The organism is Nocardioides albidus (genome assembly GCF_006335005.1).
Taxonomy (GTDB): Bacteria; Actinomycetota; Actinomycetes; order Propionibacteriales; family Nocardioidaceae; genus Nocardioides; species Nocardioides albidus.
The window spans coordinates 82577-140247 of sequence record NZ_VDMP01000023.1 but is presented as its reverse complement, the minus strand read 5'-3'; the positions used below and the strand labels follow the sequence as shown (position 1 = coordinate 140247).

Sequence of the window (57671 nt, the reverse complement as noted above, 5' to 3'; positions counted from 1 at the left end):
GGAGGTGGAGCAGGTCGGGATCGGTCGCATGGTCGCGCACGACCTCGAGCAGGGGCAGGACGGCGAGCTGGGTCACGGGATTCCTCCGGGAGTGGTCGGTGCTGGATCGGGTGGCGCGGATCAACAGCAGCGACAACACAGCCCGGACGCCCGGCGGATGCCGTGCAGGACTGGGAGGAGGCTGGTCATGCCTCCATAGTGGATTAAGTCAATAGACTTTGCAAACGAAACGGCGGACGGCGTGGCGCCTAGGGCTGTTCGACGTCGGCGGGGTCGGGCGCCTGGATGTCCAGGTCGGCGCCCCAGTCGCTCATGTGCGCGACGACCTCGGCGCCCATCGCCTTCACCACCACCTTGCGCATGAGGTCGTCCTCCGCCAGCCACATCCGGTAGCGCACCCGGAGCCCCTTGGCGTCCGCACCGAGCTCCTCCTGGACCGCGGCCGGGCTCACCTCGACGTCATAGCGATGGAGCACCTCGCCGTCGACGGTCTCCGACCCGGCGTACTCGACGGACTTCGTGTCGCGACGCATGTCCTCGACCATGGCGCGCGGCGACATGTCGCCGATCTCCTCCAGGAGCGGCCCGAGGAGCTCCTGGGGCAGCTCGACGTACTTCGCGTCCCCGGGCTCGCGGCCGTAGTAGTGCCCGTCGACGGCGACCATCTCGAACGGCTCGTCGCCCTCGATCGTGCCGGCCATGGCGACCTCGTCGCCCTTGCCGAAGCGCACCCGGAAGTCCATCTGCTCGTTGCCCGCGTCGACCCGGAAGCGCACGGTCGGGTTCGCCTCGATCGCCTTGCCCATGGCGGCGATGAGCGACTCGCGGTCGTAGGGCTCGTAGGACGACGACCCCGCGCCCGACTGCTTCTCACCGCTCTCCTTCGCGCTCTCCTTCTCGTCGCTGCACGCGACGAGGCCGAGCCCGACGAGGGCAGCCAGCAGGACCAGGACGACACGGCGGATCATGGCGCGACAGTAGTCCGGCCGACTGCCGTGCGGGCGAGAACGCCCGATCAGGGCAGGCGGTCGACCAGGTCGCCGACGGTGACCCGGCGGCCGGTGTAGAAGGGGACCTCCTCGCGGACGTGGCGGCGGGTCTCCGAGCCGCGCAGATGGCGCATCAGATCGACGATCCGGGTCAGGTCGTCGGCCTCGAAGGCGAGGATCCACTCGTAGTCGCCCAGCGCGAAGCTCGGGACGGTGTTGGCGCGCACGTCCGGGTAGTCGCGAGCCATCTGGCCGTGCTCGGCGAGCAGACGGCGACGCTCGGAGTCCTCGAGGAGGTACCACTCGTAGGAGCGGACGAAGGGGTAGACCGCGACGTAGTCGTGCGCCCGCTCGTCGGCCAGGAAGGCCGGCAGGTGGCTGCGGTTGAACTCGGCAGGGCGGTGCAGCGCCATCTGCGACCACACGGCGGCCAGGCGGGCGCCGAAGGAGGTACGGCGCAGCCGGTGGTAGGCGGCCTGGAGCTGGTCGCTGGTCGCGGCGTGCCACCAGACCATCAGGTCCGCGTCGGCGCGCAGCCCCGCGACGTCGTACAGCCCGCGGACGACGACGTCCTCGGCGGCCAGCTCGGCCAGCAGGGCGTCGAGCTCGGCAGCCTCGCTCTTGCGGACGACGTCGTCGGCGCCGAGCGGCTGCTCGAGGCGGAAGACCGACCACATGGTGAAGCGGATCGTGTCGTTGAGCTCGTTGATCTTCGCCGCGTTGGACTTGATGTGCGCCTGGGGGTCCTGGTCCGACATGACGTCCATTGTGCCGACCGCCGGTCAGCGGCCGTAGCCCGCCTCCCGCGCCTTGACGATGGCGTCGGCCCGACCGGTCGCGTGCAGCTTGGCGTAGATCGCCGAGACCGTGTTGCGCACGGTCTTGTTGGACACGTAGAGCGCGGCGGCGATCTCGTCGTTGGTGCGGCCGGCGGCGATGCGCTGGAGGACGTCGCGCTCCCGGTCGGTCAGCTCGGGGAAGGGCTCGTCGTCGGCCCGGGCGGCAGGGACGGCGCCGGTGAAGAACCCGGCGACCTTGGCGGCGAGGCTGGCGCCGAACACCATCCCGCCGGCCGCCGCGGAGCGGATGGCGTGCTGCACCTCGTCCGCGCCGGCCCCCTTGAGCAGGTAGCCGCAGGCGCCCGCGCGGATCGCGCTCAACACCATGTCGTCGTCCTCGTTCATCGTCAGCATGACCACCCGCAGGCCCGGGTCGCGGCCGGTGAGGAAGCGGGTGGCCTCGATGCCGTCGAGGTGCGGCATCTGGATGTCCATGACCACCAGATCGGGGGCGGTGCTCTCGACCACGTGCAGCGCCTCACGTCCGTCGGAGGCGAAGCCGACGACCTCGATCCCGTCGAGCGCCCCGAGCAGCGAGATGAGCCCGTCGCGGACGATCTGGTGGTCGTCGACGACGACGACGCGGATGGCCTGGTTCATGCTGGATCCCTCAGGGGCAGTCGGGCCCGGACGACGGTGCCGCCTCCGGGAGGGCTGGTGATGGTGGTGGTGCCGCCGAGCTCGGCGGCGCGCTCCCGCAGGCTGGACAGGCCGACGCCGGCGGCCCGGTCGACGGGGATCCCGCACCCGTCGTCGATGACCTCGAGCACCAGCGCGTCGTCGGCGGCCTCGACCAGCAGGCTCGCCCGGGTCGCCTCGGCGTGGCGCGCCACGTTGGTGAGCGCCTCCCCCGCGATCCGGTAGGCCGCCACCTCGACCGCCGCAGGCAGGCGCAGGTCCTCGGGCGCGGTGACGTCGAGGGGTACGGCGAGGTGCTCGGCCTGCTGGCGCAGCGCGCCGACCAGGCCGCGGTCGTCGAGCGCCGGCGGGCGCAGCTCGTGCACCAGCCGCCGTACGTCGGCGACGACCTCCTGCACCTGGGCACTGACCGTCTCCAGCTGGGACCGCGCCCGGGCCGGGTCGCGCTCGACGGTCATCCGCGCGGCCTCGAGCTGGAAGACGATCCCGCTCAGCGCCGGCCCGAACCCGTCGTGCAGGTCCCGCCGGATCCGGCGCCGCTCCTCCTCGCGGGCGGTCACGAGGGTCTCGCGGCTGCGCTGGACCTCCTCGGCGAGCTGGCCGGTCCGCGCGGCGGTGGCGGCCTGGCGGACGAGGTCGCCGAGCAGCTCCTCGTCGCGCACGGTGAGCCGGCTGCGCAGGCCGCGGGCGGGGAGCACCAGGCGGCCGATGGTGGCGTCGCGGTAGGTGATCGGGAGGGTGCGCACGTCCGCCGGGCGCTCGCCGACGGTGGTCACGAGGCGCTCGCCGTGGCCGCGGTCGACCTCGACGCTGACGAACGGGACGGCGAACGCGGAGGCCACGGCCCGGGCGACCGCGGCGAGCTGCTCGGTGGTGTCGTCGGTGTTCTCCAGCGTGGAGGCCAGACCGGCCACGGCGTCGTACCGGTTGCCGCGCTCGCCGAGCATCACCCGGCGCACGGCGGCGGAGAGTCGTTGCCGCACCGGGCCGTAGAGCACCACGGAGACGATGAGCACCACCCCGACGACCTGGGCCTGGGTGAGCTCGTCGTCGAGGATCAGGGTGAACAGCCACAGCACCAGGGCGTCGGCGGCGACGAGTACGGCGAAGACGGCCGCCAGCACGGCCGTGCGGGCCAGCAGGTCCTGGATCGACACGAGCGTCGGGCGGACGATCGCGATCGTCATCGCCATCGGCGGCACGACCGACGCCACGAGGGCGCCGATGAAGTCGCCGTCGGGCACCGAGAAGGCCAGCGTCCCGATGCTCACCGCGACGACGACGATGACGCTCCACAGCAGCCAGCGCATCCGGTCGCGGTCGAGGCCCTCGGAGCGGCGGTAGCGCACGACGACGGAGAGCAGTGCGAAGAAGAAGCCGCCGATGCCGAGCGCGAGCCCGAGTGTCGCGACCTGGTCGGCGTGCCCGGAGAGGGCGCTGATCGAGGTCGGGTCCTCGTCGACGCCGGCCGGCAGATCGGGGATCGACCGATCACCCTCGGCCGGGATGACGAGGAAGCACAGGCCGCTGATCACCATCGCGACCGTGGCGACCCAGGACGCCGTGCCCCAGCGACCGGACAGGAAGCGGCCGGTCGGGAAGATCATCACCAGCACCGCGGTCACCGACGTCAGGTAGGACCCGAAGCGATTGAGGAACCACAGCGCGAAGGTCATCCCCGGCCACGAGTCGGCCTCCCGCAGGCCGGACAGGATGTAGCTCTGCGAGAAGCCGTCGAGCGCCCAGAAGAGGCCGGAGCCGGCCAGCACCCAGCCGACCCGCTGGCGCGGCTCCTTCACCAGGATGACTCCGGCGAGCACGCCCAGCAGCGCACCGATCAACGTCCACGGCCAGCCCGGGCCGAGCGATACGTCGTACCCCGGGCCGGAGGTCGGCGCGCCCATGTCGAGCCAGAGGGCGGCGGGCACGAGAGCGATGCAGAGTGCGGGCACGGCGAGGGCCGCGACGACCATCGGGCCGCGCGGGCGGGTGTCGGTGTGCTGCGGCACCGGCTCGGTCACCGGCACATTGTGCAGCCGGTCCGCACCCCCACGGTGCGGACCGGCTGAATTGGGGCCGGATGGCCTCACAGCGGGTCGGTTCACGAGCGACCGCGGAACGCCTTGTCCCCGGCGAGGAAGCCGAGCGCGATCACGATCAGGCCGATCGGGCCGGTCATGCCGGCCATGTACTGCAGGGGCGAGATGCCGAGCAGGAGGGTCAGCCCGCCGCCGACGAGACCGACCAGACCGAGCCACTTCGGGAGCCCGCCGTGGCGGGCCGCGCCGAACAGCGCGATGCCGGAGAGGCCGAGCAGGCCCCAGCACCACGGGATGGTCCCGATCCAGTGGTTGAACATCGCGGCGTCCTCGGGGACGACCATGTCGGGGTCGCTGGCGGCGAAGATGAACTCGGTGTCGAGCCCCGCCCCGACGATCAGCATGATCGCGGTGATCAGCACGCCGGAGAAGGCGACCAGCGGCAGGACGCTGTCGGCCGGGGTGGTCGCCTTCAGACGCCGGAACAGGCCGGCGGCGAAGACGATCATGAGGACGGCGCCGGTCATCGCGCTGAGGTGGAAGGCGAGCATCTGCGGCACGAGGTCGCCGAGCGCTTCGGAGATCGCGTCAGCGTCGCCCTGGAGCTTCGGGTCGTAGACGGCGTCGACCATGGAGGACGAGACCATGACGCCGACACCGGCGAGGCCGGCGCCGAGGCCGGCGAGGGCCCAGCGTGTCGGGGGGTGGACGACCGGCTCGTCGCGCGGTGCGCTGTGGTCGAGGGCAGTGGCGGGGAGGTGGGTCTGTGCTGTCATGGCAGGACCATCCCGGGCCGGGTGTCCCGCGGAACAGGGACACCGGGGCAAAGCTCGCGGGGACGAGGTGCCACCCCAGCCCCGCCGAGGTGCCAGGTCAGTCCCGTCGAGGTGCCATGTCTGGTCCGCCGCCTCGGCCGTTCCTGGCACCTGGAGGGTACTTTCGTGGCACTTCGGCGGTACTTTCGTGGCACCTCGGCGGGGGTCAGGGGGCGGCGAGCAGGTCCGCGACGGCCCGCTGGGCGGAGCCGATGGTCGCGGGGATGCCGACGCCGTCGTACGCCGCGCCGCAGAGCGCGAGTCCTGGCACCTGCGCGACGGCGCCGCGGACGCGGGCGATCCGGTCGGCGTGACCGACCCAGTACTGCGGCAGTCCTCCGCCCCACCGCTGCACGACGGTGTCGACCGGGGCGGCGGTGAGCCCGGTCGCCTCGGCGAGATCGGCCAGCGAGGCCCGGACCAGGGTGTCGTCGGGCACCTGGAGGGTCGTCTCCTCGCCGAGGCGGCCCAGGGAAGTGCGCAGGACCAGGAGCCCCTCCCCCGCCCGGCGGACCCAGTCCCACTTGGCGAAGGAGAAGGTCGACGCCTTGACCCGGCGGCCGTCCACCGGCGGGACGAGGAAGCCGGAGGCGCCCGTGTCGAGGGTCTCGGCGACGCCGGGGTCGTCGCAGCGGAAGGCGAGGGTCACCAGGGCGACGGAGGCGTAGGCGATCCCGGCGAGATCGGCAGCCGCAGCCGGGACGAGCTCGTCGAGGAGGCGGGCGGTGGGTGCGGCCGGCGTCGCCAGGACGAGGAGCTCGGCCGCCTCGTCGCCGGTGGGGGTGGTGACGGCGAAGCCCTGGGCAGTACGCCGGGCGGCGGTGACCGGGGCGTCGTACCGGATCGCGGCGGAGGGTCGCTCCCGCACGTCGGCGTCGAGCGCCGCGGGCAGGCGCCACATCCCGCCGTCGATGCCGGCGAAGACCGGCGGGGCGCCGGCCGCCGGGGGCGGGAGGACCACCTCGGGGCGGGACAGCAGGTCGAGGAGCTGGGGGGCCGCGGAGCCTGCCGAGATGCGGCGGGCCTGGCCGGCGTAGACGCCGCCGAGCAGGGGCTCGACGAGCCGGTCGACCACCTCCTCGCCGTACCGCGCGGCGACCAGCTCGCCGACGGAGACGTCCCCGTCGGGACGTACGACGACCTGGTGCCGGGCCCGCTCCAGGCCCTCGGGCGACAGGATGCCCGTCTCCGCGAGGTCGTCGAGGTCGACCGGCGCCCCCATCACGGTGCGGGGCAGCCGGCGCAGCGCGTCGCGGGTCCAGACCCGCGAGCCGGCCGCGGTCGGGTGCGTGATCGGCAGGCCGAGCTGCGTGGCGAGCGCGGTCCCCTCGGGACGCCGGTGGATCATCGCCTCCGCGCCGACGTCGACCGTCACGCCGGCGACGGTGCCGGCCCGCAGCTTGCCACCCGGGCGTCCGGTCGCCTCCAGGACCAGGACGTCGAGCCCCGCCTCGGCCAGCGCACGGGCGGCGGTCAGTCCCGCGATCCCCGCTCCCACGACGACCGCCCGGCTCATGGGAGCAGTGTCTCAGGCCTGGGTGGCGACCCGGTCCTCGAGCAGGGAGGCCGAGATGTCCCCGGTGACGCCCCGGGAGGCGGCGGCGCGGCCGACGACGAACACGTAGGCGAGGAACGCCGCCTCGGCCAGCACGCCGATGGCGATCCGGGCCCAGGTCGGGAGCGGGGAGGGCGTGACGAAGCCCTCGATGATGCCGCTCACGAACAGGCAGACGGCGAGGCCGAGAGCGATGGTGACCGACGTCCGTCCCGCCCGGGCGAGAGAGCCGGCGCGGGAGAGCTGACCAGGCTCGACCCACGACCAGAACAGCCGCAGGCCGACCCCGCCGGCGACGAAGACGCAGGTGAGCTCGAGCAGGCCGTGCGGGATGATCAGGCCCCAGAACAGCTCGCCCCGGTCGTGGCGGATCATGATCGAGCCGACGATCGCGAGGTTCGCGATGTTCTGGAACAACAGGTAGATGACGGGAACGCCGAGGATCCCGAGCGCGATGCACAGCGCGCTCACCCAGGCGTTGTTGACCCACACGTGGGCCGCGAAGGCGCCCGCGGCGTTCTCGCTGTAGTAGCTCTCGAAGTCGCTGTTGACCAGCTGGTCGACCTCCTGCGGCGAGAGCAGGCTCTGCTCGACCTGGGGATGCTGGCCCAGCCAGATCATCATCACCGCGGTGACCACCACGTTGCCGGCCAGGCAGCCCAGCCACCACCAGCGCAGCTGGTAGAGGGCGGCCGGGAAGCGCTCGGTGAAGAACCCGCTCAGCCCCCGCCAGCTCGGCACGCGCGAGGCCAGCATCGCGATCCGGGCTCGGCCCAGCAGCGAGGAGAGGTGGGCCACCAGCTCCCCGTCCGGCGCCGAGGTGCGCACGACGGACAGGTGCGTCGCGACCTGCTGGTAGCGGTCGACGAGCTCGTCGGCTTCGGCGCCGGTACGCCGCCGCTGGCGCACCAGCTGGTCGAGGCGCGCCCACGATCCTCCGTGGGCGGCGACATAGGCGTCGAGGTCGATGCGCGGCACGCTAGGAGGCTATCTCCTAGGCTGGACCGCGATGGCCACCTCCGACTTCGCCACCGTCACCTCCGACGACCTCGTCACCGGCGAGGGCGTCGCACTCGACCTGCCGGCTGCCTCGCTCGGCGTGCGGATGGCCAGCGGCCTGATCGACGTCGCCGCGACCCTGCTGACGATGGTCCTGCTGTCCATCCTGCTCATCGTGGCGGCGTCGGTCGCCCACGACGAGGCGCTCATCGGGGCCGGCGTCGTGCTCACCTCGGTGCTGACCTTCCTGGTCCTGCCGACGGCGCTGGAGACGCTGACCCGCGGCCGGTCCCTCGGCAAGCTCGCGCTCGGCCTGCGCACGGTGCGCGACGACGGAGGGCCGATCAGCTTCCAGCACGCGCTGGTCCGCGCCCTCATCGGGTTCGTGGAGATCTACGCGTTCTCCGGGGCTCCGGCGTTCTTCTCGATCATGCTCAGCACCCGCGGCAAGCGGCTCGGCGACTACGCCGCCGGCACCTACGTCGTGCGGGAGCGGGTGCCGCTGCGCCTGCCCGCTCCGCCGCCCATGCCGCGTGAGCTCGCGTCCTGGGCGCGGCGTACCGATCTCGGCACCCTGCCCACCGGCACCGCGCTCGCCGTACGCCAGTTCCTCGGCCGACTGCCCACCCTGGACCCCGTCTCCCGCGACCGGGTCGGGCGCGCCCTGCTCGCCGACGTCCTCCCGCACGTCGCCCCCGCCCCGCCGCGGGGAGCGCCGCCCGAGCTGGTCCTGATGGCCGTCGTGGCCGAGCGCCGCGAGCGCGACCTCGCCCGGCTGCGGCGCGACGACCAGCTCCGCAGCCGGCTCCTGGCCGAGGAGTCACGACACCAGGGGTGAGCCACCCGGTCGCTGGGTAGGTTGGGCCGCATGACGCAGGTCAACGAGTCGCCGACCGTCCCCAGCACCCGGCGCACCCCCGCCGGGCCCACCGCGCCGCTGACGATCGACGAGCTGGCGCGGGCGACAGAGGCGATCGGCAAGGTCTCCGACGCCTTCTCGAGCCGGGTCGTGGGTCAGCACCGCATCCGTACGGCGCTCCTGGTCACCCTGCTCTCCGAGGGACACGTGCTGCTCGAGAGCGTACCCGGCCTGGCGAAGACCCTCGCCGCCTCGACCCTGTCCCAGGCGGTGAGCGCACGCTTCGCCCGCATCCAGTGCACGCCCGACCTCCTGCCCAGCGACATCATCGGCACCCAGGTCTACGACCCGCGCCGCCACGAGTTCGAGACCCAGCTCGGCCCGGTGCACGCCAACTTCGTGCTCCTCGACGAGATCAACCGGGCCAGCGCCAAGACCCAGTCGGCGCTGCTGGAGGCGATGCAGGAGCGCCAGACCTCGATCGCCGGCACCATCCACCCGCTGCCCGACCCGTTCATGGTGCTCGCCACCCAGAACCCCATCGAGGAGGAGGGCACCTACGTCCTCCCGCACGCGCAGATGGACCGGTTCCTGCTCAAGGAGATCGTCGACTACCCCACCGAGGACGACGAGCTGATGGTCCTCGAGCGCATCGACGACGGCACCCTGGGCCAGCACATGGCCGACGTGACCGCGGTGATCTCGACGCAGGAGGTCGCCGACCTGCAGGAGATGGTCCGGCGCGTCTACGTCGACCCCGCGATCCGCCGCTACATCACGGCCCTGGTCCGGGCGACCCGCGACGTCCCCACCCTGCTGGGACCCGAGCTGGGCAACTACGTCGAGATCGGCGCCAGCCCCCGCGGCTCGATCGCGTTCTTCCAGGCCGCCCGCGCGATGGCCGTCGTCCAGGGTCGCCACTACGTCATCCCCGAGGACGTCCGCGAGCTGCGGCACAGCGTCCTGCGGCACCGCCTCCACCTCAGCTTCGAGGCGCTCGCCGACCGCGTCCGCCCCGAGACGGTGATCGACGCGGTCTTCCGCGCGGTCCCCACGCCGTGACGTCGCGCGAGCCATGACCGCCCACCTGACGCGGATCAAGTCCCGCCTCTCCATCCACGCCCACCGCAAGGTGCGCGGGATGCTGGAGGGCGAGTACGCCGCGATCCATGCCGGCCGGGGCATCGACTTCAACGACCTGCGCGAGTACGTCCGCGGCGACGACGTCAAGGACATCGACTGGAAGGCGTCGGCCCGCAGCCGGCAGCTGCTGGTGAAGAGGTACGTCGCCGAGCGCAAGCACACCGTGCAGCTGTGCGTCTCCACCGGCCGCAGCATGGCCGCCCTCGCCGCGCTCCCCGAGGGCGGCGCGGCGCGGACACCGGTCTCGAAGCGCGAGCTCGCCGTCTTCGTCGCCGGGGTGACCGGCTTCCTGGCCGTCCAGCACGGCGACGTGGTCGGCCTGGTCCACGGGAACGCCGAGCGTCAGCACGTCGCCCGCCCCGGCAGCGGCGAGCTGCACCTGGAGCGCCTGCTCGCCACCGTGCACGACGCGATCCGGCCCGACGGCCCGCCGGGCGACCTGACCGCCCTGCTGCGCCACGTCGTCCGCACGATCCGGCGGCGCACCATCCTGGTCGTGATCACCGACGAGCCCGCCGTCACCGAGGAGCAGGCGATGCTGCTGCGACGGCTGACCGCCCAGCACGAGGTGCTCCTGCTCTCCATCGGCGACCTCGACCCGACCACCCCCGCCCTGGCCGGCCGCCGCCTGCTCGACGTCGACGCCGGCGCCGAGGTGCCGGCCTGGCTGCGCCGCGACGCCGAGCTCCACCGCCAGCTCGGCAGCCTGGTCGCCGACCAGGCCCTGGAGATGCGCCGTCGCCTCGAGCAGCTCGGCATCGTCGAGGAGCAGGTGCGGGATCTCGACGGCGCCGTGACCACGATCTACCGCATGCTCGAGAGGCACCGCCATGCCCGCCGCCGCTGAAGTCCTGGCGATCGAGCTCCCCGAGGAGTTCACCGGTCCCGTCGGGTACGCCGACCGGTGGGTGTGGATCGGCGTCGGGCTCGCGCTCGCGCTCGTCCTCTACTACCTGCTCGCCTGGTGGCTCACGCGCGCGCCGCGGCCCCGTGAGCTCGCCAGGCCGGGCGTCCCGCTGCCCGACGTACGCCAGCGGCACCTGGCCCGGATAGAGGAGATCGACTCGCTCGTGCGGTCCGGCCGGATGGAGCCGCGCGAGGGGCACCAGCAGCTCAGCGAGATCGTGCGCGACTACGTCGCGGCGGTGACCACGCTGCCCGCGCGCACGATGGCGCTGGCCGACTTCCGCGACCACGCGCCGGTCGCGCTGGTCGAGGTCCTCGAGCTCGTCTATCCGCCGGAGTTCGCGCCGGAGGACGCCGTGGCGCGCGACCTGTTCGAGACCGCGGTCGCGCAGGCTCGCGGACTCGTGAGCACGTGGAGCCCGGTCGGGAGCGCGGCCTGATGTGGGACGACGAGAGCACGGCGTTCCGGTGGCCGTGGCTGGCCCTGGCGCTCGGCGCCCTCGTGCTGCTCCTCCTCGTCGTGTGGCTGCGGCCGTGGCGACGGCCCTCGACGGCCGGCGCGGCGTACGTCGCCCATGCGGCCCGGCTGCGGTCCCTCCCCCGCTATCGCACGCTGGTGCGACGCCAGGTCGTCCTCGGCTCCTGCCTGACCCTCACGTCGCTGGTGGCCTGCTCGGGCGCGGTCGTCCTCGCCGGACGGCTGCAGCAGCGCCAGACCATGACCCAGGAGGACCGCACCCGCGACATCGTGCTGTGCCTCGACGCGTCCGGCTCGATGGCCGAGGTGGACGCCGAGGTGCTGCGCCAGTTCCGCACGATCATCGCGGGGCTGCGCGGTGAGCGGGTGGGGCTGACGATCTGGAGCGGCGCCGCGATCACCGTCTTCCCCCTGACCGACGACTACGAGTACGTCGTCGAGCAGCTCAGCGAGGCGGAGCAGGCGTTCGCGTCCGGCGACGTCTACAGCGACGAGTACGCCATCTACACCGCCGGCACCGTGCTGGACTGGGACGTCCAGTCGCAGATGGGCGACGGGCTGGCGTCGTGCGTCCAGCGCTTCGACCGCGGCGACGAGGACCGCAGCCGCGCCATCGTGCTCGCCTCCGACAACGAGCCCGTCGGCAAGGGCATCTTCAGCGTGCCCGAGGCGGCCGACTTCGCCCGCGAGAAGAAGGTCATCGTGCACGGGATCGCCGCGCCCAAGACCGCGGAGCGGCCCGACGCCGTCCAGCAGTTCCAGACGGCGGTGACGAGCACCGGCGGCACGTTCTCGCTGCTCGGCGCCGACGGCAGCAGCAAGGCGGTGATCGACGCCATCGCCGACCTGGACGCCAAGCCGATCGAGCGACCACCGCTCGTGCAGGTGCTCGACCGACCCCAGGTCGGCACCGTCGTCGCCGGGATCGGCCTCGTCGGGCTGGCCCTGCTGTGGGTCGGCCAGGGCGTCCTCGTGCTGCGGGACCGCGGGAAGGTCCGCCGATGAGCCCGACCCTGTCCACCGCCCTCGTCCTCGCCCGCCGGATCGGGATCGTGCTGCTCTTCGTCGTGATCCTGCTGCGCCCCGGGTTCGGCCGGGCCGAGGTGCCCGCGCAGCTGTCCGACATCGACGTGGTGATCGTCATCGACCGCACCCGGTCCATGGCGGCGCTCGACCACGACGGGAAGCAGCCCCGGATCACCGGCGCGAAGGCCGACCTCGTCGCGCTCGCCGAGACCCTGCCCGGAGCGCGCTTCGGGATGCTCGCCTTCGGCACCGACGCCCGGGTGGTGCTCCCGCTCACCTCCGACAGCGCGGCCTTCGGCGCGGCCGTCGAGACGCTCTACCTCGAGCGCCCCAAGGACGGCATCGGCTCCCGGTCCGACCGTCCGGTGCCGGAGCTCACCGACCTGCTCGAGCGCGCGGCGGAGAAGGCGCCCCAGCGCCGCCGCATCGTCGTCTACGTCGGCGACGGCGAGGACACGACCGACGAGGGCGACGACCAGACCTACGCCGACGTCGACGAGCTCATCGCCGGCGGCGTCGTGCTCGGGTACGGCGGGACCGAGGGCGCGCCCATGCCCCAGGACGACGACCTCGACGAGTCGCTCGGCTTCGTCCAGGACCCGGAGACCGGCGACACCGCGCAGTCGCACGCCGACCTCGACAACCTCCGGCAGATCGCCGACGAGCTCGGAGTGCCCTTCGAGCATCGCACCCGGCCCGGCGGGCTCGACGGCGTGGCGGCGTCCTTCGAGTCGTCGTACGCCGACGGGACCGGGGCCGGCGCGCGCCCGGCGAAGCACGATCTGACCTGGCTGGCGGGCGTGCTGCTGCTCACCCTGCTGCTGTTCGAGCTGCACGCCGGCTGGCGCGCGGTGTGGGCGTCGCGGCACGTCCTGGCGCCCCGGAAGGGAACGGTCCGATGACGAACCCGCGCGGCCGCCTGCGGCGGATCCTGCTCCTGGCCGGCCTGCTGCCGACCCTGCTGCTGGCGGCGTACGTCCTCAAGGTGACGCTGATGCTGAACGCCAACGCCTCGGGCCGCGACGCGTTCGACCGTGGCGACCTCGACGGGGCGGCTGCGGAGTTCGCCGACACCCGCAGGCTGAACTGGCTCGAACCGTGGGTCGCGGCCTTCGACGAGGGTGCGGCCGACCACGCCCAGGGCGAGTACGACGACGCGATCGCCTCGTACGAGGCCGCTCTCGAGGACGTCCCCCAGCGCGACGAGTGCACCGTCCGGATCAACCTGGCGCTCGCCCACGAGGCCGTCGGCGACGCCGCCCTCGCCTCGGGAGCGCTGGAGGACGCGCTCGCCTCGTTCAAGGCCGGCCTGGACGCCCTCGCCGGCGGCGACTGCCCGGAGGACGCCGGGCGCGGCAAGGAGCAGACCGAGGACGCCGCCGCCGTCGAGAGGAGGCTCAGCGAGAAGCTGGAGCAGAACCAGGAGCCGCCGCCGGACCCCGGCGAGGAGCCGCCGCCCGAGCAGGAGTCCCCGCCCCAGGAGCCGGGCGAGTCCGACCCCCGCCGCGACCGGCTCCAGGAGCAGAACGACCGTGGCGCCGACCAGCGCCACGACGACCAGGGCCTCTACGAGGACGAGGACTACACCCGGCCCGACACCTGGTGACCGGCCCGGTGGGCGGTCAGGCGAAGACGTCCGAGACGTACCGGCCGGCCTCCTGCTCGATGCGGTCGGCCCAGGCCTGCGCGTCGTCGTCGCTCGCCGAGGTCGCCTCCTGGTAGATCCGCACGATCGTCTCCCGGACCGCGGGCGCCATGTGCCGGCCGTCGCCGCAGACATAGACGTTCGCGCCGCGGTTGAAGGCGTCGGCGACGTCGGCGCGGTCCTGCCACAGACGGTGCTGGACGAAGGTGACGTCGCCCTCCGGCGCCTTGAAGTACGCCGGGCGAACGCTGACGATGCCGGCCGCCTCCCACTCGGCGAGCTCGTCGCGATAGAGGAGGTCGACGTCGGGGTGGTCGCAGCCGAAGAAGAGCAGCGAGGTCGCCACGGTGCGGCCGTTGCGCGCCTGCACGGCACGCTCCTGGAGGAATCCCCGGAAGGGCGCGAGGCCGGTGCCCGCGCACACCATCACCATCGGGACGTCGAGCGCCGCCGGCGGATGGAACAGGTCGTGGGAGGTGCGCACCGCGACGGTCACCCGGGTGCCCGGCGGGCAGTTGGCCAGGTAGCTCGACGCCATGCCCTGGAACCGCCCGTTGCCCGACATCGCCGGCGCGTCCACGACGGCCACGGTGATCGAGCACCGCTCGTCGTTCCACAGCGGCGAGGACGAGATGGAGTACTGACGGGCCCGGGCCGGGGGCAGCATCTCCAAGAACCCGGCGAAGCTGAGCGGGCAGCCCGGATGGCGCTCGAGCAGGTCCAGCAGGCTGACCCGCTTGCCGAGCACGTCGAGCTGGTAGGCGTCCTCCTCGGCGAGAGCGGCGAGCTCGGTCCGCTGCGCGCCCCCGGCGAGCGCCGCGAGCGCGGCCACCTGACTGCGGGTCGCCGGCTGCCCCAGCTCGACGTAGTGGAAGAGGAGCTCGCTGGCCGCGATCGGATGACCGACCGGCAGGGAGGTCCGGCTGCCGCTCGCGGCTCGGATCACGACCCGGCTGTCGGAGGCGAGGTCGAAGCGCTTCAGCGCCCGCATCACCAGGCCGACCGGGTTGTGCGGCAGCACCGCGAGGTAGTCGCCCGCGCGGTAGGTCATCCCCTCCGGGAGGGCGATCTCGATGTGTCGCTTCGACCGGCCCAGCGGCGAGGACATGTCGACCAGCTCGCGATTGACGACGACCTCGCCGTACTCCAGGTCGCCGAGGCGCAGGATCGACGCGCGGCCCTCCTCGACGACCTCCACCTCGAACTGGTGGCCGGCCGGCGCGGCCGCCACGTCCTTGCCGAGTGCGGCACCCAGGTCGGCCCACAGGTCGGCGTACCAGTCGTCGAAGCCACCGAAGAAGTCGCCGCCGGCGTCGGTCTCGCCGCGCCCGCGCAGCCGGGTCGCGCCGGCCCGCGCGAGGGCTTCGTCGAGGCGCGACGGGACGGCCTGGTAGGTGCGCGCCCACTGCCGGTTGCCGCATCCGAAGACGGCGTACCGCACGCCCGTGAGCGCGCCCGACGCGAGCCCATCGGCCCAGGAGACGAACTGTCGCGCGTTGTCGGTGGGCTGTCCCTCGTAGGACGCGGCGAGGATGATGACCGGTCCGTCGGTCGGCAGGTGCCCGGCGTAGTCGTCGAGCGGCGCGACCTCGGCGGCGTAGCCCTGGGCGGCCGCATCGCTGCCGACCCGTTGGGCGAAGTTCTCGGCCGAGCCGGTGTTGGACCCGAACAGGACGTAGAGGGGCGTCGCGTCGGCGGGCGGCTGGACGACCGGCGTGGTCCGCTCCGTCGAGGCCTGGCGCGGGGCGAGGACGCTGCGGGGGGCGAAGGAGGTGCGGCCGCGGCTCTTGGCCCGGATCCGGAATCCCTTCGGCTTGAGGGTCAGCGTCTCCTCCACCCGCAGCTGATAGGACGGGTCGTCCTCGATCAGGTCGAAGCGCTGCAGCATCATCGCCACCAGCAGCACCGCCTCCTGCATGGCGAACGGCCGGCCGATGCAGGCGCGCTGGCCGTTGCCGAAGGGCTTCCAGGCGTTCGGCGGGAGCTCCGCCATGAGCTCGGGCGCGAACCGCTCGGGCCGGAAGGACTCGACGTCGTCCCCCCACACGGTGGTGTCCCGGTGCAGCTGGGGGCTGATCACCATGATCGTGTCGCGTCTGCTGATCGGGTAGCGACCGCCGATCACGGTGTCGTCGAGCGCGCGCAGGGTGAACGCGGCGGCGGTCGGCCAGATCCGCAGGGCCTCGAGCAGTGTCTGCTCGACGTACTTGAGCCGCCCGATGTCGTCGACGGTCGGCGGGTCGTCCCCCAGGACGGCGTCGACCTCGGCGCGCGCCTTCGCCAACACCTCGGGGTTCCTGAGCAGGAAGTAGGTGGTGAAGGTCAGCAGTCCGCTGGTCGTCTCGTGACCCGCGATCAGGAAGGTGACCAGCTGGTAGCGGATGTTCTCGTCCGAGAGCCCCTCCCCCGTGATCGGGTCCCGCCCGTTGAGCAGGGTGGCCAGGAGGTCGTCCTTCTCCGCGGCGCGCGGGTCCCGCTTGCGCTCGGCGATCACCTCGTCGGCGACCCGCTTCATCAGCTCGAGGTCGTGCTCGTACTTGCGCCGGCTGCTCAACAACAGCTGGTTGGCCTCCGGCGTACGGCGGGTGCGCGCGCCGGCCTCGGCGAGGGCGTCGACCATCGCGCCGATGAACGGGTGCAACTCCCGCTGGTAGAAGCTGTTGAACCGGAAGTCGAAGGCACACAGCCCGATCGTGTCGAGCGTCATCCGGGTCATGTCGTCGGCGACGTCGATGACGTTGCTGGGGCCGAACCGCTCCCACCGCAGCAGCATCTGGTCGGCGATGTCGAGCATCTTGTCGAACATGCCGCGGATCCCGAGCGGCCCGAAGGCCGGCATGAGGAGACGGTGGGCCACCGCCCAGTTCTGCTCGGTCGTGTGGGCGGTGAACAGCCCGTCGCCGGTGAAGTCGCGGACGTTGCGCAGCGCGCCCGCGACACTCTTGTCGAAGCGGGAGGTGTCGCAGACCTCGTCGACCAGCTCCTGGGAGCTGACCACGATCAGCGGCGACGGAACGTTCAGCTGATAGATCGGGCCGTGCATCCGGGCCAGCCGCATCAGGCTCTGCACGGGGGTGTTGCCGTCGATCAGGCCGGCGTGCCCGTGCTCGGGATGGGGCGGCGGCTGCGGAATGGCCTGGATCTCGGTCATGGTTCCTCCCGGTGGTACGCGGCGGACCAGTCTGGACGCGCCGCCGGCCCGACGGTCGCCACTGTAGGGCCGCCGAGCCGGTCCGCGCCGCTGTCTGACCAGATCTCCAGCGTGTCCGGCACCGCTTGGTCAGCGGCCCTTCCGGCTCCCCTTCCGCCGCCGGAGGAAGGCCAGCGCGACCACCAACGCCAGCACGGCGCCGACCTGCTTGCCGTAGCTCTTGAGCAGCACCGGCAGCACGGCGGAGCCGAGGTCCAGCGCGTCGTCGTCGGCGGCCGGTCGGATCGGGGTGGGCTGCGAGGTGGGCTGCGGGCTGGGTCCGGAGGGCGGGTCGGCCGGCTGGTCGGCCGACTGGTCGGCCGACTGGTCGGCCGGCTGGTCGGAAGCGCCATCCGAACCGTCTCCGGCGAGCCGCTGCTCGAGGCAGGACACGAACTGCCCGAGCAGCTTGTCGGAGACGTCCTGCATCACGCCGCGCCCGAACTGGGCCGGCTTGCCGGTGATCGCGAGGTCGGTGACGACGTCGACCTGGGTCCGGTCGCCGCCCGCGTCGCTCATCGTGACGGTCACCTTCGCGCCCGCCGTGCCGTTGCCGCGCTTGTCGCGGCCCTTCGCGTCGACGACGAACCGCCTGCCGGCCTCGTCGCGCTCGACGAACTTGCCGGAGCCGGTGTAGACGAGCGCGATCGGGCCGAGCTTGACCTTGCAGGTGCCCTCGAAGGTCGGGGCGCCGTCCTCGTCCTCGCCGACCGAGGTGACCTGGGCGCCGGGGAAGCACTCGGCGAGGCCGCCGATGTCCTGGAAGTGCGCCCAGGTCGCGTCGAGCGACGTCGGGACCGTGAAGGAGTGGCTGAGATCCATCGCCGCTCGTCAGCCCCTTCCCGCTGCGGCGAGGACCGCTCGCCGGGTGAGCACCGTGGCCAGGTGACGCCGGTAGTCGGCGTCGCCGTTGAGGTCGCTGGGCGGGTTGGTGCCCTCGGCCGCTGCCGCCGCGCCGGCCGCGACCCCCTCCTCGGTGGCGGGCTGGCCCGCCAGGGCCTGCTCCGCCGCCCGAGCACGCAGGGGCGTGGAACCCATGTTGGTGAGCCCGATCCGCGCCTCGGCGATGGTGTCGCCCTCCATCCGCACCGCCGCCGCGACGGCGACGATCGGCCACTGGTGGGCGATCCGGACGAACTTCTCGTACGCCGCGCCCCAGCCGCCGTGCTTCGGGACGCGCACCTCGGTGAGGATCTCGTCCTCGGAGATGGAGGTCTCGAAGAGGTCGACGAAGAAGTCGTCGGCCGGGATCTCCCGGGTGCCGCCGGGGCCCTGGACCACGAACGTGGAGCCGAGCGCGAGCGCCGGCGCGCCCAGGTCGCCGGCGGGGTCCGCGTGGGCGAGGGCGCCGCCGAAGGTGCCGCGGTGGCGCACCTGCGCGTCGGCCAGATGCGTGATCGCCTTGCTGATCAGCAGGGCGTGCTCGTGGATCAGCGGGTCCTCGCCGACGTCGTGATGGGTCGTCATCGCGCCGATGGCGAGGTGGTCGCCGCCGTCGCGTACCCCGCGCAGGCTGTCGATCCGGCCGAGGTCGATGACCCACTCGGGGGCGTTGAGCCGCATCCGGAGGACCGGAAGGAGGCTCTGGCCGCCGGCGATCACCTTGGCGTCGTCACCGTGCTCGGCGAGGGCCGCCAGCGCCTCCTCGACCGAGGTCGGGGCGACGTACTCGAAGGCTGCGGGGATCACTGGGCTGCTCCTTCCGACTCGTCGAAGTGGGGTGCGGCGGCTTCGGTCGTCTCTCCCCCGGAGCCGCCGGTGTTGATCGCACGCCAGACCCGTTCCGGGGTGCAGGGCATCGCGACGTCGTGGACGCCGTACGGACGCAGCGCGTCGACCACCGCGTTGACCACCGCCGGGGTCGAGGCGATCGTGCCGGCCTCGCCGACGCCCTTGGTGCCGAGCGAGTTGGTCGTCGCCGGCGACGTGGTGTGGTCGAGGTCGAAGCTGATCGTGTCGGCGGCCGTCGGCAGCAGGTAGTCGACGAACGACCCGGTCACGAGGGTGCCGTTCTCGTCGTAGACCGCCTCCTCCCACAGCGCCTGGGCGATGCCCTGGACCAGGCCGCCGTGCACCTGTCCGGACACGATCAGCGGGTTGATGACGTTGCCGATGTCGTCGCAGCAGGCGTACTTGCGCATCCTGACCTGACCGGTCTCGGTGTCGACCTCCACGGCGCACAGGTGGGTGCCGTGCGGGTAGTTGAAGTTCACCGGGTCGTAGGTCGCCTCGGAGTCGATCGACGCCTCGACACCGTCGGGGAGGTTGTGGGCGGCGAAGACGGCGGTCGCGATCTCCGTGATCGCCATCCCCTGATCGGTGCCCCGCACGGAGAACCGGCCACCGCTGAACTCGAGGTCGTCGGCGGAGGCCTCGAGCAGGTGGGCCGCGACCGGCTTCGCCTTCTCGATCACCTTGTCGACCGCCCGCACCAGGGCCTCGCCGCCGACGACCAGGCTGCGCGAGCCGTAGGTGTCCAGGCCCTTGTGGGAGATCTGGGTGTCGCCGTGCAGGACCTCGACGTCCTCGAACGGTACGCCGAGGCGGTCGGCCACGATCTGGCTGAACGCCGTCTCGTGACCCTGCCCGTGGGCGGACGCCCCGGTGACGACCTCGACCTTGCCGGTCGGCAGCATCCGGACCTCGGCATGCTCCCAGCCGCCGGCGCCGTAGTTGAGGCTCCCCAGGACGCGGGACGGCGCCAGGCCGCACATCTCGGTGAAGGTCGAGACGCCGATGCCCAGCTGGACCTTGTCGCCGCGCGAGCGTCGCTCGGCCTGCTCGGCGCGCAGCGCGTCGTACCCGAACATCTCCTTGGCCCGCGCGGTGGCGGCCTCGTAGTTGCCGGAGTCGTACTCGAGGCCGGCCACGGTGGTGAACGGGAACTCCTCGTGCTTGATCCAGTTCATCTCCCGGACCTCGAGCGGGTCCTTGCCGAGCTCGTTGGCGAGCTCGTCCATGAGCCGCTCGATGGCGAAGGTCGCCTCGGGCCGCCCGGCGCCGCGGTAGGCGTCGGTCCAGGTCTTGTTGGTGAGGACGTTGGTGGTCTGGAACTGGTAGGCCGGGAACTTGTAGATCGCGTTGAACATGAACGCGCCGAGCACCGGGACGCCGCCGCCGACGATCGCGACGTAGGCGCCGAGGTCGGCGAGCAGGTCGACCTTCAGCCCGGTGACGTGCCCGTCCTTCGTGGCGGCGAGGGTGAGCCGCTGCCACTGGTCACGGCCGTGGTGGGCGGTGAGCAGCGACTCGCTGCGGGTCTCGGTGAACTTCACCGGCTTGCCGAGCTTGCGGGCGACCGCGAACGCGATCATCTCCTCGGGCGTCTGCTGCAGCTTGCCGCCGAAGCCGCCGCCCACGTCGGGCGCGATGACCCGGATCTTGGACTCGGGTACGCCGGTCGTCGCGGCGAGCGCGAAGCGCAGGATGTGGGGCACCTGGGTCGCCGACCACATCGTGATCTGCTCGCCGGTCGGGTCGACCACGACGCTGCGCGGCTCCATGAACGCGGGGATCAGCCGCTGCTGGCGGTACTCCCGCTCGATGACGATGCCGTCCTGGCGGGCCTCGGCGATCGCCTGCTCGACGTCGCCGCCCGTGCCGGCCTCGGCCGAGTCGAACCTCCACACCGCGCTGACGTTGGTGCCGAGGTCGGGGTGCGCGAGCGCCCCGCCGTTGGTGTGCGCCTCCGCCGACTCCTTGAGGTCGAGGGCCGCGGGCAGCTCCTCGTAGTCGACCTCGACCAGCTCCGCGGCGTCGCGGGCCTCGGCGGCGCTGCGGGCGACCACCACGGCGACGGTCTCGCCGGCGAAGGCGACCCGGTCCGAGGGCATCGGCAGGTGCGCCGGCGTGACCTGGTCGGGCACGACGGGCCAGGCGTTGATGCACGCGCCCTGGGACTCGCCGAGGTCGGCACCGGTGTAGACGGCGACGACATTGGTGCCGGCCTTGGCCGCGCTGGTGTCGATGCCGGTGATCCGCGCGTGCGGGAAGGGGCTGCGCACCATCGCCAGGTGCAGCATGCCCGGCAGCGTGATGTTGTCGGTCCAGCGGGTGCGGCCGGTGATCAGCCGCTGGTCCTCCTTGCGGCGGCGGTCGCGGCCGATCTCGCCCTGGGTGGGCTCCTGGGTGGCGGTCATGCCGACGCCCCCTCCGTCGTACCAGCGGCGTGCTGCACCGCGCGGACGATGTTGTGGTAGCCGGTGCACCGGCACAGGTTGCCCTCGAGGCCGAGGCGGATCGCCTCCTCCGACGGGCTGGGGTTCTCGGCCAGCAGGTCGACGGTCTGCATGATCATCCCGGGCGTGCAGAACCCGCACTGCAGGCCGTGGCACTCACGGAAGGCCTCCTGCACCGGGTGCAGGGCGCCGTCCTCCCCGGCCAGCCCCTCGATGGTGGTGACCTCACCGCCGTCGGCCTGAACCGCCAGCACGTTGCAGGACTTCACGCTCCTGCCGTTGAGATGAACCGTGCACGCACCGCAGTTGCTGGTGTCGCAACCGATGACGGTGCCGGTCTTGCCGAGCTTCTCGCGGAGGTACTGCACGAGCAGCATCCGCGGTTCGACGTCGTCAGCGACCGACTGGCCGTCGACGGTGAGGTTGATCCGGGTCATGACTCTCCCTTGAGCTCAGAGGGACCTGTGACCCAGCTCACGCTAGGGAGGGTTGGTTGGCCGGGGGTTGGCGCCGACCCGGCGCATCCTCACCTCCGAACGACGCCGACCCGGCCCGTCCTCACCTCCGAACGACGCCGACCCGGCTGATCCTTACCTTGCGCGAGGTAAGGATGAGCCGGGTCGACGAGAATCCGGGGTCAGGATGAGCCGGGTCGACGAGAATCCGGGGTCAGGATGCGCCGGGTCGCGGTCAGCCGAGGTCGACGATCGCGGCGACGGGGCCGCCGCCCTCCGGGCCCTGGTGGGCGGCGGAGACCGAGACGAAGACGGCCGGGTCGCCGGTCACGGCGGCGGTGACGCCACCGACGCACGACTTGATCTGGCGGTGCCAGTGCACGTCGGAGTCGTCGAGCATGGCGTTGCGGCGGCCGCGGACCTCGCCGTTCTGGGAGGCCTCGCACTTGAGGAAGACGTTGACCAGGCGGCCGTCGAGGTCGGTGTGGTGCGGACGCTCGGGGAGGTCGAGGCCGGCGTCCTTGATGGCGGCCCAGATGCCGTCCTGGTCGAGGGCGTCCTTCATGACCGAGTGGCCGATCCGGTAGCGGCCGCCGACACCCTTGGCGTTGCCCACGACGACGATCTGCGCCTGGTCGAGCTCGACACCCGACGAGCAGGAGGCCACCGACGAGTAGAGCTCGCGGTTCTTCATGACGTCCTCGTCGGTGGGCATCTCGATCTCGCCGAGGGCGACGGCGATGCCGAGGCCCGTGACGCCGTTGGAGAGGTCCATCGACTCGTGGGTGTGCTCGGTCCACACCTGCTTGCCGCGGCTGTGGGCGTCGCGGATGGTGTGGATGGTGAGCAGCGGGGTCTTGGTCTGCACGTAGTGCACGTCGGCGGGGTCGGTGATGCCGGCGCGCTCCATCGCGACCTTCACGCCGGCGGCGACCTTCTCGATCATCGCGACGTAGCCGATCTCCTCCGGCAGGATCGGCTCGCTCATCGCGAAGCCGACGGTGAGGCGCTGCTCCTCGCGGCTCGGGTCGTCCTCGGCGACGTCGGTGGTGGCGAAGATGGTGGCGTGGGGGCTGATCACGCCGTCGGTGCCGCCCGACCACACGATCGGGACCTGCTTGACCTGGTCGGCCGGGGTGCCCTTGTCGACCAGCACCTCCCGGAAGGCGCGGTCGGCGATGATCCGCGTGTAGTCGTTCACCCCGCCGTTGCCCTCGGTCTTGCCGATGATCGCGATGACGCGGTCGGCCTTGAAGACACCGTCGTCGATGAGCTTGGCCAGCTCGGAGGCGTCGGCGACGGAGTGGATCGGGACCTTGCGGACCTCGATGGCAGAAGGCATCTGCGGCCTACCTTTCAGTTGGGTCGGGCTGGTTCTTCAGTGGGGGGTGACGATCGTTCCGGCGCGACCGTCGGCGGCCGCGAGGATGCTGCCGAGATCGGTGATGACGCCGCGGCGGCCGGAGTCGGCGACGAAGCGGCAGACCGCGTCGACCTTGGGGCCCATCGAGCCGCCGGCGAAGTGGCCCTCGGCGGCGTAGGCGCGCATCTCGTCGAGCGTCACCTCGCCGATGTCGCGGGCCTCCGGCGTACCGAAGCCGAGAACGGCGTGCGCGACGTCGGTGGCGATGACGAGCAGGTCGACCTCGATCGCGTGGGCCAGCAGGGCCGCGCCGAGGTCCTTGTCGATGACCGCCTCGACGCCGGACAGCCGCCCGTCGGCGTGCCGCACGGTCGGGATTCCTCCGCCGCCGTTGGCGATCACGACGAAGCCGGCGTCCACGAGGGCGATCGCGGCGGGGGCGTCGAGGACCTCCAGCGGCTCGGGCGAGGCGACCATCCGCCGCCATCCCCGCTCGCCGCGGTCCTCCCAGGTCTCGCCGTGCTCGATCATCGTGCGCGCCTCGTCGGCCGACAGGTAGCGGCCCACGGGCTTGCTCGGCTTCGCGAACGCCGGGTCGTCGGCGTCGACGAGGGTCCGGGTGACGAGAGCCGCGGTGGGCCGGGTCAGGCCGCGCGCCGCCAGCGCCCCGTCGAGCGCGTTCATCAGGATGTCGCCGAGGGTGCCCTGGGTCTGGGCTCCGCACCAGTCCAGCGGCACGGGCGGTACGACGCTCGCGGCCAGCTCGTTCTTGACGAGCAGGTTGCCGACCTGCGGGCCGTTGCCGTGGGTGATGACGACGTCGACACCGGCCGCGACGAGGTCCGCCACGGCCTCCATCGCCTCGGTCGCGGCAGCGATCTGGTCCTCGGGACGGGCCTTGCCGTCCGGGGACGTCATGGCGTTGCCGCCGAGCGCCAGCAGGATCCTCATGCAGCGAACCTAGTGAGCCGGATCACCACGGTTCATCGTGAGGAACAGCCAACGCGGGCGGAGAAGGCTGGCAACACCTGCCAGCGGTGCTCACGCCCCGAGATCGCGGGTGAGCACCGCTGCGACCGCGGTCGGCGGGCGGCCGAGCAGCGCGCGCAGCGGGACGCCGCCGGTGGGCAGGCCGTGGGCGTCGTAGTAGTCGAACATGGCGCGCAGCCAGGGGTGCGCGTCGTCCGGCGCGAGGACCCGCCGAGCGGGGATGCCCGCGGCGGCGGCCACGTCGGCGACCGAGACCAGGGCCGGGCCGCCGAGCTCGTACGTCGCGCCTACGTGACCGTCCCCGGTCAGCACCACGGCCGTCGCCTCGGCGACGTCGCGGAGGTCGACCAGGCCGAAGGGCGCGTCGACGGAGTAGGGCACCGCGAGCTCGCCGGAGCGGACGGCCGGCAGCAGGTTCTGCGCGTAGGCGCAGGGCTGCAGGATCGTCCAGTCGAGGCCGGAGCGGCGGACCAGGTCCTCCGACTCCGCCTTGCCGAGGTGGTGCGGCATCGCCGGGACGTAGGGCGAGGCCACCGAGTGGTAGCTCACCCGCCCGACGCCGACCTCGGCCGCGGCCGCGAGGACCGCGGCGACGTACGACGGCTCGTCGGGGTGCAGGTTCGGCGCGATGACCTGGACGGCGTCGGCGCCGGCCAGGGCGGCCGGCAGGTCGTCGAACGCCGCCCGGCCCAGGGGGCGTGTCGCCACGCCCGCTCGGGCCAGGGCTGCGCCGACGGCGCGGCCGGTCTTGCCGGATCCCCCGAGGATCGCGATCTTCACCGCGGAGTCCCGATCCCTCAGAGGACGTCCACCGTGGCGAACGGCGCGCCCCCGGCGAGCACCCCGTAGCCCGGGCCGCGGTCGAAGAAGGCGTCGTCCTCGGCGGGCACCGGACGGCCGGCGCGCTCCGCGGCGGTCGCGTCGGCGTCGTACCCGAGGGTGTCGTCGTCGAGCGATCCGGTGAGGACGACGCCGTAGTCGGCGAGCGCCGCCTCCGGGGAGACCTTGCGCCACACGACGTCGCGCACGACGAGCGCCGGGTCGCGCTCGAGCGGACTCCCCCAGCCGCCGCCGCCGGTGGTGCGGATCCGGATCGTCTCGCCGGCGAGGACGGGCTCGGAGTCGGCGAGGGCGTCGACCTCGCGCTCGGTCGGGCCGCCGGGGTCGACGGTGACCTCGAACGGCCTGCCGGCCTTGCCGCCCTTCACGCCCCAGCAGGCGAGGATCGAGCGGTCCGCGATGGACATGAAGTGGGCGTCCTTCAGCATCCGGATGTGCTTCTCGTAGCCCAGACCGCCGCGGAACCGGCCGGCGCCGCCGGAGTCCATGGCGAGGCCGAGCGACTCGACCACGAACGGGAAGCGCGACTCGGTGAACTCCGTGGGGAGGTTCCGCGAGTCCGGGACGACGTGGATGGTGTCCTCGCCGTCGGCGTAGTAGCGGCCGCCGGAGCCGCCGCCGAGCACCTCGCGCATGAGGTACGAGCGGCCCTCGAGGTCCTCGCCGTACACACCGGTGTAGCGGATCGTCTCCTGGTCGGCGGGCATCTTGCCGTCGACCGCCTTGGCGATCACGCCGGCCAGCACGCCGAGCAGGCGCAGGATGACGAAGGTGCGGGCGTTCGTCGGCGCCGGGAAGACCGGCGTCAGCAGCGTGCCCGGCGGCGGGAACCGCATCTCGATCAGCGGCACGACGCCCTCGTTGACGTCGAGCTCGGCCATCCGCTCCGGGGTGTCGGCCAGGTTGCGCAGGATGGGCGCCAGCCACTTCTTGAGGAAGACGCCGTCGGAGTAGTCGCCGCAGTGGTTGATCGGGCCCTTGGCCTGCGGGCCGGTGCCGTCGAAGTCGAGGATGATCCGCTCGCCCTCCGGGTCGTCGGCCGCGGTGCGGGTCAGGGTGATCCGCTGCGTGTGCAGCTGCGGCTCGTCGACGCCGTCGTGCTCGGCATAGTCCTCCCAGGTCCAGGTGCCGACCGGGATCTTGGAGAGGATCTCGCGGCGGTAGGTCTCGGTGGAGCGGTCGATGATCGCGTCGAAGCAGGCCTCGACCGTGTCGACGCCGTACCGGTCGAAGAGCTCGCCGAGGCGACGCGCCCCCATCAGGCAGGCGGAGCACTCGGCGTCCAGGTCGGCGGCCAGCGACTCGGGCATCCGCGAGTTGCGCGTCATGATCCGCAGCGCCGCCTTGTTGGGCACGCCGGCGTCCCACAGCTTGATGGGCGGGACGGCGAGGCCCTCCTCGAACACGCTGGTGGCGTGTGAGGGCATCGAGCCCGGCACCGCGCCGCCGATGTCGTCGTGGTGGCCGAACGCCTGGATGAAGGCGACGACGCGGCGCTCCCCCGTCGGGCCGGCGAAGACGGGGACGGTGACGCACAGGTCGGGCAGGTGGCCGATGCCGCCCTCGGAGAGGTAGACGTCGTTGTGGAAGAAGACGTCGCCCTCAGCCATCTCCTCGATCGGGAAGTCCCGGGCGACGGGGTGCACGAGCGCGGAGTACGAGCGGCCGGTCAGCTTGCGCAGCAGCCGGTCGTGGATCCCGGCCCGGAAGTCGTGGGCGTCGCGGATCATCGGGCTGCGGCTGGTGCGCGCGATGGCGGTCTCGACCTCGTGCTCGACGGCGGCCAGCGAGCCCTGGACGATCTCGACCAGGACGGGGTCGGCGCTGCGGCCGGCGTCGGCGGTCAGGGTGCCGAACGGGAACTGCGTGGGCGCCCGACGCGAGCCGGTCTTCGCGCCGGTCCCCGCATCACCGGCGTGCCCGACGGCCGCTGTGCTGCTGGGGCCGTTGTGGATGGTCTGGCAGCTCAGGCACATGTCAGCTCTCCTCCGACTGCGCGGTGCGCGTCACGATGATGTTGGCGTAGTCGTCGACCCGGGCCGTGAAGCCGGGGTGGATGGGCACGGTGGAGCCGAACTCCTCGATGATCACCGGGCCCGCGAGCACCTGGCCGGCGGGCAGGTCGGTGCGCCAGAAGACCGGCGTCTCGACGTACCCCGCCTCGGCGTCGAAGCAGACCGAGCGCGAGCCGGTCGGCTGCGGCACCGCGCCGGCCGCGCCGGCCTTCAGGATCTCGGGGCGCTTGATCGGGCCGACGCCGGAGACGCGCAGGTTGACGAACTCGACCTGCTGGGTGGGGTCGCCGGAGAAGTCGTAGCCGTAGAGCACCCGGTGCTCCACGTGGAAGCGGTCCGCGACGGTGGCCAGGGTCTCCGTGGTGACCGGGCCGTCCGGTACGCCGACGCGCACCTCGAAGGCCTGGCCGAAGTAGCGCACGTCGGCGGTCCGCACGAAGGCGTGCTGGTCCTGAGCGAAGCCCTCCTTGCTCAGCGCCTCGGCGGCGCGGGCCGTGAGGACGTCGTACTCCTGCTGGAGGTCCGCCGGGTCGAGGTTCTCCTGGAGCGCGACGTGGGTCTGCACGTAGTCGTTCTTGACGTCGACGGTCAGTAGGCCGAACGCCGAGACGTTGCCCGGGTTGGGCGGCACCAGCACGGTCGGCACGTTGAGGATGTCCATCAGCCGGCACAGCAGCAGTGAGCCCGAGCCGCCGAACGTGGTGAGGGTGAAGTCGCGGACGTCGAGGCCGCGCTTGACCGTGACCTGACGCAGCGCGTTGGCCTGGTTCCACGCGGAGATCTCCAGGATGCCGGTCGCGCAGGCCTCGGCGGTGATGCCGAGCTTGCCGGCCAACTGCTGGATCGCCGCGCTCGCCGCGTCGACGTCGAGCGGGATCTCGCCACCGAGCAGGTGGGGAGGGATCCGGCCGAGGAAGACGTGGGCGTCGGTGATGGTGACCTCGCTGCCGCCCTTGCGGTAGCAGATCGGGCCCGGGTCGGCGCCGGCCGAGTGGGGTCCGACCTTGAGCGTGCCCTCGGGCGAGAGCCACGCGATCGAGCCTCCGCCCGCGCCGACGGTGACGACGTCGATCATCGGGATCTTGGACGGGTAGACGCCCACGCTGCCCTCGGTGGTCAACGTCGGCTCGCCGTCGATGACGACCGAGACGTCGGTCGACGTACCGCCGCCGTCGGAGGTGAGCACCTTGTCGAAGCCGGCGACCTTGGCGATCAGCGCGGCACCGAGGGCGCCGGCGGCCGGGCCGGAGAGCACGGTGGTGATCGGCTGGTGAACGACCTCGTCGGCCGAGAGCACGCCGCCGTTGGACTTCATGACGTAGAACGGGATGGTGCGGCCGCTCTGGGTGGCCAGCCGCTCCTTGATGTTGGTGACGTAGCGGCTCAGCTTGGGCTTGACCGCGGCGTCGACCAGGGTGGTCATCGAGCGCTCGTACTCGCGGTACTCGCGCAGCACCTCGCTGGAGATGGAGACCACGGCGCCCGGGTGCTCCTCGGCGATGATCTCGCGCATCCGCTCCTCGTGGGCGGGGTTGGCGTAGGCGTGCAGGAAGCAGACACCCAGGGTGTCGATGCCCTTGGCCTTGAACCAGCGGGCCGTCTCCCGGGCCTCGGCCTCGTCGAACGGGCGGAGCTCCGCACCGGTGAAGTCGAGGCGGCCGCCGACGCCCTTGACCAGGTCGCGCGGCACGATCCGGTCCGGCTTCACCCAGAAGTACGAGTTGCCGTAGCCGTCCGGGACCGACTGCCGGGCGATCTCGAGCATCGCCTCGTAGCCCGCCGTGGTGATGAACCCGAGCGCGTCCACCTTGCCCTCGAGGAGCTGGTTGGTCGCGACCGTGGTGCCGTGACTGACGGCGACGACGTCGGCGAACTCCGCCCCGGCGATGTCGAGCACCTTGTCGATGCCCGCCAGGAACCCGTCGGCCGGGTTGCCCGGCGTGCTCGGGGTCTTGGTGGTGACGACCTCACCGCTGTCCTCGTCGAACGCCACGACGTCGGTGAACGTCCCGCCCGTGTCGATGCCGATCCTGATCCGCCTCGCTGTCATGGCACTCATTCAAGTGAGCCGGGGCGCGGTGCACGACGGCATCATCTGCCGATGGATCGCCGGGTCGTGGGCAGATGTTGCCGGGTCAGCGGCCCGCCAGCTCCTCGACCGCCAGCGCCACCTCGAGCAGCCGACGGTCCGCGCCGTGCCGGGCGACCAGCTGCACACCGACCGGCAGGCCGTCAGCGGTGGTCCCGAAGGGCACCGAGATGGCGGGACAGCCGGTGACGGTGATGAAGTACGCCGACCGCATCCAGTCGAGGTAGGACGCCATCGGTTGTGAGTTGATCTCGGTGGGGAACTCCTGGTCGGCCGGGAACGGCGGGACCTGGGAGACCGGCAGCACGAGGACGTCGTACGACGCGAAGAACAGCCGCATCGTCTCCGAGAGCGCGGTGCGCTGGGCGTAGGCCCGGGCGACATCGGCGCCGGTGAGGGACTCCCCCGCCCGGATGTTGTCGGCGAGCGACGGCTTGAACGCGTCGGGATGCTCGGCCAACAAGCGGCCCAGCTTGGCCTGGAAGTGCCAGGCGCGCAGGGTGCGGAAGGTGTCCTCGGCGAGCGACAGGTCGGGGTACGCCGAGCCGACCGCGGCCCCGGCACCGGCCAGTGCACGGCCAGCGGCCTCGACCACCGCTGCGACCTCGTGGTCGACCTCGAGCGCTCCGCCGAGGTCGACGCTCAGCGCGACCCGCAGCCCCGCCGACGAGGCCGCGGCAGGCGACGCGAACGTCGAGCCCGGATCACCCAGCGCCTGCGGCGCCCGAGGATCCGGACCGGCCATCACCGACAGCAACAGGGCGAGATCCCCGACGTTGCGGGCCATCGGGCCGCCGACCGAGGTGGTCTCCCACTGGTTGTAGAGCGGCCACTCCGGCACGCGGCCGAGGCTGGGCCGCATCCCGACGACGCCGCAGAACGACGCCGGGTTGCGCAGCGAGCCGCCCATGTCGGAGCCGTCGGCCAGCGGGACCATGCCCGCGGCGAGCGCGCAGGCCGCTCCCCCGCTCGACCCGCCCGCGGAGCGCGTGGGATCGACCGGGTTCAGCGTCGTGCCGAAGACCTTGTTGAACGTGTGCGACCCGGCCGCGAACTCCGGCACATTGGTCTTGCCGATCGTGACCGCACCCGCCCCGCGCACCCGCTCCACGATGAGCTCGTCGCGCTCCGGCACGTTGTCGGCCATCACCGTGGAGCCGTAGGTCGTGCGCCAACCGCCCACCGCGTGGGTGTCCTTGAACGCGAACGGCAGGCCGTGCAGCGGCCCCACCTCCGCGCCCGAGGCCAGCGCCTCATCGGCCGCGAGCGCGCCCGCCCGGGCACGCGACTCGTCGAGGGAGACGATCGCGTTGAGCTCCGGGTTCCGCTCCGCGATCCGGTCCAGGTGCAGGTCGAGCAGCTCGCGGGCCGAGATCTCGCGACGACGTACGGCGGCCGCCTGGTCCCGCGCGGTCGAGTCGACCGAGACCGGGTGGGTCATCGGCGGCGGCCCAGCAGCCCGCCGACGATCACACCGGCGAGCACGAGCGCGCCACCGACGGCGACGCCCATCAGGAACGACTCGCCGCCCCCCGACAGCGCCGACGGGACCGACGACCCCTTGGCCGGAGCCGCGAAGACCGGCGCGCCGTCGGCCGACACGGTGGGCTCGGCAGCGGCCGCGACCGGCAGCCCGTTCGCGATCACCTTCTCGACGTTGCCGAAGAACTCCGCCGCCATCCGCCGCGAGACACTGGTGAGCATCCGCTGGCCGACGCCGCCGATCATGCCGCCGACGACCGCGTCGGCGTCGTACGACAGGACGGTCTCCTCGCCGGAGGCCGCGAAGGTCACCAGCACCGTGGCGTCGATGGTTCCGGGCGCGCCGGCTCCCTTGAGGCTCATCGTCAGGCCCTCGCCGGGACGCAGGTCCGACAGCACGCACGAGCCCGAGTAGGTCCCCTTGATCGCCGCGACGCCGGCGCTGACGGTCATCGCGTAGGCGTTGTCGCCGGTCGCCTCTAGCCGCTCGCAGCCCGGGATCGTCGCGACGAGCACGCGCGGGTCGAGGATCGCCTCCCAGACCTTGTCGACGGGGGCGCCGATGGTGTTCTGGCCGCTGATCTTCACTTCGACTCCTGAGCGTCTCGGGGGGTGTGCGCCGCGCGGAGCGCGAACAGCTCCGAGGGCGAGATGGGCATGGCGGTGATGCCGAACCCGGGCAGGACGGCCCGCTCGGCGTCCTCGATGGCGGCGGCGATGGCGGCGGACCCGGGGATCACACCGGCCTCACCGGCGCCCTTGATGCCGAGCGGGTTGAGCGGGGACGGCGTCTCCAGGTGGTCGATCTCGATGCTGGTCGGGACCTCGGTGACGTACGGCATGAGGAAGTCCATGAAGGACGCGTTGAGCAGCTGGCCGGACTCGTCGTACGCCATCCGCTCGTAGAGCGCCCCGCCGACGCCCTGCGCGACGCCGCCGTGGATCTGGCCCTCGACGATCATCGGGTTGATCAGGTGCCCGCAGTCGTGGACCACGGCGTACTTGAGGATTCGGATCTCCGCGGTCTCCGCGTCGGTCTCCACGATCACGGCGTGCATGCCGGAGGCGAAGGTGGAGCGCGGCGGGGAGTAGAAGTCCTTGCCCTCCAGACCGGGCTCGTCGTCCTCGGCGACGGGCGGCTTGCCGGGGTCCCCGACGCTGAACTGGGTCGCGGCCTTCGACGCCTCGTCGAAGGCGTAGCGCAGCGGGTTGGACAGGACCGCGACGGTGCCGAGCGGGATCGAGGTGTCGGTGCCCTTGACGCTCACGACGCCGTCGACGATCTCGAGGTCGTCGATGTCGGCCTCGAGCGCCTCGGCCGCGATCCGCAGCGCCTTCTCCTTGGTCCGCTTGGCCGCGAGGTGGATCGCCGAGCCGCTCATCACCGCGGCGCGGGAGGCGAAGGTGCCCACGGCGTACGGCATCCGGCGGGTGTCGCCGGTGGTGATCTCGACGTTCTCGAACCGTACGCCGAGCTCGTCGGCCACGATCTGCGCGAAGGCGGTCTGGTGGCCCTGGCCCTGCGAGGTCAGGCCGGTGGCGACCTTGACCTTGCCGGAGGTCTCGATGTTGATGTGCGCGCCCTCGTAGGGGCCGACGCCGGTGCCCTCGACGTAGCAGGCCAGGCCCAGGCCGACCCGCTTCCCCTCGGCGGCCTTCGCCGCCCGGAACGACTCGAAGCCGTCCCAGTCGACGAGCTCCTTGATCTTGTCCAGCATCGCCGGGTAGTCGCCGGAGTCGTAGGTCAGGTCGCGACCGTCCTGGAAGATCAGGCCGTGCTCGTAGGGGAACTCGTCGGGCTGGATGAAGTTCGCGGCCCGGACGTCGGCGCGGTCCTTGCCCAGCTCGGCGGCGATCGCGTCCATGGTCCGCTCCATCACGAAGCAGCCCTGCGGCCGGCCGGCGCCGCGGTAGGGCGTGACGATGACGGTGTTCGTGTAGAGCGAGTCGAAGCGCACCCGGTAGGCGCCCGGCTTGTAGGGCCCCAGGAGCTGGGTGGAGGTGATGATCGGGACGATGAGTCCGTACGGCGTGTAGGCGCCGTGGTCGTGCCAGAACCGCACGTCCAGGCCGAGCACCCTGCCGTCGTCGTCGAAGCCGACCTCGACGTGGTGCACCTGGGAGCGCTCGTGGGCCGCGGAGATGAAGTGCTCGCGGCGGTCCTCGGTGAACTTCACCGGGCGGCCGAGCCGCTGTGCGGCGAGCGGGACGAGGAGCTCCTCGGGCCAGGGGTGCACGATCTTGACGCCGAAGCCGCCGCCCACGTCGGGCGTGATGACGTCGACCTGCCCGAGGTCGAGGCCGAGCTTGGCCGCGACGGCGGCGCGCACGCCGGTGGAGGTCTGGGTGGAGGACCACACCTGCAGCCGGCCCTGGTCGGGGTCCCAGCGCGCGACGACGCCGCGGCCCTCCATCGGCATGCAGGCGCTGCGCTCGATGTGCAGGTCGAGGGAGAGCCGGTGCGGTGCGCCGGCGATCGCGGCCGGCGCGTCGCCGTTGGACTGCTCCATGCTGGCGGCCACGTTGCCGGGCACGTCGTCGTGCACGAGCCGGTCGCCGGAGCGCGCGGACTCGATGCCGACCACTGCCGGCAGCGGCTCGTAGTCGACCACGATCCGCGCGAGGGCGTCCTCGGCGACGTACCTGTCGTCGGCGACGACGAACGCGATCGCCTCGCCGACGTGGTTGACCTCGTCCTTGGCCAGGGCGTACTGCGTGCGGCCGTGGGTCAGGGTGGGGTGCGGGATGAGCAGCGGCAGCGGCTCGGCCATCGCGCCCTCGAGGTCCTCGTAGGTCCACACCGCGTGCACGCCCTCGACGTCGAGGACCGCGTCGACGTCGATCGAGATGATCCGGGCGTGGGCGTGCGGGCTGCGCAGCACCGCGGCGTGCAGGGCGTCGGGGGCCACGTCGTCGACGTAGCGTCCCGCGCCGCGCACCAGCCGGTCGTCCTCGACCCGCTGGACCTTCTGGCCCATCAGCTTCGTCGTCACTGCACGACCTCGCTCCGGCTGTCCTGGGCGGGGCGGGCCAGCTCGGCGGCGCGGCACACGGCCTTGACGATGTTCTGGTAGCCCGTGCAGCGGCACAGGTTGCCGGCGATCATGTCGCGCGCCTCGTCCTCGGTGGGGTCGGGGTTCTCGGCGATGCCGGCGGTGATCGTGGTGAGGAAGCCGGGCGTGCAGAACCCGCACTGCAGGCCGTGGCACTCGCGGAACGCCTGCTGCACCGGGCCCAGCTCGCCGTCAGGTCGGGCCAGGCCCTCGACGGTGGTGATGTCGTGACCCGCGGCCGAGACGGCGAACATCAGGCAGCTGCGCATGGGCTGCCCGTCGACCAGGACGGTGCACGCGCCGCAGACGCCGTGCTCGCAGCCGACGTGGGTGCCGGTCAGGCCGAGGTCGTGGCGCAGCGCGTCGGAGAGCAGCCGGCGCGCAGGTACGGCGACGTCGTGGTCGGTGCCGTTGACCTTGAGCCGGATGTCGTGGGTGGTCTCGCTCACCGCTGCTCCTCGCGTGCGTGGTCGTGGGCCGCCGTGACGACCCGCGCGGTCAGCACCCGGGCGAGGTGCGCGCGGTAGTCGGCCGTGGCGTGGATGTCGGTCTCCGGGTCGAGCTGTGCGAGCGCGGCGTCCGCGGCCGCCGCCAGTGCGGCCGGCTGGACGGATCCGTCGAGGGCCTCGGTCAGGTCGACCACGACCGGGATGTCGGAGACGGAGAGGTAGCCCGCCCTCGCCGACACCACCCGGTCGCCCTCGACCGCGACGACCGCGGCGACACCGCACATGGCGTAGTCGCCGTGCCGCCGCGCGATCTCCTCGAACGCCACGCCGCTGCCGGCCGGCAGGGCCGGGAAGAACGCCTCCACCGCGATCTCGTCGTGATGCAGGCTCGACTCGAGCGGGCCGACGTACAGCTCCGCGGCCGGGATCGTACGACGACCGCCGGGTCCGGCGACGTCGATCGATCCCTCGAGCAGGCGCAGCACCATCGGCATCTCCGCGGCCGCGTCGGCGTGCACCAGCGAGCCGACGGTGGTGCCGCGGTTGCGGATCGTCGCGTGCGCGACGTCGGCCAGCGCCAGCGGCACCAGGGGCTGCACCCGGGCGACGTCGGGGTCGGCGAGGACCGCCGCGTGCCGGGCGAGGGCGCCGATCCGGACGCCGTCGGCGTCCGCCCGGACGTGGTCGAGGCCCGGCAGGTCGTTGATGTCGACCAGGAGCGCCGGCGCGGCGAGCCGCATCGAGAGGAGCGGGACCAGGCTCTGGCCCCCTGCCAGGACCTTGGCCTCCGGGTGCCCGGCCAGGGCCTGGAGGGCCTCCTCCAGGCTCCCCGGCCGGACGTAGTCGAACGGTGCGGGCTTCACAACAGCTTGGTCACCTCTCCCGACGTGGCGTCGACGCTGCGTCCCTTCACGAGGTGGAAGAAGACGATGACCATGATCGTGCCGAGGGCGATGCCGCCGAGCTCGAAGTCGTCGGTGACCTTGAGCGTCACGCCGCCGATGCCGGCGATCAGGCCGCCGGCGAGGCCGACCATGTTGATCGGGTTGCCGAAGTCGACCCGGTTCTCGACCCAGATCTTGGCGCCGACGAGGCCGATCATGCCGTAGAGGACGACGGTGATGCCGCCGAGGACGCCGCCCGGGGTGGCGTTGACGATCGCGCCGAACTTCGGGCACAGACCGAGGAGGATCGCGACGAGACCCGCGACGTAGTAGGCGGCGGTCGAGTAGACCTTGGTCGCCCCCATGACGCCGATGTTCTCGGCGTACGTGGTGGTCGGCGAGCCGCCGAAGAGGCTGGCCAGCGCGGTCGCTCCGCCGTCCGCGGCGATCGCCCGGCCCATGTAGGGGTCGAGGTTCTCGCCGGTCATCTCTGCGACCGCCTTGACGTGGCCGGTGTTCTCGGCGATCAGCGCGATGACGCCGGGCAGGACGAGCAGGATGAAGGTCATCGAGAAGCTCGGGCCGTGCACGACGGAGACGCCGTCGGCGAGGTCGCCGCTCGGGAAGCCGATCCAGTCGGCCGCCTTCACGCCGGCCCAGGAGACGCGGTCGTGCTCGACGGCCTCGCCGCCGGAGACGGGCGTGACCGACGTGATCGCACCGAACGTCTTGTCGGCGACGAACGACAGCACGTAGCCGAAGATCAGCGCGAGGAAGACGGCGATGCGCGACCAGAAGCCCGGCAGCAGGACGGCCGCGCAGACCATGAACGCCGCGGTCGCCAGGGCGATCCACTGGTCCTGGGGCCAGTAGATCCCCGCGACGACCGGGGCGAGGTTGAAGCCGATCAGCATCACGACGGCGCCGGTGACGGCGGGCGGGAGGATCTTGTGGATCAGCCCGGAGCCGGCGAAGTGGACGGCGACGCCGACCGCGGCGAGGACCACGCCTGCGATGAGGATCGCGCCGGTGACGTCCGCGGAGTCACCGCCCTGGGCACGGATGGCGGCGACGCCCGCGACGAAGGACGCGCTGGTGCCGAGGTAGCTGGGCACCTTGTTGCTGCAGATCAGCAGGAAGCCGATCGTGCACAGGCCCGAGAACATGATCGCGAGGTTGGGGTCGAGGCCCATGACGATCGGGAACACGAAGGTCGCACCGAACATCGCGACGACGTGCTGGGCTCCCAGGCCGACGGTCCGACCCCACGGGAGCCGCTGGTGCGGCGCGACGGGTTCGCCGGGCGCCGGGTCCACGACCTCCCACTTGAACATCGACATGCTGGATCCTCCTGGATTGGGGGGTGCACTGCAGGGCTCCGAGACCAACCAACCTATTGAGGGCCAGATCACACCTCACTGGCCACATTCGCCAAAGGATCCGGGGGAACTGCTGGCGGAAGTTGCCTCAGCTCATCGGCTGACGACCTCGAGGACCTTGAGCGCGACCGCGACGTCGAGGCGCAGGTTCTGGTCGGACGCGACCGGGCCCAGCATCCGTTCGAGCTTCCCGACCCGGTAGCGCATCGTGTTGTAGTGGAAGAACTGCGTCCGCGCGGCCTCGGCCACGTTGAAGTTGGTGTTGAGCAGCACCTGCAGGGTCTCGCGCAGGGTGATCGCCTCGTCGGTGGAGCCGGCCAGCTCGCCGAGCACGTCGTGCGCGAACGCCCGCAGCTCCTCGGTGTCGGGCACCATCGCGATCAGGCGGTGCAGTCCGAGGTCGTCGAACCAGGTCGTCGTGCTCGACCCGCGGAACCGGCGTCCCACCTCGAGCGCGCGCCGCGCCTGGGTGTAGCTGTCGGGCAGCCCGGACGGGCTCGAGGCCGCCCGTCCGACGCCCGCGGTGAAGGGACGACGCCCGCCGCCCTTGTCGCCCGCGACGGCGACCACCAGGCGTCGTACGAGCGCGGCGGTGGCCTCGAGGTCCTCGGCCGGCAGCACCGCCACCACCTCGGACCCGAAGTCGGCGATCGGGATCGCCCGGTCGACCGCCGCCGCCACCTGGCGCCAGGCGTTCGCGAACCGCTCCTGCCAGTGGCGACGGTCCTCCACCGAGGCCGGCGGCTGGTACGACGGCTGCGGGTCGATCTGCGCGACGAGCACGACGGTCGGGCCGCTCAGGTCCCAGCCGAAGCCGACCACGTGCTCGCGGACGAACTCGTCACTGCCCGCGCGGCCGAGGAAGACGTCGCGCAGGAAGTCGCCGCGGTACTTGTTCTCCACCGCCGAGACGGCCTGCTCGCGGGTGATCGAGAGCGACACGGCCGTGGCCGCCCGCTGCAGCGCGACGACCTGCTGGGGGACCATGTCGCCCTCGGCGATCGCGACGAGGTGCCCGAGCGCCTGGTTGGGCGCCGCGAGCGGCTCGCGGTGGACGTGGGCGCCCGGCACCGGCTGGCCCTCGTGACCGCCGCGGTCGCCGAGCCACTCGACGCGCAGACGCCCGGTCTCGTCGGTCAGGCCGGCGGCGGTGATCCGCTCCCGCATCGCCTCGTCGATCCGCGCGGCACGCTCGCGGCCGTCGGTGGTCGTGACGGCGACGTGCACGTCGAGGGCGTCGCCGATCGCGGCGACCAGGTCGGCGAGGTCGGCGCCGGCCAGCACGAGCTGCGCGAGCGCCTCGGCGAGCTCGTCGGTGTCCATGACGCCATCGTCCGCGATGCCGCCCCCTGCGGTGCCTATCAACTCTTGCCCGACTTCTGCCTGCACGTTGGCAATGCTCACCATTCGATGCACGATACCCAGCCGTTAGCGTCCCAGAGGTGCAGAGGGCCGAGATGCAGGTGGCGGGAGCCGGATCGTCCGCGCTGCGCGCCCTGCTGCACGGCCCGGCCGTCCCCGGCGGCGTCGTGCACGCGGGACGTCGGGCCGTGTACGCCGAGCTCCCGACCGGGGTCGTCGGCGTCCTCGCCCGGGGCGCCGTGCACGTGCCGTGCGCGATCGCGACGACGCTGCCGGACCTCCCCGAGGTGGCGGTCGGCGACCCGGCCGTCGTGGGCGACGGCCTGCTGCGCATCGGACCGTTGCGCGTCGCGGTGACCCGGCTGGTCTCCTTCGCGGTCCCGCGGCTCGCGTCCGCACCCGCTCTGGACGAGTTGCTCCTCGCCGACCTCTCCCCCGCCCGCGACCAGCTGCCCGCCGACGCCCTCGACCTGCTCGCCGCGGGCGACCCGGGCGCCGTACCGATCCTGGTCGGACGCGGCGACGGGCTCACCCCGGTCGGCGACGACGTGCTCGCCGGCTGGCTGGTCGCGACCCGCGCACACGGCGGCGACCCGAGCGCCGTCGCCGCCGCGGTCGAGGCCCGCCTCCCCCGCACCACCAGCCTCTCCGCGGCCCTGCTGCGCCATGCCGTCGCCGGCGAGGCGATCGCGCCCTTCCGCGCAGCCCTCGCGACGGGCGACGCCGACGCGGTCGCCGCCCTGCTGGCCGTGGGCCACACCTCGGGCGCCGGGATGCTCCTCGGCGCCCGCCTCGCACCCACCTCCTCGACCGCCTCCACCCACTCCACCAGCCATCAAGCCCTTGAAGGGAGCCCTCGATGACGCACCAGCACGTCGAGATCCGACCCGGCGCGTACGCCGACAGCGTGGCGCTGCTGCAGGTCAGCCGCGACGTCGCCGCCACCCCCGGCGTCGCCGCCGCACAGGTGGCGATGGCCACCGAGCTCAACGTGGAGGTGCTGCAGGGCATGGGCTTCACGCTGCCCCCGGCCGGCGCCAACGACATGGTGGTGGCGCTGCGGCTCGAGGACGAGTCGGCGCTGCCGGCGGCCCTCGCCGCGGTGGACGCCGCGCTGGCCGCGGCCCGCAAGGGCTCCTCGGGCGGCGAGGTCGCCGCGCCGCCGCGGACGACGGCCTCGGCCCTGCGCCGCGCCGGCGCGGATCTCGCGCTGGTGTCCGTGCCCGGCGCCTCCGCGCTGGTCGAGGCGATGGACGCCCTGGACGCCGGCGTCGACGTGATGATCTTCAGCGACAACGTCCCGGTCGAGCAGGAGCTCGCGATGAAGCGGATCGCCCGCGACCGCGGCCTGCTCGTGATGGGGCCCGACTGCGGGACCGCCGTCGTCGGCGGCGTGGGCCTCGGCTTCGCCAACACCGTCACCCCGGGGCGGGTCGGCATCGTCGCCGCCTCCGGCACCGGCTGCCAGCAGGTCCTGGCCCTCCTCGACGCCGCCGGAGTCGGCGTCGCCGCTGCCCTCGGCGTGGGTGGGCGCGACCTGTCCGCAGCGATCGGCGGCATCTCCACCCGCACGGCGCTGGACCGTCTCGACGCCGACCCGTCGGTCGAGCACGTCGTCGTCGTGTCCAAGCCCCCGGCGGCCGAGGTGGCCGCCGCCGTCGAGAAGTACGCCGCCGACCTCGGCACGCCGGTGCGCTTCGCGCTGCTCGGCGCCGGTCAGCCCGACCTCACCACGCAGACCGAGGCGCTGCTCGGCGACCTCGGCGTCGCCGTACCGGCGTGGCCGGTGTGGGGCTCCCCCGCCGCCCCGGCGGGCGGCAGCGCCCTGCGCGGGCTGTTCGTCGGAGGCACGCTGTGCGACGAGGCGATGCTGCTCGCGGCGGAGAGCCTCGGCCCGATCCGCAGCAACATCCCGCTGTCCCCGGAGCTCGCGCTCGACGCGAGTCTCGTCGCCGACGGCCACGTGATGATCGACTTCGGCGACGACGGCCTGACCCGCGGCCGGGCGCACCCCATGATCGACCCGACCCTGCGCCTCGAGCACCTCGCCAAGGTCGCCGCCGACCCCGAGACGGCGGTGATCCTGATGGACGTCGTCCTCGGCCACGGCGCCCAGGACGACCCGGCCGCCGAGCTCGCGCCGGCCATCGCCGCGGCGCGGGCCGCCCGCGACCTGCCGGTCGTCGTCGCCTGCGTCGGCACCTCGAGCGACCCGCAGGGGCTGTCCCGTCAGGCCGAGGCGCTGGCCGCCGCCGGCGCCGAGGTCCACCTGTCCAACGCCGCGGCCACCCGCCGCGCGATCGCTCTCACCCATGTCACCGCCGGAGGCGCCCGATGACCCATGCACTGCTGCCCAGCACCGCTCCCGCCGCCGTCGCCGCCGTCGGCGCGGACATGTTCGCCACCGCCGTCGCCGACCAGGCGGTCCCCGTCGAGCGGGTCGAGTGGACACCACCGATGGACGGCACCGCGGACGACCTCGCGACCGTCGCCGCCGACCCGCTGCGCCGCGACGCCAACGCGCTCGCCGTGTCCCGGATGCTCGACGTGCAGGCGATGCTCGTCGGCGTCGCTCCCGCCTCCGAGCTGCTCGGGCTCGAGAGGGGCCAGTTCCTGCACGCCGGACCGCCGATCGAGTGGGCGCGCACCTCCGGCCCGCTGCGCGGGGCGCTCCTGGGCGCCGCCGCGTTCGAGGGACTGGTCGAGGACCCCGAGGACGCCGCCGCCCTCTTCGAGTCGGGCACCGAGGTGTCGCTGGAGCCCTGCCACCACCGCAGCGCGGTCGGTCCGATGGCCGGGGTCGTGTCGCCCTCCATGTGGATGTTCGTGCTGGAGGATCCCGCCACCGGTCGTCGTACCTATTGCTCGCTCAACGAGGGTCTCGGCAAGGTGCTGCGCTATGGCGCCTACGGCCCCGAGGTGCTCGCGCGGCTGCACTGGATGCGCGACGTCCTCGGGCCGCTGCTCGGCGAGGCGGTCGCGGCGGCCGGGCCGGTCGACGCGACCGCGATCCTCGGCCAGATGCTGCAGATGGGCGACGAGGCGCACAACCGCAACCGCGCCGGGACGCTGATGCTGATGCGCGATCTCGCGCCTTCCCTGGTCCGCTCGTCGCGGTCCGCCGACGAGATCGCCGAGGCCTTCGCGTTCGTCGGGGGCAACGACCACTTCTTCCTCAACGTCGCGATGCCCGCGTGCAAGCTGGCCCTCGATGCGGCCCGCGACATCCCGGGCTCGACGATGGTCGTCGCGATGGCCCGCAACGGCACCGACTTCGGCATCCAGGTCTCCGGCACCGGCGACCAGTGGTTCACCGGTCCGGCCCAGCTCGCCGACGGCCTGTTCCTCGGCGACTACGGCCCCGAGGACGCCAACCCCGACATCGGCGACTCGGCCATCACCGAGACCGCCGGCATCGGCGGCTTCGCGATGGCCGCCGCCCCCGCCATCGTGCGCTTCGTCGGCGGCACCGTCCCCGACGCGCTGGCCACCAGCCGCCGGATGCGGGAGATCACCATCGGCGAGAACGACCGCTGGCCGATCCCCGTGCTCGACTTCGCCGGCGCCGCCACCGGCATCGACGTGAGCTCGGTGTGCCGGACGGGCATCCTGCCGCAGATCAACACCGGCATGGCCGGCAAGGTCGCCGGCGTCGGCCAGGTCGGCGCCGGCCTGGTCACGCCGCCCGCCTCGATCTTCCCCGCCGCCCTCGCCGAGCTGGCCCGGCGTACCCGCGACCGGGCGTGATCAGCCGACGCGGTCGATGATCAACTGCCCGGGGGTGTACGCCGACCCGGCACCCGCGACCTCGTAACCGCCCTCGAGCGCGGCGAGCGCCCGCTCGAACCGCTCGGGGGTGTCGGTGTGCAGCGTGAAGAGCGGCTCGCCGGCGCGAACCTCGTCACCGGGACGGGCGTGCCACACGACGCCGGCCCCGGCCTGCACGGGGTCCTCCTTGCGCTCGCGGCCGGCGCCGAGGCGCCAGGCGGCGAGGCCGACGGACAGCGCGTCGAGGCGGGCGAGCACCCCGTCGGCGGGCGCGTTGACGACGTGCTGCTCGCGCGCGACCGGCAGCGGCGCGTCGGGGTCGCCGCCCTGGGCCGAGATCATCCGGCGCCACGCGTCCATGGCGGAGCCGTCGGCGAGCCGGTCGGCCGGGTCGACGTCGTCGCGCCCCGCGCCGGCGAGCATCTCGCGGGCCAGGGCGAGGGTCAACTCGACGACGTCGGCGGGGCCGCCGCCGGCGAGCACCTCGACCGACTCGGCGACCTCGATGGCGTTGCCGGCGGTGAGGCCGAGGGGCACGGACATGTCGGTCAGCAGCGCGACGGTCCGCACGCCCGCGTCGGTGCCGAGCGCGACCATCACCTCGGCGAGCTCGCGCGCCCGGTCGACGTCCTTCATGAACGCGCCGGAGCCGACCTTGACGTCGAGCACCAGAGCGCCGGTGCCCTCGGCGATCTTCTTGCTCATGATCGACGACGCGATGAGCGGGATCGCCTCGACGGTGCCGGTCACGTCGCGCAGCGCGTAGAGCTTCTTGTCGGCCGGCGCCAGGCCGTCGCCGGCCGCGCAGATCACCGCGCCGACCGACTCGAGCTGGGCCAGCATCTCCTCGTTGGACAGCGCGGCGCGCCAGCCGGGGATGGACTCGAGCTTGTCGAGCGTGCCTCCGGTGTGGCCGAGCCCGCGCCCCGAGAGCTGGGGGACGGCGACCCCGCACGCCGCCACGAGCGGAGCCAGCGGCAGGGTGATCTTGTCGCCGACGCCGCCGGTGGAGTGCTTGTCGGCGGTCGGCCGGGACAGCGAGGAGAAGTCCATCCGCTCGCCGGAGGCGATCATCGCGCCCGTCCAGTCGGCGATCTCGCGCCGGTCCATGCCGTTGAGGAGGATCGCCATCAGCAGTGACGACATCTGCTCGTCGGCGACGGCCCCGCGCGTGTAGGCATCGACCATCCAGTCGATCTGGCTGGTGGTCAGGGTGCCCTTGTCGCGCTTGGCGAGGATGACCTCGACGGCATCGTGCTGGGGGCCCGACGGGGCGCTCTGGCTGCTCACCGTGCGTTTGTACCAGTAGTCGCCCCACGATCGAGGTCAGCCGGCCCGAACGCCTGCGGAAGCACGGCGTCCATCGTCAGCACTCCCCGCGGGGTCAGCACCTCGAGCGTCGCGCCGCCGAACTCCCACAGCAGCTGGCGGCAGCGGCCGCACGGCATGATCACGTCGCCGGCGCCGTTCACGCACACGAAGTGCGTCAGCCGGCCGCCACCGGTGGCGTGCAGCTGGGAGACGAGCCCGCACTCGGCGCACAGCGTGACGCCGTACGCCGCGTTCTCGACGTTGCAGCCCACCACCTGCCGACCGTCGTCGACGAGCGCCGCGGCGCCCACCCGGAAGCCGGAGTACGGCGCATAGGCCCGTGCGGCGATGTCGTTCGCCGCCTGCGTGAGAGCGTCCCAGTCGACCACGCTGTCACGTTAGGCCATGCGCGCTCGACGTGAGGATCTTCCGCGCAGACGCCCCCCGACGAGAAATGTCCCAAGTTGGTAACCGTTTCCGCCAATGCGCTTCCCGCGCCGCGGTCCGTGGGTGAGGATGCACCGGAACAACCAGAACCAACATCTCTGCCCTGCGTTCGGAGCCGGGCGTCGATCTGGAGGAGATCTGTGAAGACCTGGAAGAGGACGACGGCCGCCGCGGCCGTGGCGCTCATGGCGAGCGCGGCCCTGGCCGCTTGTGGCGACGCCCCCGACGAGGAGGGCAAGGCGTCGGAGAAGAACGACTTCCTTCCCTGCATCCTCTCCGACGCCGGCGGCTTCGACGACAAGTCGTTCAACCAGCTCAGCTACGAGGGAGTGCAGGACGCGGCCGAGGAGCTCGGCAGCGAGTACAAGGAGTTCGAGTCCAAGAACGAGAACGACTACGCCGGCGCGCTGGAGCAGTTCGTCGCCCAGGGCTGCGACGCCATCGTCACGGTGGGCTTCGCCCTCGCCACGGCGACCAAGGAGTCGGCGGCCGCCAACCCCGACATCGAGTACATCCTCATCGACGACGCCGCCGACGGCGGCGAGGACGGCAAGACCTTCGACGGCAAGCCCGACCAGCCCAACATCAAGCCGATCCTCTACGACACCGCGCAGGCGGCCTTCCTCGCCGGCTACGCCGCGGCGGACTACACGAAGACCGGTGTCGTCGGCACCTACGGCGGCCAGCCGTTCCCGACCGTCACGATCTTCATGGACGGCTTCAAGCAGGGCGTCGAGCACTACGCCAAGACGAAGGGCAAGGACGTCAAGCTCATCGGCTGGGAGGGCAACGACAAGGGAGTCTTCACCGGTGGCTTCGACGCCAACGAGAAGGCGACCAACGCCGCGAAGCAGATCCTCGACCAGAACGCCGACGTGATCCTGCCGGTCGGTGGCCCGATCTACCAGGGCGCGATCACCGCGATCAAGGACTCGGGCAAGGACGTCGCCCTCGTGGGTGTCGACGCCGACTTCTTCGAGACCGACCCGACCACCCAGGACCTCGTGCTCACCTCGATCCTGAAGAACATGAAGATCTCGACCACCGAGGCCGTGGTCCAGGCGGGCGAGGGCGACCTCGACTTCTCGCCGTACGTCGGCACGCTCGAGAACGACGGAGTCGGCCTCGCGCCGTTCCACAACTTCGAGTCCAAGGTCTCCGACACGCTCCAGGCGGAGCTCGACGAGGTCAAGAAGGGCATCGTCGACGGCTCCATCCCGGTGGAGTCCTACCTCAACCAGTGACGAGAGCCGACCTGCGGTGACGCAGGGTCCGGGGGAGGTCGGTCACGACCTCCCCCGGACGCTTTCTCTCCCCGGCCGGGACCGCCCCTTCCGTCGTGCTCGCGGTGGCCCGGGTGCTGGCTTCTGTCCGTCCGCTCCGAGAGGATTCCCCCTATGACGCTCGAACTCCGGGGCATCACCAAGCGCTTCGGCCCCTTGGTCGCCAACGACCGGATCTCCCTCACCGTCAACGAGGGCGAGATCCTCGCCCTGCTGGGCGAGAACGGCGCCGGCAAGTCGACGCTGATGAACGTCCTCTACGGCCTCTACCAGGCCGACGAGGGCGAGATCCTGCTCGACGGGGAGCCGCTGAAGATGGCCGGGCCGGGCGACGCGATGGCCGCCGGCATCGGCATGGTCCACCAGCACTTCATGCTGGTCCCTGTCTTCACCGTCGCCGAGAACGTCATGCTCGGCAACGAGTCCACCGGCTTCGCCGGCACCCTGGACCTCGATGCCGCGCGCCAGCGGGTGCGCGAGATCTCCCAGCGGTTCGGCTTCGACGTCGACCCCGACGCGTTGGTCGAGACCCTTCCCGTCGGCGTCCAGCAGCGGGTCGAGATCATCAAGGCGCTCTCCCGCGACGCCCGGGTCCTCGTCTTCGACGAGCCGACCGCGGTGCTCACGCCCCAGGAGACCGACGAGCTGATGGAGATCATGCGCCAGCTCCGCGAGTCCGGCGCCGCGATCGTGTTCATCAGCCACAAGCTGCGCGAGGTCCGCGCCATCGCCGACCGGATCACCGTCATCCGCCGCGGCGCCGTGGTCGGCGAGGCCAGCCCGACCGCGACCAACGCCGAGCTCGCCGCCCTCATGGTCGGCCGGCCGGTCGAGCTGACCGTGCACAAGGAGCCCGCCCAGCCCGGGCCCGACGCCTTCGTCGTCGAGGACCTGCGGGTCCTCGACGACACCGGCCACGTCCACCTCGACGGCATCGGCTTCTCCATCGCCCGTGGCGAGGTCCTCGGCGTCGCGGGCGTGCAGGGCAACGGTCAGACCGAGCTGACCGAGGCGATCATGGGCCTCCAGCGCCACGTGCGCGGGTCGATCCGGCTGGGCGATCACGAGCTCGCCGGGCGGACGGTCCGCAAGGTCCTCGACGCGGGTGTCGGCTTCATCCCGGAGGACCGGCAGGTCGACGGCCTGGTCGGCGAGTTCACCATCGCCGAGAACCTCATGCTCAACCGGAGTCACGGCAAGCCGTTCGTCTCCGCCGGCACGGTGCGGCGCGGCTTCCTCGAGGACTTCGCCCAGCGCAAGCTCGACGAGTACGACGTCCGCGCGTCCGGCATCCAGGCCCGGGCCAGCCAGCTCTCGGGCGGCAACCAGCAGAAGGTCGTCGTGGCCCGCGAGCTCTCGCGCGACCTCAGCCTGCTCGTCGCCGCGCAGCCGACCCGCGGCGTCGACGTCGGGTCCATCGAGTTCATCCACAAGCAGATCGTCGCGACCCGCGACTCCGGCGTACCCGTCCTCCTGGTGTCCACCGAGCTGGACGAGATCGTCGCGCTGTCGGACCGGATCATGGTCCTCTACCGCGGCCAGGTGGTCGGCATCGTCCCGGCCGACACGCCCCGCGAGACCCTCGGCCTGATGATGGCCGGCGAGCGCCCGGAAGGGAGTGCCGCGTGAGCACCGACCTGAAGACCGAGCCCGCACCCGAGCCGGGCCGGACACAGGGCCGCTTCGACGGCGTCCTGCGCGAGATCGTCATGGGCAACACGCTGGTCGCGGTGCTGTCGGTGGTCCTGGCCGTGGTCGTCGGGTCGCTGATGATCCTGCTCACCGACGAGACCGTGCGGGAGACCGCCGGCTACATCGGCGCCCGCCCGAGCGACTTCCTCAACGCCATGTGGACCGCGATCTCCGACGCCTACACGGCGTTGTTCAACGGTGCGATCTACAACACCAACGTCGACGGCTTCGAGACCCGGATCCGGCCGCTGACCGAGACCCTCAAGTACGCCGGCCCGCTGATCCTGGCCGGTCTCGGCGTCGGCCTGGCCTTCCGGGCCGGACTGTTCAACATCGGTGGTCGCGGCCAGATGCTGCTGGCCGGAGCGGCGGCCGGCTGGGTCGGCGTCGGCATGGACCTGCCCCTGGCGCTGCACCTCCCCCTCGCCGTCCTCGCCGGCGCCCTCGCCGGTGCTCTCTGGGCGGGCCTCGCCGGCTTCCTCAAGGCGCAGGCCGGCGCCCACGAGGTGATCGTCACGATCATGCTCAACTACGTGGGCTACTACCTGGTCTTCTACGCCCTCTCCAAGCAGGGCCTGCTCCAGGCCCCCGGCTCGCTGAACCCGAAGTCCCAGCCGATGCCCGAGTCGGTGATCCTGCCCAAGCTGCTGGGCGACCGGTTCAACCTGCACGCCGGCTTCCTGCTCGCGCTGGCGGCGGTGGGCGTCGTGTGGTGGCTGCTCAACAAGTCCGCGATGGGCTTCCGGTTCCGGGCGGTCGGCGAGAACCCGGACGCCGCCCGCGCGTCCGGCATCGACGTCGGGCGGACCTACATCACGGTCATGCTCATCGCCGGCGGTCTGGTCGGGCTCGCGGGGGTCAACCAGATCCTCGGCACCGCCACCAGCGGCGTCACCGTCGACCTGGACGCCGGCATCGGCTTCGACGCGATCACGGTCGCCCTCCTCGGCCGGTCGCGGCCGCTCGGGATCCTGGCCGCCGGGCTGCTCTTCGGCGCGCTCAAGGCCGGCAGCTTCTCGATGGCCGCCGCCGAGGGCATCCCCGTCGAGATCGTGCTCGTCATCCAGTCCCTCATCGTGCTGTTCATCGCCGCTCCCCCGTTGGTGCGCGCTATCTTCCGGCTGCCGAAGGAGGCGACGGCATGACCGACACCAAGATCACCGTCCCGGTCGACGAGTCGGCCGAGCCGGCCGTCGTCCCGCTGCGGGCCGCGCTCAAGGCGCCGATCATGCTCGGCATCGTCACGATGCTGGTGGCCCTCCTCGTCGGGTTCAAGGCGCGCCCGGGCAAGACCACCTTCCGGCTCGGGACCGACTCCGACTTCTTCGACCTGCCCGAGATCACCGTGCCCTCGACCGCCACGGTCGCGACGGTCGTCGTGCTGCTCGCCGCCATCACGGCCGCGTCGGCGTTCGTCGTCAGCCGCGGCCGGCGCACCCCGTTGTGGTTGGTCGCGGTCTTCGCCGTCGTCGCGATGACCGGGTTCCTCGCCTGGGCGGCGGCCGGCAAGACGGTGCCGGTCATCGGCCTGCTGGCCGGCTCGATCGCGCTCGCCGTCCCCCTCGTCTTCGGGGCCCTCGGCGGCGTCCTCGGCGAGCGGGCCGGGGTCGTCAACATCGCGATCGACGGCCAGCTGCTGTTCGGCGCCTTCGCCGCCGCGATGTTCGGCACCATCGCCGGCTCGCCCTGGGGCGGCCTGGCCGCCGCGATGCTCGCCGGCGCCCTGGTCGCGCTGGTGCTCGGCTTCTTCGCGATCACCTACTTCGTCGACCAGGTGATCGTCGGTGTCGTCCTCAACGTCCTGGTGATCGGCCTGACCAGCTTCCTGTTCGGCCAGGTGCTCGCCGAGCACCCCCAGGAGCTGAACGCCCCCGACCACTTCGAGCGGATCGCGATCCCGGTGCTCGGCCAGATCCCCGTGGTGGGGCCGGTGCTGTTCCGCCAGACGATCCTCGTCTACCTGATGTACGCCGCGGTCGCGGTCGTCGCCTGGGCCCTGTACCGCACCCGCTGGGGTCTGCGGGTGCGCGCGGTCGGCGAGCACCCCAAGGCCGCCGACACCGTCGGCATCAAGGTCAACCGGACCCGCTACACGACCCTGCTCATCGCCGGCCTCATCGCCGGCGCCGGCGGCGCGACGTACACGCTCGTCTCGGTGCCGCAGTTCGGCGAGGAGATGACCGACGGCGCGGGCTACATCGCCCTGGCCGCCGTCATCTTCGGCAGGTGGGACCCGGTCCGCGCGACCCTGGCGGCGCTGCTGTTCGGGTTCGCGACGAACCTCTCCGGCGTGCTGTCGGTGATCGGCTCCCCCGTGCCCAGCCAGTTCATGCTGATGCTGCCGTACGTCGTCACGATCATCGCCGTCGCCGGCCTGGTCGGGCACTCGCGGGCCCCCGCCGCCGACGGGGTGCCGTACCGCAAGGGGTGAGGTTCAGCCCCTGCGGTGCACCCGCACGACGTTGTTGGCGCCGGTGACCCGGACCTTGGTCGTGCCGGTCCGCACCCGGACCTTGTTGTTGGAGCCTCGCACGACCACCTTGCGCAGGGCGCGGTACTTCACCACGTTGTTCGATCCGCGGACCTTGACCCGCGCGCCCTGGTCGGCGACCACCCGGTTGGTGGAGCCGACGACGACGGCGCGGTCCAGGGCGGGGATCCGCAGCACGACGTTGCTGGCGTCGACGCGCGCGCTCGTCGCCGCGGTGGCGGCGACCGAGCTGTTCGAGCCCATCACGTCCACGGACCCGACGGCACCCGCCGCCGCCACCCGGACGTTCGCACCGGTGATCATGAGGGACGTGGCACTCGGCAGGGACACGTTGAGGTTGCTGCCGTTGAGGATCACGGTCGTGCAGGCGCCGGTGAGGACGTAGTCCTCGGTGCTCCCGTCGATGGTGACCGGTCCGCCGGTGCAGTCGAGGGTGATGGCCGCGTGGGCGGGCGCCGGGAGGAGGGCACCCGTCGCGAGGGTCGCGGTCGCGACGGTGGCGGCGAGGAGGGCAGCAGGGGTGCGCAGGGCACGCGTGTTCCGAGACATGGGACCACCGTTGCCTCGCACCCGCCCGGTCAAACCCCGCGACGGAAACTAGCCTCGGGCGAGTGCCTTCACGGCGACGCCGGCCAGCATCCGGGCGCCGTACCCGATGGCCGCCTCGTCGACCTCGAAGTCACCCTGGTGCAGGTCGAGGGTCGGACCACCCGGCCGGCGGGTGCCGAGCCGGAACATCGCGCCGGGGACCTGCTCCAGGAACCACCCGAAGTCCTCTCCCCCGAGGCTCTGCTCGACCTCCGTGCGGTGGTGCAGGCCGAGCAGCTCGTCGGCCACGGCGGCGACCATGGCGATGCTGGTGGGCTCGTTGACCACCGGCGGGACGCCCTGGAGATAGTCGACGTGGGCGGTGACGCCGTAGGGACGCACGATGTCGAGGACGGCCTCGCGCACCACCACCTCGCACGAGGCCCACGCCTCGGCGTCGAGGATCCGGACCGTGCCGCTCGCGATGCCGTGGTCGGGGATCACGTTGGCCGCCGAGCCGGCGCGCAGCATGCCCCAGACCACGCTGACCCCGGCGCGGGGGTCCATCCGCCGGCTGAGCACGGCCGGCAGCTCGCTGGTGATCTTCGCGAGCGCGAAGGTGAGATCGCCGGTGAGGTGGGGGCGGGAGGTGTGCCCGCCACTTCCCTCGAGGCGTACGTCGATACGGTCGGCCGCGCTGGTGATCGGACCGGAGCGCAGGCCGACGGCGCCGACGTCGACCGACGGGTCGCAGTGGAGCGCGAAGATCCGGTCGACCCCCTCGATCGCGCCGTGGTTGATCAGGTGCCGGGCACCGCCGGGCATGACCTCCTCGGCCGGCTGGAACAGCAGCCGCACCCGGCCCCGCAGGAGCCCCTGGGCGTGCAGCTCGGCGAGCGCGTGCGAGGCGCCGACGAGCGCGCTGGTGTGGACGTCGTGTCCGCAGGCATGGGCGACGCCCGGGACGCTGCTCGCCCACGGGTCGGTGGTGAGGTCGACGACCGGCAGCGCGTCGAGGTCGGCGCGCAGGGCGACGGTCGGCCCGCTCTCGCCGATGTCGGCGACGACACCGCTGCGCGGCATGCGGCTGATCCGCCAGCCGTGGCGCTGCAGATGCTCGACGACGCGCTCGGAGGTGCGCTGCTCCTGCCAGGAGACCTCCGGGTGCCGATGGAGGTCGCGGCGCAGCTCGACCAGCTCGTCGTCGTACTTCGCGACGACGGAGTCGACCAGAGCAAGCGCAGCGTCCACCACGGTGTCCAGCCTATGCCCGTCAGGAGGGCGCGTTCACCCGGTCCACGAACTCGCGCTCCACGTCGTGGTCGCCGATCCGGCAGGTCCAGGTGCTGGTGATCTCCAGGTCGTGCTGCGGAGCGGGCGGGAGCAGGAACACCTCCTGGGCGACCAGGCGCCCCGCGCCCGGCGGATGGCCCGTCTCCGCCCGGACGTCGTCGGTCCGGTCCCGGCCGTCGACGCGCAGCAGCAGCCGCCCGTCCAGGTCGTCGGACTCGCAGGCCGTCGAGCCCGAGCGGATCTCGTCGGCGCGCAGCCACATGTCCGCCGTGGCGACCACCCAGGTCGCCCCGGCCTCGCGCTCCGCGGCCCAGCCCCGGCCCGCGACCCACGGGTACTCCCACAGGTCGTAGCCGCACCGGCGGGCCGTCGCGCGGGGAGCACCGCCGGGTCGGTCGACGTCCCACTCCCCGCAGGAGACCACGCCCGTGCGCTCCGTCGCGTCGTAGAGGCCGGCCGCCTTCCCCAGCTCCCGCTTCCCGGCGGCGTCGATGCGCTGGGTGACCCCGTCGAAGGTCACTTCGAGGGCGAGATCGTCGTCGGCGCCGGCCGGCACCTCGACGTACGACCTCCCACCGACGTCGTCGAACGGGACCGGGTAGGACCGCCCGCCCACCTCGACGGCCAGCTTCGTGAGCTCCTCGGGATCGGTCGATCCGAGCGGCGCGCTCCACGGCACGCCCTCGAGCCGGCCGTAGTCGACCGCGACCGGCAGGAACTCCGCGTCGTCGTCGGCATCGATCGCGGCGCCGCCGACGACCTCGTCGCCGGGGATCGTGCGGACCGGGGCGCCGACGGTGAGCGTGACCCGGCCGGTGGGCAGCTGCGCCCAGAGCTCGGTTCCGCTGACCTGCGCGGGGCGCGCATCCGGTACGACGCCACGGGGCTCGTCGTCCGAGCATCCAGCGACGAGCATCGCGGCCAGCGTCACGGCCCCGAGCACCGCCCAGGGACGACTCACAGCAGCGGCAGGACGTCGTCGGGGTCGTTGAGATTCTGGTTCTCGACCTGCCGCTCGACGTCCCGGTAGTGCTGGTTGGTCTGCTCGTCCGCCATGCCGATCAGCTTCGCAGCCTCCTCGAGCTTCGTGCCGGCGTCCTCGATGTCGGTCGACAGACGAGTGAGCAACGTCGACGTGCGGTTCTGGAGGGCGGAGAACTCGGTCCAGGCGCCGTTGGGCTCCAGGCCCACATCGGTCGGCCGGTGGAAGCCGTCGCTCGAGGTCACCGTGAGCCTGCTGTCCGCCTCGCGCAGGTCCGCGGCGATGGAGGGCAGCCACAACTCGGTGATCTTGCCGATGGTGTCCTTGTCGACGCTGACCTCGCTGAAGACCTCACCGGTCGGTGCCGAGTTCAGGCTGGGCCGGGTCAGCTCGCAGTCACCGCTGTCGGCGAAGGACTTCGCGGCGACGAGGAAGTCCTGGATCCCGGTCTCCTGCTTCCTGATCTCGCTGTCCAACGCCGTGAGCGCGTCTTCCATGTTGGTGAAGACCTGATCGGGATGGCCCGCGCCGAGCGGCAGGTCCTCGAAGGATTTGTCCGCGGTCTTGGCGGACTCGACCCCGGCCCCGATCGCGCCGCCGAGTGCGATCGCCTCGAAGAGCACCGCCGAGCCACCGAGGGACGGCACCGCGGCGAGCGCAGCCGCCAGGGCACCGACGACGGTCAGGGTCAGCACCAAGGATGTGTTGGGACCGCCCTCTGGCCCGCAGTCCTTCATCGCCTGCAGGGCGTCGTACTCGAACGTAGCTAGGTCGTCGGCGGTCCGGCCCCACATCTCACCCTGGGCTCGGCAGGCCACGGAGAGGGCCGAGACGAGCAGGCACTGGGCCTGGAAGGTCGTCGGCAGTTGGTTGACGTAGTAGTCGGCGAACGTCGTCGCGTACTCCCCCTTGAGCTGGGCCGTGCGCGTCTGGAGGCGATCGAGATCCCCGGCCAGCCGGGTGTTGACGCCGCCGGCGGAGTCGCTGGTGCCCGTCAGGTTGTCGGGGTCGATGTTGAGCTCGCGGACCGCCCAGTCGAGGAGTGCCTCCGACGTGCTGTAGCGGCTCGGAAGGTCCTTCCACTTCGTGAACAGGCCGTCGATCTTGGGGCCCCACTTGTCGACGGCGGCGGTCGCCTCCTCGATCCAGTTGTCGCGGGCGATCTCCGCGCTGGGACCCACCGCGAGCGTGGTGTACTCCCCGGAGTAGGTGTCGACCTCGATGCGCACGTGGTAGTTGATCGGGTCCAGCCCGTCGCCGTGGGTCTCGACCTCGCGCTTGGCCGAATAGTCGCCCGTGGAGTCCCAGCCCTTGTGCAGCAGCTCGTTCTTCGCCGCCGCTGCCGCGATCAGGCTGCTGTACGCCCCGACCGAGCCGCCTCCGCCCCCGCCACCGTCGTCTTGAACCATCGCTCCTCAGTCCCTTCGTGTTCCTGGACCCGGGATCGATGCCCTCAGAAGGTATGAGCGAAACCTCACCACTTCAGTGGTCGCCGTCGTACGCCGCCAGCAGCCGGTCGGCCGCGAGCGGCGCGGTGAGCTCGCCGGCGAGCAGGGCGGCGCGCACGTCGGCCTGGACCGCCTTCACGCCCGGGCTGTGCCGCAGACGCTGGTCGAGCTCGTCACGGACGAGCGCCCAGGTGAAGTCGAGCTGCTGCTCGGCGCGCTTGCGGGCCAGGCCGTCGACGCCGAGGTGGTCGCGGTGCTGGAGGACCTGGGCCCACACCTCGTCGACGCGGGCTCCGGTCAGCCCGGAGCAGGTGACGACGGGCGGCGCCCACTCGCCGTGACCGCGCACCAGGCGCAGCGCGCCGGCGAGCTCGCGGGCCGCGACCCGGGCCTCCTGCTCACGGCTCGGATCGTCGGGATCGGCCTTGTTGACCGCGATGACGTCCGCGATCTCGAGGATGCCCTTCTTGATGCCCTGCAGCTGGTCGCCGGTGCGGGCCAGGGTGAGGAACAGGAAGGTGTCGACCATGCCGGCGACCGTCACCTCGGACTGTCCGACGCCGACCGTCTCGACCAGGACGACGTCGTACCCGCCGGCCTCGAGGACCGCCATCGCCTGGGTGGTCGCGCGCGCGACGCCCCCGAGGGTGCCGGCCGAGGGCGAGGGGCGGATGAACGCGTTCGGGTCGGCGGACAGCGTCGACATCCGAGTCTTGTCGCCGAGCACGGAGCCGCCGGTGCGCACCGACGACGGGTCCACGGCGAGCACCCCGACCTTGTGGCCGGCGGCGGTCAGCTGACCGCCGAGCGCCTCGATGAAGGTCGACTTGCCCACGCCGGGGACGCCGGAGATGCCGACCCGCACGGCCGGCGCGGGCGCGTCGGGCGACGCGGTGTCCGCCGCCAGCCGGGTGAGCAGCTCTCGGGCGGTCTCGCGGTGGCGGGGCGCCGTCGACTCCACCAGCGTGATGGCCCGCGCCATGGTGGCGCGGTGACCGGCACGCAGTCCGGCGACGAGGTCGTCGACCTGCATCAGCGGCCCGCCATCAGTGACCGAGGGACTCGCGCAGCCTCGCCAGCAGGTCGAGCGCGGACTCCGCGATCACCGTGCCGGGGAGGAACACCGCCGCGGCGCCCATCTCCTTGAGGGTCGGGACGTCGTCGGGCGGGATCACGCCTCCGATGACGACCATGATGTCGTCACGGCCCTGCTCGGCCAGCGCCCTCTTCAGGGCGGGGAGCAGGGTGAGGTGGCCGGCGGCGAGCGACGAGACACCGACGATGTGCACGTCGGCGTCGATCGCCTGCTGGGCGACCTCCTCGGGCGTGGAGAACAGCGGCCCCACGTCGACGTCGAAGCCGAGGTCGGCGAAGGCCGACACGACGACCTTCTGGCCGCGGTCGTGACCGTCCTGGCCCATCTTGGCCACCAGGATCCGGGGGCGGCGGCCCTCGGCCTCGGCGAACTCGTCGGTGGTGGCGCGGGCCTGAGCGACGAGGGTGTCGCCCTCGCCGTCGTTGGCCAGGTCGGCCTCGTCGCGGTACACGCCGCTGATCGTACGGATCACGGCCTGGTGGCGGCCGTAGACCTTCTCCAGGGCGTCGGAGATCTCGCCGACGGTGGCCTTGGCGCGGGCGGCGCCCACGGCCAGGTCGAGCAGGTTGCCCTCCCCGGTGTCCGCGCTGCGGGTGAGCGCCTCCAGGGCGGCGTCGACGTCGGCCTGGTCGCGCTCGGCGCGCAGGCGCTCCAGCTTGGCGACCTGCTGGCGGTAGACGTCGTCGTTGTCGACCTTGAGCACGTCGAGCGGGTCCTCGGCGGGCAGCCGGAAGGTGTTGACCCCGATGACCTTCTGGGAGCCGGAGTCGATCCGGGCCTGGGTGCGGGCGGCGGCCTCCTCGATGCGCATCTTCGGGATGCCCTGCTCGATGGCGGCGGCCATGCCGCCGGCGGCCTCGGCCTCCTGGATGTGCGCCCACGCGCGCTCGGCCAGGTCGTGGGTGAGCCTCTCGACGTAGTAGGAGCCGGCCCACGGGTCGATGGAGTACGTCGTCCCGCTCTCCTGCTGCAGCAGCAGCTGGGTGTTGCGGGCGATGCGGGCGGAGAAGTCGGTCGGCAGCGCGATCGCCTCGTCCAGCGCGTTGGTGTGCAGCGACTGGGTGTGACCCTGGGTCGCGGCCATCGCCTCGATGCAGGTGCGCCCGACGTTGTTGAACACGTCCTGCGCGGTCAGCGACCAGCCCGAGGTCTGCGAATGGGTGCGCAACGACAGCGACTTCGGGTTCTGCGGGTCGAACTGGCGCACCAGCCGGCTCCACAGCGCCCGGGCCGCGCGCATCTTGGCGACCTCCATGTAGAAGTTCATGCCGATCGCCCAGAAGAACGACAGGCGCGGCGCGAACTGGTCGATGGTCAGGCCCGACTCGAGCCCGGCGCGGATGTACTCGACGCCGTCGGCCAGCGTGTAGGCGAGCTCGAGGTCGGCGGTCGCGCCCGCCTCCTGCATGTGGTAGCCGGAGATCGAGATCGAGTTGAACCGCGGCATCCGCTGGCTGGTGAAGGCGAAGATGTCGGAGATGATCCGCATCGACGGCGTCGGCGGGTAGATGTAGGTGTTGCGGACCATGAACTCCTTGAGGATGTCGTTCTGGATGGTCCCCGAGAGCTGCTCCGGCTTCACCCCCTGCTCCTCCGCCGCCGCGATGTAGAGCGCGAGCACCGGGAGCACGGCGCCGTTCATCGTCATCGACACCGACATCTGGTCGAGCGGGATGCCGTCGAACAGGGTGCGGGTGTCGTAGATCGAGTCGATCGCCACGCCGGCCATGCCGACGTCGCCGCGCACGCGCGGGTGGTCGGAGTCGTAGCCGCGGTGGGTGGCGAGGTCGAAGGCGACCGAGAGGCCCTTCTGGCCGGCCGCGAGGTTGCGGCGGTAGAACGCGTTGGACTCCTCGGCGGTGGAGAAGCCGGCGTACTGCCGGATCGTCCACGGCTGGGTGGTGTACATCGTCGGGTAGGGCCCGCGCAGGAAGGGGCTCAGGCCGGGGTAGGTGTCGAGCGCGTCGAGGCCGGCGAGGTCCTCCGGGCCGTACGACGGCGCGATCTCGATCCCCTCGGGGCTCCTCCAGCCCTCGCCGGTCGGCCGGGCGGGCGCGGAGCCGGCGGCGGCGTCGGGCGCCAGCGAGAGGCCGGCGAAGCTCTTCGGAATGCTGCTCATGCCAGCTTCTCCCTCGTGGCGGTCAGGAACGCCAGTGCGTCGACGCCCAGGGCAGCGGCGTCGTCGACCTCCGCGTCCACGGCGTCCGGCTTGCCGGCGATGATCACGTGCTGGGCGCCCGCCTCGCGGAGGGCGGCGATCGCGGCGGCACCCCACTCGCCGTAGGCGGCGTCGGTGCCGGCGAGGCAGACCACCGGTCGCCCACCCGACGAGCGGTACGCCGCCACCAGGTCCTCGACGCCCGCGGTGGCTCCGGCGACCTCGACCGCGATGCCACCGGCAGCGAGCAGGTTGCTCACGAACGTGGCGCGGGCGGTGTGCTGGGCGATGGTGCCGAGCGTGGCGAGGAAGACCGGCTGGGCGGCCGGCTCGTCGCGCAGCGCCTCGAAGGACGCGCCGTAGCGGCGGACGCGGTCGTTGAGCGGGTCCGCATCGCGCTCGGGCAGGGTCTCGCCGAGGTTGGGGAACTCGCTGACGCCGGTCAGCGGGCGCTTGCGGCGGGCGATGTCGGCCTCGCGCTTCTCGACCACGGCGGCGATCCGGGCCCGGAACGGGTCGAAGTCGTGTCCGCCCTCCCACTCGCTCTCGAGCTGCTGGAACTCCGCCCAGCCGGCGGCGGCGAGGTCGGCGGTGAGCTGCTCGACGGCGTACGCGCCACCGGCGGGATCGGCGACCGCTGCGACGTGGGACTCGTCGATGAGCAGGTGGTTGACGTTGCGGGCGATCCGGCGACCGAAGGCGTCGGGGCGGCCGTTGGCGCTGTCGAACGGGAGCACGGTGACCGCGTCGGCGCCACCGACGCCGGCGGCGAAGGCCGCGACGGTGCCGCGCAGCATGTTGACGTAGGGGTCGTACTTGCTCAGCATCGGCCGGCTCGTCACGGCGTGCTGGCGCTGGGCGATGCCTGCGGTGGTCGAGCCTGTCGAGACCCCGCTGAGCTCGAGCACCCGGGCCCACAGGACACGGGCGGCGCGCAGCTTGGCGATGGTCGGGAACTGCTCGTCGGTGGCGGCGTAGCGGAACTCGACCTGGTTGGCCGCGTCGGTCACGGACAGGCCGTGGTCGGTGAGCCAGCGGAGGTACGCGACGCCGACGGCGATGGACCAGCCGAGCTCCTGCGCGTCGCTGGCGCCGAGGTCGTGGGCCGCGGTCGCGTCGACGACGATGGCGCGGACGTCGTTCTGGTCGGCCTTGCGGGCCAACGTCCGCAGCTCGGCGACCGCCTCGTCGACCGCGAGCGGGATCTCGCGGAGCATGACGCCGAGCGGGTCGATGCCGAGGTTGCTGTCGGGGTGCTTGGCGCCGGGCAGGGCGAGGAACGCCTCGGCGACGGCGGTGGTCGCCGACGGCGCGTCCAGGACGACCGGTGCGAGGTCCAGCAGCACGCCGGCCAGGGTCGCCGCGACGTCGGTGTCGGCGTCCGCGGCCAGCCACAGGCTGGTGACCCCGCCGTCGAGGTCGACGAGCGCCGCCTCGTTGGCCCGCTTCGCGTCCGGGTCGGCGACCAGGCTGCGGATGTCCCACGCGCCCCCTCGCGTCGGACGGACGGCGG

The 57671-nt window shown here is 72.3% G+C and carries 48 protein-coding genes (1 of these 48 cut by a window edge); 14 read left to right on the top strand and 34 right to left on the bottom strand.

Annotated features, from left to right (window positions below; translation table 11 throughout):
* From FHP29_RS10350 to FHP29_RS10315, 8 genes are all read right to left on the bottom strand, one after another.
* On the bottom strand, positions 1-76 hold the start of the coding sequence (locus tag FHP29_RS10350; protein ID WP_139622791.1) for a cysteine dioxygenase. 374 nt of this gene lie to the left of the window's left edge; 76 of the gene's 450 nt are visible here — the first part of the coding sequence; its start codon is at positions 74-76; its stop codon lies beyond the left edge, outside the window.
* A gap of 172 nt (positions 77-248) precedes the next feature.
* Positions 249-968: a LolA-like protein gene (locus FHP29_RS10345; protein ID WP_139622790.1), complete on the bottom strand. Its 720-nt coding sequence runs from the start codon at positions 966-968 to the stop codon at positions 249-251.
* Positions 969-1015: 47 nt separating this feature from the next.
* Positions 1016-1747, bottom strand: coding sequence for a hydrogen peroxide-dependent heme synthase (hemQ, locus tag FHP29_RS10340; RefSeq protein WP_139622789.1), 732 nt, complete (start codon positions 1745-1747; stop codon positions 1016-1018).
* 24 nt (positions 1748-1771) lie between these two features.
* A complete protein-coding gene (locus FHP29_RS10335; RefSeq protein ID WP_139622788.1) occupies positions 1772-2428 on the bottom strand; it encodes a response regulator transcription factor in 657 nt (218 codons plus the stop codon).
* Entirely contained in the window at positions 2425-4488 is a 2064-nt protein-coding gene (locus tag FHP29_RS10330; RefSeq protein WP_139622787.1) for a sensor histidine kinase, read from the bottom strand. The genes FHP29_RS10335 and FHP29_RS10330 overlap by 4 nt, the downstream gene beginning before the upstream one ends.
* Before the next feature lie 80 nt (positions 4489-4568).
* Positions 4569-5282 (bottom strand): hypothetical protein, encoded by a 714-nt coding sequence (locus FHP29_RS10325; protein ID WP_139622786.1) that lies wholly within the window; start codon positions 5280-5282, stop codon positions 4569-4571.
* A gap of 205 nt (positions 5283-5487) precedes the next feature.
* Entirely contained in the window at positions 5488-6837 is a 1350-nt protein-coding gene (locus tag FHP29_RS10320; protein ID WP_139622785.1) for a protoporphyrinogen/coproporphyrinogen oxidase, read from the bottom strand.
* A gap of 12 nt (positions 6838-6849) precedes the next feature.
* Entirely contained in the window at positions 6850-7854 is a 1005-nt protein-coding gene (locus FHP29_RS10315; RefSeq protein WP_240044433.1) for a stage II sporulation protein M, read from the bottom strand.
* Positions 7855-7885: 31 nt separating this feature from the next.
* Here FHP29_RS10315 and FHP29_RS10310 point away from each other — a divergent pair, with 31 nt between their 5' ends.
* Genes FHP29_RS10310 through FHP29_RS10280 form a run of 7 tightly spaced genes read left to right on the top strand, consistent with a single transcriptional unit; the run spans position 7886 to position 13893 of the window.
* Positions 7886-8713 carry an RDD family protein gene (locus tag FHP29_RS10310; RefSeq protein ID WP_139622784.1) on the top strand — a complete coding sequence of 276 codons (828 nt, stop codon included), beginning with the start codon at positions 7886-7888 and terminating at the stop codon, positions 8711-8713.
* 30 nt (positions 8714-8743) lie between these two features.
* Positions 8744-9796 (top strand): AAA family ATPase, encoded by a 1053-nt coding sequence (locus FHP29_RS10305; protein ID WP_139622783.1) that lies wholly within the window; start codon positions 8744-8746, stop codon positions 9794-9796.
* A 13-nt stretch (positions 9797-9809) separates the two neighbouring features.
* Positions 9810-10724: a DUF58 domain-containing protein gene (locus FHP29_RS10300; RefSeq protein ID WP_139622782.1), complete on the top strand. Its 915-nt coding sequence runs from the start codon at positions 9810-9812 to the stop codon at positions 10722-10724.
* Positions 10708-11223: a hypothetical protein gene (locus tag FHP29_RS10295; RefSeq protein ID WP_139622781.1), complete on the top strand. Its 516-nt coding sequence runs from the start codon at positions 10708-10710 to the stop codon at positions 11221-11223. Before FHP29_RS10300 ends, FHP29_RS10295 begins: the two co-directional genes overlap by 17 nt.
* Positions 11223-12266 (top strand): VWA domain-containing protein, encoded by a 1044-nt coding sequence (locus tag FHP29_RS10290; protein WP_139622780.1) that lies wholly within the window; start codon positions 11223-11225, stop codon positions 12264-12266. The genes FHP29_RS10295 and FHP29_RS10290 overlap by 1 nt, the downstream gene beginning before the upstream one ends.
* Positions 12263-13189 carry a vWA domain-containing protein gene (locus FHP29_RS10285; RefSeq protein WP_139622779.1) on the top strand — a complete coding sequence of 309 codons (927 nt, stop codon included), beginning with the start codon at positions 12263-12265 and terminating at the stop codon, positions 13187-13189. The genes FHP29_RS10290 and FHP29_RS10285 overlap by 4 nt, the downstream gene beginning before the upstream one ends.
* Complete coding sequence (locus tag FHP29_RS10280; protein WP_139622778.1) at positions 13186-13893, top strand: hypothetical protein; 708 nt, start codon at positions 13186-13188, stop codon at positions 13891-13893. The genes FHP29_RS10285 and FHP29_RS10280 overlap by 4 nt, the downstream gene beginning before the upstream one ends.
* A gap of 16 nt (positions 13894-13909) precedes the next feature.
* On the opposite strand, the gene FHP29_RS10275 is transcribed toward FHP29_RS10280, so the two are convergent.
* The 17 genes from FHP29_RS10275 to FHP29_RS10195 form a co-directional block, all read right to left on the bottom strand.
* Complete coding sequence (locus tag FHP29_RS10275) at positions 13910-17083, bottom strand: bifunctional cytochrome P450/NADPH--P450 reductase (protein WP_139622777.1); 3174 nt, start codon at positions 17081-17083, stop codon at positions 13910-13912.
* A gap of 129 nt (positions 17084-17212) precedes the next feature.
* Complete coding sequence (locus tag FHP29_RS10270; RefSeq protein WP_139622776.1) at positions 17213-17944, bottom strand: SRPBCC domain-containing protein; 732 nt, start codon at positions 17942-17944, stop codon at positions 17213-17215.
* Positions 17945-17953: 9 nt separating this feature from the next.
* Complete coding sequence (locus FHP29_RS10265) at positions 17954-18811, bottom strand: FAD binding domain-containing protein (RefSeq protein ID WP_139622775.1); 858 nt, start codon at positions 18809-18811, stop codon at positions 17954-17956.
* Entirely contained in the window at positions 18808-21261 is a 2454-nt protein-coding gene (locus FHP29_RS10260) for a xanthine dehydrogenase family protein molybdopterin-binding subunit (RefSeq protein WP_139622774.1), read from the bottom strand. The genes FHP29_RS10265 and FHP29_RS10260 overlap by 4 nt, the downstream gene beginning before the upstream one ends.
* A complete protein-coding gene (locus FHP29_RS10255; RefSeq protein ID WP_139622773.1) occupies positions 21258-21737 on the bottom strand; it encodes a (2Fe-2S)-binding protein in 480 nt (159 codons plus the stop codon). Before FHP29_RS10255 ends, FHP29_RS10260 begins: the two co-directional genes overlap by 4 nt.
* 253 nt (positions 21738-21990) lie before the next feature.
* A complete protein-coding gene (gene bar, locus FHP29_RS10250) occupies positions 21991-23097 on the bottom strand; it encodes a barbiturase (protein WP_139622772.1) in 1107 nt (368 codons plus the stop codon).
* Positions 23098-23133: 36 nt separating this feature from the next.
* On the bottom strand, positions 23134-24069 hold the full coding sequence (locus tag FHP29_RS10245; protein WP_139622771.1) for a carbamate kinase: 936 nt from the start codon (positions 24067-24069) through the stop codon (positions 23134-23136).
* Between the two features lie 90 nt (positions 24070-24159).
* Positions 24160-24888: an SDR family oxidoreductase gene (locus tag FHP29_RS10240; RefSeq protein ID WP_205014013.1), complete on the bottom strand. Its 729-nt coding sequence runs from the start codon at positions 24886-24888 to the stop codon at positions 24160-24162.
* Positions 24889-24905: 17 nt separating this feature from the next.
* Positions 24906-26924 carry a hydantoinase B/oxoprolinase family protein gene (locus FHP29_RS10235; protein ID WP_139622770.1) on the bottom strand — a complete coding sequence of 673 codons (2019 nt, stop codon included), beginning with the start codon at positions 26922-26924 and terminating at the stop codon, positions 24906-24908.
* A 1-nt stretch (position 26925) separates the two neighbouring features.
* A complete protein-coding gene (locus tag FHP29_RS10230) occupies positions 26926-29013 on the bottom strand; it encodes a hydantoinase/oxoprolinase family protein (RefSeq protein ID WP_139622769.1) in 2088 nt (695 codons plus the stop codon).
* An 85-nt stretch (positions 29014-29098) separates the two neighbouring features.
* On the bottom strand, positions 29099-30493 hold the full coding sequence (locus FHP29_RS10225; RefSeq protein WP_139622768.1) for an amidase: 1395 nt from the start codon (positions 30491-30493) through the stop codon (positions 29099-29101).
* Positions 30490-31122 (bottom strand): SRPBCC family protein, encoded by a 633-nt coding sequence (locus tag FHP29_RS10220; protein ID WP_139622767.1) that lies wholly within the window; start codon positions 31120-31122, stop codon positions 30490-30492. Before FHP29_RS10220 ends, FHP29_RS10225 begins: the two co-directional genes overlap by 4 nt.
* The gene (gene cutA, locus FHP29_RS10215; protein ID WP_139622766.1) at positions 31119-33527 is read right to left on the bottom strand and encodes an aerobic carbon-monoxide dehydrogenase large subunit; all 2409 of its coding nucleotides are present in this window, start codon (positions 33525-33527) and stop codon (positions 31119-31121) included. Before cutA ends, FHP29_RS10220 begins: the two co-directional genes overlap by 4 nt.
* Positions 33524-34036, bottom strand: a complete 513-nt coding sequence (locus FHP29_RS10210; protein WP_139622765.1) for a (2Fe-2S)-binding protein — start codon at positions 34034-34036, stop codon at positions 33524-33526. The genes cutA and FHP29_RS10210 overlap by 4 nt, the downstream gene beginning before the upstream one ends.
* A complete protein-coding gene (locus FHP29_RS10205) occupies positions 34033-34899 on the bottom strand; it encodes an FAD binding domain-containing protein (protein WP_139622764.1) in 867 nt (288 codons plus the stop codon). Before FHP29_RS10205 ends, FHP29_RS10210 begins: the two co-directional genes overlap by 4 nt.
* Positions 34896-36260 carry a uracil-xanthine permease family protein gene (locus tag FHP29_RS10200; protein ID WP_205014007.1) on the bottom strand — a complete coding sequence of 455 codons (1365 nt, stop codon included), beginning with the start codon at positions 36258-36260 and terminating at the stop codon, positions 34896-34898. The genes FHP29_RS10205 and FHP29_RS10200 overlap by 4 nt, the downstream gene beginning before the upstream one ends.
* Positions 36261-36392: 132 nt before the next feature.
* Positions 36393-37622: a PucR family transcriptional regulator gene (locus tag FHP29_RS10195; protein WP_158296536.1), complete on the bottom strand. Its 1230-nt coding sequence runs from the start codon at positions 37620-37622 to the stop codon at positions 36393-36395.
* Between the two features lie 119 nt (positions 37623-37741).
* Here FHP29_RS10195 and FHP29_RS10190 point away from each other — a divergent pair, with 119 nt between their 5' ends.
* From FHP29_RS10190 to FHP29_RS10180, 3 genes are read left to right on the top strand one after another with little or no spacing between them, the layout of a single operon-like run.
* Positions 37742-38524, top strand: a complete 783-nt coding sequence (locus FHP29_RS10190; protein ID WP_139622762.1) for an oxamate carbamoyltransferase subunit AllH family protein — start codon at positions 37742-37744, stop codon at positions 38522-38524.
* On the top strand, positions 38521-39999 hold the full coding sequence (locus FHP29_RS10185) for an FdrA family protein (RefSeq protein WP_139622761.1): 1479 nt from the start codon (positions 38521-38523) through the stop codon (positions 39997-39999). Before FHP29_RS10190 ends, FHP29_RS10185 begins: the two co-directional genes overlap by 4 nt.
* Complete coding sequence (locus FHP29_RS10180; protein ID WP_139622760.1) at positions 39996-41408, top strand: YlbE family protein; 1413 nt, start codon at positions 39996-39998, stop codon at positions 41406-41408. The genes FHP29_RS10185 and FHP29_RS10180 overlap by 4 nt, the downstream gene beginning before the upstream one ends.
* Here the strand turns inward: FHP29_RS10180 and FHP29_RS10175 are convergent, their stop codons facing one another.
* Both FHP29_RS10175 and FHP29_RS10170 read right to left on the bottom strand, forming a co-directional pair.
* Complete coding sequence (locus tag FHP29_RS10175) at positions 41409-42719, bottom strand: thymidine phosphorylase (protein WP_139622759.1); 1311 nt, start codon at positions 42717-42719, stop codon at positions 41409-41411.
* Positions 42716-43129 carry a cytidine deaminase gene (locus FHP29_RS10170; protein ID WP_139622758.1) on the bottom strand — a complete coding sequence of 138 codons (414 nt, stop codon included), beginning with the start codon at positions 43127-43129 and terminating at the stop codon, positions 42716-42718. The genes FHP29_RS10175 and FHP29_RS10170 overlap by 4 nt, the downstream gene beginning before the upstream one ends.
* Positions 43130-43327: 198 nt before the next feature.
* On the opposite strand from FHP29_RS10170, the gene FHP29_RS10165 reads away from it, so the two are divergent.
* The 4 genes from FHP29_RS10165 to FHP29_RS10150 all read left to right on the top strand — a co-directional run bounded on the left by FHP29_RS10165 (position 43328) and on the right by FHP29_RS10150 (position 48593).
* Positions 43328-44431, top strand: a complete 1104-nt coding sequence (locus FHP29_RS10165; RefSeq protein ID WP_240044432.1) for a BMP family lipoprotein — start codon at positions 43328-43330, stop codon at positions 44429-44431.
* Positions 44432-44584: 153 nt separating this feature from the next.
* Positions 44585-46099 carry an ABC transporter ATP-binding protein gene (locus FHP29_RS10160; protein ID WP_139622757.1) on the top strand — a complete coding sequence of 505 codons (1515 nt, stop codon included), beginning with the start codon at positions 44585-44587 and terminating at the stop codon, positions 46097-46099.
* Positions 46096-47307 (top strand): ABC transporter permease, encoded by a 1212-nt coding sequence (locus tag FHP29_RS10155; protein ID WP_240044431.1) that lies wholly within the window; start codon positions 46096-46098, stop codon positions 47305-47307. The genes FHP29_RS10160 and FHP29_RS10155 overlap by 4 nt, the downstream gene beginning before the upstream one ends.
* Positions 47304-48593 (top strand): ABC transporter permease, encoded by a 1290-nt coding sequence (locus tag FHP29_RS10150; protein WP_139622756.1) that lies wholly within the window; start codon positions 47304-47306, stop codon positions 48591-48593. Before FHP29_RS10155 ends, FHP29_RS10150 begins: the two co-directional genes overlap by 4 nt.
* Before the next feature lie 3 nt (positions 48594-48596).
* Here the strand turns inward: FHP29_RS10150 and FHP29_RS10145 are convergent, their stop codons facing one another.
* The 7 genes from FHP29_RS10145 to FHP29_RS10115 form a co-directional block, all read right to left on the bottom strand.
* Complete coding sequence (locus tag FHP29_RS10145; RefSeq protein WP_139622755.1) at positions 48597-49202, bottom strand: DUF3060 domain-containing protein; 606 nt, start codon at positions 49200-49202, stop codon at positions 48597-48599.
* A 48-nt stretch (positions 49203-49250) separates the two neighbouring features.
* Complete coding sequence (locus tag FHP29_RS10140) at positions 49251-50435, bottom strand: amidohydrolase (protein ID WP_139622754.1); 1185 nt, start codon at positions 50433-50435, stop codon at positions 49251-49253.
* A 19-nt stretch (positions 50436-50454) separates the two neighbouring features.
* Positions 50455-51390: a hypothetical protein gene (locus tag FHP29_RS10135; RefSeq protein ID WP_158296535.1), complete on the bottom strand. Its 936-nt coding sequence runs from the start codon at positions 51388-51390 to the stop codon at positions 50455-50457.
* Between the two features lie 41 nt (positions 51391-51431).
* On the bottom strand, positions 51432-52865 hold the full coding sequence (locus FHP29_RS10130; RefSeq protein WP_139622752.1) for a hypothetical protein: 1434 nt from the start codon (positions 52863-52865) through the stop codon (positions 51432-51434).
* Positions 52866-52938: 73 nt separating this feature from the next.
* The gene (gene meaB / locus FHP29_RS10125) at positions 52939-53937 is read right to left on the bottom strand and encodes a methylmalonyl Co-A mutase-associated GTPase MeaB (protein WP_139622751.1); all 999 of its coding nucleotides are present in this window, start codon (positions 53935-53937) and stop codon (positions 52939-52941) included.
* Between the two features lie 13 nt (positions 53938-53950).
* Entirely contained in the window at positions 53951-56119 is a 2169-nt protein-coding gene (scpA, locus tag FHP29_RS10120) for a methylmalonyl-CoA mutase (RefSeq protein WP_139622750.1), read from the bottom strand.
* The coding region (locus FHP29_RS10115; protein ID WP_240044430.1) for a methylmalonyl-CoA mutase family protein at positions 56116-57671 on the bottom strand (1556 nt) is incomplete at its 5' end. The genes scpA and FHP29_RS10115, both read right to left, overlap by 4 nt.

Bases quoted from the DNA above. Each gene is read 5' to 3' on its own strand.
- FHP29_RS10320 (WP_139622785.1), bottom strand. From the start codon at position 6,837: ATGAGCCGGGCGGTCGTCGTGGGAGCGGGGATCGCGGGACTGACCGCC.
- FHP29_RS10235 (WP_139622770.1), bottom strand. From the start codon at position 26,924: ATGTGCCTGAGCTGCCAGACCATCCACAACGGCCCCAGCAGCACAGCG.
- FHP29_RS10195 (WP_158296536.1), bottom strand. From the start codon at position 37,622: ATGGACACCGACGAGCTCGCCGAGGCGCTCGCGCAGCTCGTGCTGGCC.
- FHP29_RS10335 (WP_139622788.1), bottom strand. From the start codon at position 2,428: ATGAACCAGGCCATCCGCGTCGTCGTCGTCGACGACCACCAGATCGTC.
- FHP29_RS10150 (WP_139622756.1), top strand. From the start codon at position 47,304: ATGACCGACACCAAGATCACCGTCCCGGTCGACGAGTCGGCCGAGCCG.
- FHP29_RS10180 (WP_139622760.1), top strand. From the start codon at position 39,996: ATGACCCATGCACTGCTGCCCAGCACCGCTCCCGCCGCCGTCGCCGCC.
- FHP29_RS10135 (WP_158296535.1), bottom strand. From the start codon at position 51,390: ATGCTCGTCGCTGGATGCTCGGACGACGAGCCCCGTGGCGTCGTACCG.
- FHP29_RS10230 (WP_139622769.1), bottom strand. From the start codon at position 29,013: ATGACAGCGAGGCGGATCAGGATCGGCATCGACACGGGCGGGACGTTC.
- FHP29_RS10160 (WP_139622757.1), top strand. From the start codon at position 44,585: ATGACGCTCGAACTCCGGGGCATCACCAAGCGCTTCGGCCCCTTGGTC.
- hemQ (WP_139622789.1), bottom strand. From the start codon at position 1,747: ATGTCGGACCAGGACCCCCAGGCGCACATCAAGTCCAACGCGGCGAAG.
- FHP29_RS10280 (WP_139622778.1), top strand. From the start codon at position 13,186: ATGACGAACCCGCGCGGCCGCCTGCGGCGGATCCTGCTCCTGGCCGGC.
- FHP29_RS10275 (WP_139622777.1), bottom strand. From the start codon at position 17,083: ATGACCGAGATCCAGGCCATTCCGCAGCCGCCGCCCCATCCCGAGCAC.
- FHP29_RS10345 (WP_139622790.1), bottom strand. From the start codon at position 968: ATGATCCGCCGTGTCGTCCTGGTCCTGCTGGCTGCCCTCGTCGGGCTC.
- FHP29_RS10325 (WP_139622786.1), bottom strand. From the start codon at position 5,282: ATGACAGCACAGACCCACCTCCCCGCCACTGCCCTCGACCACAGCGCA.
- FHP29_RS10290 (WP_139622780.1), top strand. From the start codon at position 11,223: ATGTGGGACGACGAGAGCACGGCGTTCCGGTGGCCGTGGCTGGCCCTG.
- scpA (WP_139622750.1), bottom strand. From the start codon at position 56,119: ATGAGCAGCATTCCGAAGAGCTTCGCCGGCCTCTCGCTGGCGCCCGAC.
- FHP29_RS10225 (WP_139622768.1), bottom strand. From the start codon at position 30,493: ATGACCCACCCGGTCTCGGTCGACTCGACCGCGCGGGACCAGGCGGCC.
- FHP29_RS10255 (WP_139622773.1), bottom strand. From the start codon at position 21,737: ATGACCCGGATCAACCTCACCGTCGACGGCCAGTCGGTCGCTGACGAC.
- FHP29_RS10285 (WP_139622779.1), top strand. From the start codon at position 12,263: ATGAGCCCGACCCTGTCCACCGCCCTCGTCCTCGCCCGCCGGATCGGG.
- bar (WP_139622772.1), bottom strand. From the start codon at position 23,097: ATGCCTTCTGCCATCGAGGTCCGCAAGGTCCCGATCCACTCCGTCGCC.
- FHP29_RS10305 (WP_139622783.1), top strand. From the start codon at position 8,744: ATGACGCAGGTCAACGAGTCGCCGACCGTCCCCAGCACCCGGCGCACC.
- FHP29_RS10270 (WP_139622776.1), bottom strand. From the start codon at position 17,944: ATGGATCTCAGCCACTCCTTCACGGTCCCGACGTCGCTCGACGCGACC.
- FHP29_RS10200 (WP_205014007.1), bottom strand. From the start codon at position 36,260: ATGTCGATGTTCAAGTGGGAGGTCGTGGACCCGGCGCCCGGCGAACCC.
- FHP29_RS10310 (WP_139622784.1), top strand. From the start codon at position 7,886: ATGGCCACCTCCGACTTCGCCACCGTCACCTCCGACGACCTCGTCACC.
- FHP29_RS10295 (WP_139622781.1), top strand. From the start codon at position 10,708: ATGCCCGCCGCCGCTGAAGTCCTGGCGATCGAGCTCCCCGAGGAGTTC.
- FHP29_RS10185 (WP_139622761.1), top strand. From the start codon at position 38,521: ATGACGCACCAGCACGTCGAGATCCGACCCGGCGCGTACGCCGACAGC.
- FHP29_RS10260 (WP_139622774.1), bottom strand. From the start codon at position 21,261: ATGACCGCCACCCAGGAGCCCACCCAGGGCGAGATCGGCCGCGACCGC.
- FHP29_RS10130 (WP_139622752.1), bottom strand. From the start codon at position 52,865: ATGGTTCAAGACGACGGTGGCGGGGGCGGAGGCGGCTCGGTCGGGGCG.
- FHP29_RS10300 (WP_139622782.1), top strand. From the start codon at position 9,810: ATGACCGCCCACCTGACGCGGATCAAGTCCCGCCTCTCCATCCACGCC.
- meaB (WP_139622751.1), bottom strand. From the start codon at position 53,937: ATGCAGGTCGACGACCTCGTCGCCGGACTGCGTGCCGGTCACCGCGCC.
- FHP29_RS10245 (WP_139622771.1), bottom strand. From the start codon at position 24,069: ATGAGGATCCTGCTGGCGCTCGGCGGCAACGCCATGACGTCCCCGGAC.
- FHP29_RS10145 (WP_139622755.1), bottom strand. From the start codon at position 49,202: ATGTCTCGGAACACGCGTGCCCTGCGCACCCCTGCTGCCCTCCTCGCC.